The sequence below is a fragment of the Sphingobium sp. L-44 genome (assembly GCF_056859495.1).
The window spans coordinates 54,136-111,502 of record NZ_JBSXOQ010000053.1 but is presented as its reverse complement, the minus strand read 5'-3'; the positions used below and the strand labels follow the sequence as shown (position 1 = coordinate 111,502).

At 65.9% G+C, this 57,367-nt stretch carries 51 protein-coding genes (2 of these 51 running past the window's edge); 23 read left to right on the top strand and 28 right to left on the bottom strand.

The window, feature by feature from the left end; all coding sequences use genetic code 11:
* The 6 genes from AC13EK_RS05080 to hisS all read right to left on the bottom strand — a co-directional run.
* On the bottom strand, positions 1–637 hold the 5' end (the start) of the coding sequence (locus tag AC13EK_RS05080; protein ID WP_277788251.1) for a DUF4139 domain-containing protein. Its footprint begins 914 nt before the window's first position; 637 of the gene's 1,551 nt are visible here — the first part of the coding sequence; its start codon is at positions 635–637; its stop codon lies off the left edge, out of view.
* A gap of 13 nt (positions 638–650) precedes the next feature.
* Entirely contained in the window at positions 651–2,054 is a 1,404-nt protein-coding gene (locus AC13EK_RS05075; RefSeq protein WP_037519194.1) for a DUF4139 domain-containing protein, read from the bottom strand.
* Positions 2,055–2,245: 191 nt separating this feature from the next.
* Positions 2,246–3,013 (bottom strand): DUF4167 domain-containing protein, encoded by a 768-nt coding sequence (locus tag AC13EK_RS05070; RefSeq protein ID WP_037519196.1) that lies wholly within the window; start codon positions 3,011–3,013, stop codon positions 2,246–2,248.
* 311 nt (positions 3,014–3,324) lie between these two features.
* Entirely contained in the window at positions 3,325–4,146 is an 822-nt protein-coding gene (gene prmC / locus AC13EK_RS05065; protein WP_069338919.1) for a peptide chain release factor N(5)-glutamine methyltransferase, read from the bottom strand.
* Positions 4,143–5,234 (bottom strand): peptide chain release factor 1, encoded by a 1,092-nt coding sequence (gene prfA, locus AC13EK_RS05060; protein WP_017499489.1) that lies wholly within the window; start codon positions 5,232–5,234, stop codon positions 4,143–4,145. Before prfA ends, prmC begins: the two co-directional genes overlap by 4 nt.
* Positions 5,234–6,496 (bottom strand): histidine--tRNA ligase, encoded by a 1,263-nt coding sequence (hisS, locus tag AC13EK_RS05055; RefSeq protein ID WP_069338920.1) that lies wholly within the window; start codon positions 6,494–6,496, stop codon positions 5,234–5,236. Before hisS ends, prfA begins: the two co-directional genes overlap by 1 nt.
* 140 nt (positions 6,497–6,636) lie before the next feature.
* Between hisS and AC13EK_RS05050 the strand changes: the two genes are divergently transcribed.
* Positions 6,637–8,568 (top strand): M61 family metallopeptidase, encoded by a 1,932-nt coding sequence (locus AC13EK_RS05050; protein ID WP_069338928.1) that lies wholly within the window; start codon positions 6,637–6,639, stop codon positions 8,566–8,568.
* Between the two features lie 37 nt (positions 8,569–8,605).
* Entirely contained in the window at positions 8,606–9,148 is a 543-nt protein-coding gene (gene ppa / locus AC13EK_RS05045) for an inorganic diphosphatase (protein ID WP_004209136.1), read from the top strand.
* A 69-nt stretch (positions 9,149–9,217) separates the two neighbouring features.
* On the opposite strand, the gene yczR is transcribed toward ppa, so the two are convergent.
* Entirely contained in the window at positions 9,218–10,681 is a 1,464-nt protein-coding gene (gene yczR, locus AC13EK_RS05040; RefSeq protein WP_069338929.1) for a MocR-like transcription factor YczR, read from the bottom strand.
* Positions 10,682–10,769: 88 nt separating this feature from the next.
* On the opposite strand from yczR, the gene yczE reads away from it, so the two are divergent.
* The 3 genes from yczE to AC13EK_RS05025 all read left to right on the top strand — a co-directional run bounded on the left by yczE (position 10,770) and on the right by AC13EK_RS05025 (position 13,231).
* On the top strand, positions 10,770–11,375 hold the full coding sequence (yczE, locus tag AC13EK_RS05035) for a membrane protein YczE (protein WP_069338930.1): 606 nt from the start codon (positions 10,770–10,772) through the stop codon (positions 11,373–11,375).
* A 139-nt stretch (positions 11,376–11,514) separates the two neighbouring features.
* Complete coding sequence (locus tag AC13EK_RS05030; RefSeq protein ID WP_069338921.1) at positions 11,515–12,708, top strand: NHL repeat-containing protein; 1,194 nt, start codon at positions 11,515–11,517, stop codon at positions 12,706–12,708.
* A gap of 16 nt (positions 12,709–12,724) precedes the next feature.
* Positions 12,725–13,231: a DUF1993 domain-containing protein gene (locus AC13EK_RS05025; RefSeq protein ID WP_004209140.1), complete on the top strand. Its 507-nt coding sequence runs from the start codon at positions 12,725–12,727 to the stop codon at positions 13,229–13,231.
* Here the strand turns inward: AC13EK_RS05025 and AC13EK_RS05020 are convergent, their stop codons facing one another.
* On the bottom strand, positions 13,232–13,711 hold the full coding sequence (locus AC13EK_RS05020) for a hypothetical protein (protein ID WP_069338922.1): 480 nt from the start codon (positions 13,709–13,711) through the stop codon (positions 13,232–13,234). It abuts the gene before it with no gap.
* Positions 13,712–13,796: 85 nt separating this feature from the next.
* On the opposite strand from AC13EK_RS05020, the gene gyrB reads away from it, so the two are divergent.
* The 4 genes from gyrB to AC13EK_RS05000 all read left to right on the top strand — a co-directional run bounded on the left by gyrB (position 13,797) and on the right by AC13EK_RS05000 (position 18,285).
* The gene (gyrB, locus tag AC13EK_RS05015) at positions 13,797–16,304 is read left to right on the top strand and encodes a DNA topoisomerase (ATP-hydrolyzing) subunit B (protein ID WP_069338923.1); all 2,508 of its coding nucleotides are present in this window, start codon (positions 13,797–13,799) and stop codon (positions 16,302–16,304) included.
* 106 nt (positions 16,305–16,410) lie between these two features.
* Positions 16,411–16,974, top strand: coding sequence for a DNA-3-methyladenine glycosylase I (locus tag AC13EK_RS05010; RefSeq protein ID WP_069338924.1), 564 nt, complete (start codon positions 16,411–16,413; stop codon positions 16,972–16,974).
* Positions 16,950–17,489 carry a membrane-like protein gene (locus AC13EK_RS05005; protein ID WP_069338925.1) on the top strand — a complete coding sequence of 180 codons (540 nt, stop codon included), beginning with the start codon at positions 16,950–16,952 and terminating at the stop codon, positions 17,487–17,489. The genes AC13EK_RS05010 and AC13EK_RS05005 overlap by 25 nt, the downstream gene beginning before the upstream one ends.
* 52 nt (positions 17,490–17,541) lie before the next feature.
* Entirely contained in the window at positions 17,542–18,285 is a 744-nt protein-coding gene (locus AC13EK_RS05000; RefSeq protein ID WP_069338926.1) for a DJ-1/PfpI family protein, read from the top strand.
* A gap of 130 nt (positions 18,286–18,415) precedes the next feature.
* Here AC13EK_RS05000 and AC13EK_RS04995 read toward each other — a convergent pair whose 3' ends face one another.
* The gene (locus tag AC13EK_RS04995) at positions 18,416–20,827 is read right to left on the bottom strand and encodes a ligase-associated DNA damage response DEXH box helicase (protein ID WP_277788252.1); all 2,412 of its coding nucleotides are present in this window, start codon (positions 20,825–20,827) and stop codon (positions 18,416–18,418) included.
* A gap of 169 nt (positions 20,828–20,996) precedes the next feature.
* Between AC13EK_RS04995 and AC13EK_RS04990 the strand changes: the two genes are divergently transcribed.
* From AC13EK_RS04990 to AC13EK_RS04975, 4 genes are all read left to right on the top strand, one after another.
* A complete protein-coding gene (locus AC13EK_RS04990; RefSeq protein WP_069338932.1) occupies positions 20,997–23,354 on the top strand; it encodes an arylsulfatase in 2,358 nt (785 codons plus the stop codon).
* A 202-nt stretch (positions 23,355–23,556) separates the two neighbouring features.
* Entirely contained in the window at positions 23,557–24,897 is a 1,341-nt protein-coding gene (locus AC13EK_RS04985; protein ID WP_483022065.1) for a cystathionine gamma-synthase family protein, read from the top strand.
* Positions 24,897–25,838, top strand: coding sequence for a 2-hydroxyacid dehydrogenase (locus AC13EK_RS04980; protein WP_069338934.1), 942 nt, complete (start codon positions 24,897–24,899; stop codon positions 25,836–25,838). Before AC13EK_RS04985 ends, AC13EK_RS04980 begins: the two co-directional genes overlap by 1 nt.
* A 67-nt stretch (positions 25,839–25,905) precedes the next feature.
* Positions 25,906–27,759 (top strand): AsmA family protein, encoded by a 1,854-nt coding sequence (locus AC13EK_RS04975; protein ID WP_170828795.1) that lies wholly within the window; start codon positions 25,906–25,908, stop codon positions 27,757–27,759.
* A gap of 3 nt (positions 27,760–27,762) precedes the next feature.
* Here AC13EK_RS04975 and AC13EK_RS04970 read toward each other — a convergent pair whose 3' ends face one another.
* On the bottom strand, positions 27,763–28,437 hold the full coding sequence (locus AC13EK_RS04970) for an HAD family hydrolase (protein WP_277788253.1): 675 nt from the start codon (positions 28,435–28,437) through the stop codon (positions 27,763–27,765).
* A 98-nt stretch (positions 28,438–28,535) separates the two neighbouring features.
* On the opposite strand from AC13EK_RS04970, the gene AC13EK_RS04965 reads away from it, so the two are divergent.
* From AC13EK_RS04965 to AC13EK_RS04950, 4 genes are read left to right on the top strand one after another with little or no spacing between them, the layout of a single operon-like run.
* Entirely contained in the window at positions 28,536–29,648 is a 1,113-nt protein-coding gene (locus tag AC13EK_RS04965; protein WP_069338936.1) for an MlaE family ABC transporter permease, read from the top strand.
* The gene (locus tag AC13EK_RS04960) at positions 29,648–30,523 is read left to right on the top strand and encodes an ABC transporter ATP-binding protein (RefSeq protein ID WP_004209157.1); all 876 of its coding nucleotides are present in this window, start codon (positions 29,648–29,650) and stop codon (positions 30,521–30,523) included. The genes AC13EK_RS04965 and AC13EK_RS04960 overlap by 1 nt, the downstream gene beginning before the upstream one ends.
* 3 nt (positions 30,524–30,526) lie before the next feature.
* A complete protein-coding gene (locus AC13EK_RS04955) occupies positions 30,527–31,489 on the top strand; it encodes an MlaD family protein (protein WP_004209158.1) in 963 nt (320 codons plus the stop codon).
* 11 nt (positions 31,490–31,500) lie between these two features.
* Entirely contained in the window at positions 31,501–32,115 is a 615-nt protein-coding gene (locus tag AC13EK_RS04950) for an ABC-type transport auxiliary lipoprotein family protein (protein WP_170828796.1), read from the top strand.
* Between the two features lie 42 nt (positions 32,116–32,157).
* Here AC13EK_RS04950 and pepN read toward each other — a convergent pair whose 3' ends face one another.
* The 7 genes from pepN to AC13EK_RS04915 form a co-directional block, all read right to left on the bottom strand.
* Positions 32,158–34,761, bottom strand: coding sequence for an aminopeptidase N (gene pepN, locus AC13EK_RS04945; protein ID WP_069338937.1), 2,604 nt, complete (start codon positions 34,759–34,761; stop codon positions 32,158–32,160).
* 82 nt (positions 34,762–34,843) lie between these two features.
* A complete protein-coding gene (locus tag AC13EK_RS04940) occupies positions 34,844–35,773 on the bottom strand; it encodes a ParB/RepB/Spo0J family partition protein (RefSeq protein ID WP_010335757.1) in 930 nt (309 codons plus the stop codon).
* Complete coding sequence (locus AC13EK_RS04935; RefSeq protein ID WP_004209162.1) at positions 35,770–36,552, bottom strand: ParA family protein; 783 nt, start codon at positions 36,550–36,552, stop codon at positions 35,770–35,772. The genes AC13EK_RS04940 and AC13EK_RS04935 overlap by 4 nt, the downstream gene beginning before the upstream one ends.
* A complete protein-coding gene (rsmG, locus tag AC13EK_RS04930) occupies positions 36,549–37,190 on the bottom strand; it encodes a 16S rRNA (guanine(527)-N(7))-methyltransferase RsmG (protein WP_069338938.1) in 642 nt (213 codons plus the stop codon). Before rsmG ends, AC13EK_RS04935 begins: the two co-directional genes overlap by 4 nt.
* Positions 37,187–39,037, bottom strand: coding sequence for a tRNA uridine-5-carboxymethylaminomethyl(34) synthesis enzyme MnmG (gene mnmG, locus AC13EK_RS04925; RefSeq protein WP_069338939.1), 1,851 nt, complete (start codon positions 39,035–39,037; stop codon positions 37,187–37,189). Before mnmG ends, rsmG begins: the two co-directional genes overlap by 4 nt.
* A gap of 89 nt (positions 39,038–39,126) precedes the next feature.
* Entirely contained in the window at positions 39,127–40,413 is a 1,287-nt protein-coding gene (mnmE, locus tag AC13EK_RS04920) for a tRNA uridine-5-carboxymethylaminomethyl(34) synthesis GTPase MnmE (RefSeq protein ID WP_069338940.1), read from the bottom strand.
* Positions 40,414–40,671, bottom strand: a complete 258-nt coding sequence (locus AC13EK_RS04915) for a DUF6489 family protein (RefSeq protein WP_004209166.1) — start codon at positions 40,669–40,671, stop codon at positions 40,414–40,416.
* A gap of 164 nt (positions 40,672–40,835) precedes the next feature.
* On the opposite strand from AC13EK_RS04915, the gene AC13EK_RS04910 reads away from it, so the two are divergent.
* The 3 genes from AC13EK_RS04910 to AC13EK_RS04900 all read left to right on the top strand — a co-directional run bounded on the left by AC13EK_RS04910 (position 40,836) and on the right by AC13EK_RS04900 (position 43,678).
* Entirely contained in the window at positions 40,836–41,537 is a 702-nt protein-coding gene (locus AC13EK_RS04910; RefSeq protein ID WP_069338941.1) for a dienelactone hydrolase family protein, read from the top strand.
* Positions 41,537–42,508: a quinone oxidoreductase family protein gene (locus AC13EK_RS04905; RefSeq protein ID WP_170828797.1), complete on the top strand. Its 972-nt coding sequence runs from the start codon at positions 41,537–41,539 to the stop codon at positions 42,506–42,508. The genes AC13EK_RS04910 and AC13EK_RS04905 overlap by 1 nt, the downstream gene beginning before the upstream one ends.
* A gap of 120 nt (positions 42,509–42,628) precedes the next feature.
* Entirely contained in the window at positions 42,629–43,678 is a 1,050-nt protein-coding gene (locus AC13EK_RS04900) for a phytanoyl-CoA dioxygenase family protein (RefSeq protein ID WP_081331851.1), read from the top strand.
* Positions 43,679–43,717: 39 nt separating this feature from the next.
* Here the strand turns inward: AC13EK_RS04900 and AC13EK_RS04895 are convergent, their stop codons facing one another.
* Together AC13EK_RS04895 and rho are read right to left on the bottom strand one after the other, a co-directional pair.
* Complete coding sequence (locus AC13EK_RS04895) at positions 43,718–44,437, bottom strand: YjbE family putative metal transport protein (protein ID WP_004209170.1); 720 nt, start codon at positions 44,435–44,437, stop codon at positions 43,718–43,720.
* Between the two features lie 116 nt (positions 44,438–44,553).
* Positions 44,554–45,810, bottom strand: a complete 1,257-nt coding sequence (gene rho / locus AC13EK_RS04890; RefSeq protein ID WP_004209171.1) for a transcription termination factor Rho — start codon at positions 45,808–45,810, stop codon at positions 44,554–44,556.
* 278 nt (positions 45,811–46,088) lie between these two features.
* Here rho and AC13EK_RS04885 point away from each other — a divergent pair, with 278 nt between their 5' ends.
* Positions 46,089–47,054 carry an aspartyl protease family protein gene (locus tag AC13EK_RS04885; protein ID WP_069338943.1) on the top strand — a complete coding sequence of 322 codons (966 nt, stop codon included), beginning with the start codon at positions 46,089–46,091 and terminating at the stop codon, positions 47,052–47,054.
* A 9-nt stretch (positions 47,055–47,063) separates the two neighbouring features.
* On the opposite strand, the gene AC13EK_RS04880 is transcribed toward AC13EK_RS04885, so the two are convergent.
* The 6 genes from AC13EK_RS04880 to AC13EK_RS04855 form a co-directional block, all read right to left on the bottom strand.
* Positions 47,064–49,157 carry a transglycosylase domain-containing protein gene (locus AC13EK_RS04880; protein WP_069338944.1) on the bottom strand — a complete coding sequence of 698 codons (2,094 nt, stop codon included), beginning with the start codon at positions 49,155–49,157 and terminating at the stop codon, positions 47,064–47,066.
* A 190-nt stretch (positions 49,158–49,347) separates the two neighbouring features.
* Complete coding sequence (gene msrB, locus AC13EK_RS04875) at positions 49,348–49,752, bottom strand: peptide-methionine (R)-S-oxide reductase MsrB (RefSeq protein WP_069338978.1); 405 nt, start codon at positions 49,750–49,752, stop codon at positions 49,348–49,350.
* A 43-nt stretch (positions 49,753–49,795) separates the two neighbouring features.
* Positions 49,796–50,824 (bottom strand): DNA polymerase III subunit delta, encoded by a 1,029-nt coding sequence (gene holA, locus AC13EK_RS04870; RefSeq protein WP_004209175.1) that lies wholly within the window; start codon positions 50,822–50,824, stop codon positions 49,796–49,798.
* Complete coding sequence (gene lptE, locus AC13EK_RS04865) at positions 50,821–51,366, bottom strand: LPS assembly lipoprotein LptE (RefSeq protein WP_069338945.1); 546 nt, start codon at positions 51,364–51,366, stop codon at positions 50,821–50,823. Before lptE ends, holA begins: the two co-directional genes overlap by 4 nt.
* Positions 51,367–51,430: 64 nt before the next feature.
* Positions 51,431–53,944 carry a leucine--tRNA ligase gene (leuS, locus tag AC13EK_RS04860; RefSeq protein WP_037519235.1) on the bottom strand — a complete coding sequence of 838 codons (2,514 nt, stop codon included), beginning with the start codon at positions 53,942–53,944 and terminating at the stop codon, positions 51,431–51,433.
* A gap of 103 nt (positions 53,945–54,047) precedes the next feature.
* Positions 54,048–54,494 carry a DUF3576 domain-containing protein gene (locus tag AC13EK_RS04855; RefSeq protein ID WP_004209178.1) on the bottom strand — a complete coding sequence of 149 codons (447 nt, stop codon included), beginning with the start codon at positions 54,492–54,494 and terminating at the stop codon, positions 54,048–54,050.
* 234 nt (positions 54,495–54,728) lie between these two features.
* On the opposite strand from AC13EK_RS04855, the gene AC13EK_RS04850 reads away from it, so the two are divergent.
* Positions 54,729–55,457, top strand: a complete 729-nt coding sequence (locus AC13EK_RS04850; RefSeq protein ID WP_004209179.1) for a hypothetical protein — start codon at positions 54,729–54,731, stop codon at positions 55,455–55,457.
* Positions 55,458–55,518: 61 nt separating this feature from the next.
* On the opposite strand, the gene AC13EK_RS04845 is transcribed toward AC13EK_RS04850, so the two are convergent.
* The 3 genes from AC13EK_RS04845 to AC13EK_RS04835 all read right to left on the bottom strand — a co-directional run bounded on the left by AC13EK_RS04845 (position 55,519) and on the right by AC13EK_RS04835 (position 56,899).
* Positions 55,519–55,938 carry a putative quinol monooxygenase gene (locus AC13EK_RS04845; protein WP_234792535.1) on the bottom strand — a complete coding sequence of 140 codons (420 nt, stop codon included), beginning with the start codon at positions 55,936–55,938 and terminating at the stop codon, positions 55,519–55,521.
* Positions 55,925–56,248 carry a carboxymuconolactone decarboxylase family protein gene (locus AC13EK_RS04840; protein WP_069338947.1) on the bottom strand — a complete coding sequence of 108 codons (324 nt, stop codon included), beginning with the start codon at positions 56,246–56,248 and terminating at the stop codon, positions 55,925–55,927. Before AC13EK_RS04840 ends, AC13EK_RS04845 begins: the two co-directional genes overlap by 14 nt.
* A 96-nt stretch (positions 56,249–56,344) precedes the next feature.
* A complete protein-coding gene (locus AC13EK_RS04835) occupies positions 56,345–56,899 on the bottom strand; it encodes a thiamine phosphate synthase (RefSeq protein ID WP_170828798.1) in 555 nt (184 codons plus the stop codon).
* A 23-nt stretch (positions 56,900–56,922) separates the two neighbouring features.
* Between AC13EK_RS04835 and AC13EK_RS04830 the strand changes: the two genes are divergently transcribed.
* A protein-coding gene (locus AC13EK_RS04830) for a YggS family pyridoxal phosphate-dependent enzyme (RefSeq protein ID WP_017499451.1) crosses the window boundary here: on the top strand, positions 56,923–57,367 show its 5' portion. The gene runs 290 nt beyond the window's last position; only the first 445 of its 735 coding nucleotides appear in the window; the start codon lies at positions 56,923–56,925; its stop codon lies beyond the right edge, outside the window.

The window sequence follows — 57,367 nt, the reverse complement described above, 5'->3', positions numbered from 1 at the left end:
CGGCGACATAATTGGCGGCCCAGTCGAAACCCTCGGCGAGATAGGTGAGTTGCAGCGTGACGCGGATCGGCCGGGCGCTAGTGGCGATCACCGATAGCGTCGGACGCGGCGACAGGTCGGTCGGCACGCGCGGATAGAGCATGCGTTCGGGCAGGCCGCTGCACCCCAGTGCCTCATAGCCCTGCGCCGTCTGGACGATGACGCCGCCCATCGGCCCGGCGCTGATGATCGCGTCCTGCTCGCTGACCTTGCCGGTCTTGCGATCGGTGCGGCGCAGGGTGACGCTGCGCTTGAGATAGGCGTCGACCAGACCGGCGGGCGAGAGCAGCCGGGCATCGCGATTCTTCTCCCGCACCCCCTGCGGCATGCCGGAGAGGATCGCGGTTTCGGGCATCAGTCCCTCTGCCACGCCCTCGAACCGCACCACCGAGTCGCCCTTCGGCAGGTCGATGATGCGAGTCTCATTGATCAGCGCGTAGCCGCCGGGCCATTTGGGATCGATCGCGCCCTTGGCGCGGCCGGGCTGGCGATAGACGGTGATCGAGACCGAATCGGCCTTGGCAGAGACCACCGTCCCCGCCCGCGCTGGCGCGATGCCGAGGCACAGCAGAAGAAGGACAAGGACGCGCAGCAGCACGGCGCCAGCCCGGTCAGTAGCGCGAATCGAAGGTGACGCTGAGATCGACCGAGCCATTGGCCGGCACCGGCACGCTCCATTCCATCCGGTCGGCGGAGACGCGCCTGCCTTCCAGGCTTTGTGCGGTAACGCGGGTGTCGCCCCACAGGCCCTGCTGGGCCAGGTCGACCGTAACCGCTTCGGGCCGGGCGTTGGTGAGCGTGTAGCGCATCCGCGTTTCCCAGCGCTGGCTACCCTTCTTCGTGCGCTGCTCGACGGTCGGGCGCACCTTGACGTCGAATGCCTCGCCGGTGCGCAGCGCCATCGAGGAACCCATCGGCGTATGGTCGATGCTGTTTTCGCCGATGAACTGTGGATCGCCCCGCGCGTCGCGCATGTAGACGCGGATCGTGCCGGCCGGCAGTTGATCGCCAAGGCCGCCCTGTTTCGAGGTCGAGAATTTGAGCACGCTCGATGCGCTCATCGGCTCGGTCGAACTGCCCATCCAGCTATTGAGATATTCATAGGTGGCGCGCGCCGGCGCCCCCTTCACGTCGAGGAAGCTGACCTGCTTCTGCTGGGCATTGGCGATGGTCGTGCGATCGGCCAGCGGATAGAGATAATAGTCGCCCAGCCGCTCGCGCGGGCCGCTTTCGGTGCCGGCCTGGTCGATCGCACCGCTAGACGACTGCCACCAGTTACGCCGCCCCCCGCCATTGGCGGGATTGCCGGCGACCAGGATCGTCTTCGCATTGGTGAAGCTCGTGCCGGTATTGTTGGTGAGCGTCACCCAGCCCTGCATGTCCATCGCGCCCTTGGCCGCGTCGAACAGCGCGACATAATCGGCCGTCCAGCCGAGATTGGGCGTCAGATAGGATAATCGGGCCGGCACGGTGCCGCCGCGCGCGGCCTCGATCGTCACCGACAGGGTCGGACGGGCGCGCAGATTGGGCGGCACCCGGTCGAAGATCACCCGCACCGGCAGACCATCGTCGCGCAGCACCTCGATCCGCGACCCGATCTGCATGACGATGCCGCCATTGGCCGCCAATATCTTGGCGCGCTCGCGGGTTTCGGCGCCGGTCGCGGGATTGGTGCGCACCAGCGTCACCTCCTGCCCCACCGCCTTGTCCATCAGCTTGTCGGGCGAGAGCAGGTCGAAATCGAAATTCTGTTCGACGATCGAGAAGCCGGGGCCGGAGAGATTGACCGTCTCGGGCCGGATCCGGGCCGAGACGTCGGGAAATTCGATGCGGTTGCGGCCGGCATTGACGCTCAACTGCCGGTCATCCTGCACCAGCGATTGGCCGCCATTATAAATGGTGACGGCGACATCGCCCTGGGCAGTGGCGCCGGTGGGATCGACAGCAGCGGTCTGGGCAAAGGCGGCGGCCGGCAGCAGCAGCGCCAGACCGGTCAACAGGCGGACAGTCGTCATCAGGTCTGCACTCCCAAGACCTTGAAGAGAGCCTGACTCACGTCATCGGTGAAAGCGCAAAGCGCTTCCGCCTCAAACGATCAGGCTCTCATGCGAGAACTTCTGCCCCAAGCGGCTATATTTGCAAACAAAAAGGGCGGCGCCGGGATGGTACCGCCCTTTTTGTTTTTGGGGTTGCTCGAAAGCCGCGCTTATTCGGCGGCTTCGGTCGCCGGACGGGCGCGACGGGTGCGCTTGCGGGGCGCTTCCTCGGTCACGTCGGTGTCGCTGTCATTATCGGCGCGGGCGATCGAGGGCGGCAGGATGCTGACATCCAGGCCTTCATTCGCTTCGGTCGGCGCGACATCGGCCTTGCGCGGACGGCCGCGACGCGGCTTGGGCGCTTCGGCAGCCGGTTCGGCTGCGAGTTCTGCGGGCTGTTCGGCTGCCACCGGCTGCTGCTCGGTCGCGTCCTCGGCCACCGGGCGGTCGCGGCGGTTGCGATCGCGACGATTGCGGTCGCCCCGGTCGCCACGATCATTGCGGTCACCGCGATCCTGACGCTCGCCGCGCGGTTCGCGACGGTCATAATCGCGTTCGGCGCGCTCGGGCTGTTCGGTGCGGCCCTCTTCGGCGCCGTCCTCATTGCCCTCGAACTCTTCGCCCTCATCGTCGAAATTCTCGTCATTCCGGCGGAAGCGCTGCTGCTGCTCCTCCTGGCGCGAACGATTGTCGGCCAGCACGCGGAAATAATGATCGGCGAACTGCAGATAATATTCGGCGTTCACACGGTCGCCGGCCATCTGGGCATCGCGCGCCATATTCTTGTATTTCTCAAGAAGCTGGGCCGCATTGCCGCGGGCGCGGTTGTCGATACGGTTGCCGTTGTCGCCACCACCCCGGTTACCGCCATTGGGACGACCGTTGTTGTTATTATTCCGGCCGCGATTGCGGCGACCGGCCTGCCGGTTGTTGATCAAGACATGATCCTTGCGTTCGCTATGATAATATTCACTGAAAACACTGTTCAGCTGCTATCCCCAAGCACCGCCCCTTCCGTGGGGCCGGATGTGGCTCCGCCAGACATGATCCGAACCGGACCACGCCCTCAGCCACCAGAGGCGCTTGCGCAGCAGCGCCATCTTGACTTTCAGGAGCAGGAAAATGCCTTATCCATCAATGGCCTGATAAGGCCATGTCGCCGGAATGGCGGTTTTCCTGATCCCGATGTAATGACATTCACGCGATAAACCAAGCAATTTTCGCTGTGGTGGCGTGAAATCCCGCCTTCTTATTCGCCCGGCGTGGCGATGAGGCAGCGATCATGCCCCGCAAGGTCGCGGCGCAGCGACACGCCCAGCCCCTGTGCCCGCAGCAGTGCCGACACGCTTTCCCCCTGATCATAGCCGATCTCGATCGCGGCCATGCCGCCCGGCGCGATCAGCGCGGGCAGTTGCGGCGCGATGCGGCGATAATCGTCCAGCCCGTCGGCACCGGCGAACAGGGCGCTGGCCGGATCATGCAGCACATCGCCGGCGAGCGGCGCGTCGGTCGCGATATAGGGCGGGTTGATCAGCAGCAGGTCGAACGGTCCGGTCACGCCGGCCGCCCAATCCCCCAGCTGGAAGCGCGCGCGCGTCCCCATGCCCAGCCGGTCGGCATTGCCCTGCGCCACCGCCAGCGCGGCGGCCGAGGCGTCGATGCCCAGCCCCATCGCATCGGGCCACTGGTCGAGCGCGGCGAGCAGCAGCGCGCCCGATCCGGTGCCAAGGTCCAATATGGTCGTCGGCGCACGATCGCGGAAATGATCGACCGCCGCCTCGATCAGCGTCTCGCTGTCCGGGCGCGGGATCAATACGTCAGGCGTGACGGCCAGGCTGATCGTCCAGAAATCGCGGCTGCCCAGGATATGGGCGATCGGCGCGCCGGCCAGCCGCTGCTGCAGATGGACAGCGAAAGTGACAGGGACAGACAGGTCGCGCTGGCGCAGCAACAGGTCGTTGCGACCGATGCCCAATGCATGGGCCATCAGCAGTTCGGCGTCGAGTCGCGGGGTGTCGCTGACCGCGGCTAAGCTGACAGTGGCGTCGCGCAGCGCATCGGCGACGCTCACGCCACCCCGTCCAGCTGGGCGAGGCGCGCGGCCTCATCCTCGGCCACCAGCGCGTCGATCACTTCGGCAAGGCCCGGCCCTTCGAGAATTTCGGGCAGGCGGTGCAGGGTCAGGTTGATGCGGTGGTCGGTCACCCGCCCTTGCGGGAAATTATAGGTGCGAATGCGCTCCGACCGGTCGCCCGATCCGACCATCGCCTTGCGCGCGCCGGCCTGTTCGCTCTGGGTGCGCTCCCGCTCCGCTTCATAGATGCGGGCACGCAGCACCTGCATCGCCTTGGCCTTGTTCTTGTGCTGCGAGCGCTCATCCTGCTGCGTCACGACGATGCCGGTCGGCAAATGGGTGATGCGCACGGCGGAATCGGTGGTGTTGACGTGCTGGCCGCCAGCGCCCGACGCGCGGTAGATGTCGATCTTCAGGTCGCTATCGGCGATCTGGACGTCGACCTCCTCCGGCTCGGGCAGGATCGCGACGGTCGCCGCGCTGGTGTGGATGCGGCCGCCGCTTTCGGTGACCGGCACGCGCTGGACGCGATGCACGCCGCTCTCGAACTTCAGCTTGGCGAAGACGCCGGTGCCGTTGATGCTGGCGACCACTTCCTTGAAACCACCCTGTTCCGAGGCGTTGGCGGAGATCATCTCCATCTTCCAGCCCTGGGTATCGGCATAGCGCTGATACATGCGGAACAGGTCGCCGGCGAATAGCGCGGCCTCGTCGCCGCCGGTGCCGGCGCGGATTTCCAGCATCGCCGGGCGGGCATCGGCCGAATCCTTGGGCAGCAGCTGCAGCGCCAGCGCGCGCTCGGCATCGGGCAACTGCCCCTTGAGCAGCTGCATTTCCTCCTGCGCCATTTCGCGCATCAGCGGATCGGCATCGCTGTCCTCGCCGCCGGCCATCTGTTCGAGCGCACGCAGTTCCTGACGCAGCCGGCGCACTTCATGCGCGGCCCGTGCCACCGGCTCGATCTCGGCATATTCCTTGGACAGTTTCACGAACGCATCGGGCGCGAGGTCGGCGCGCGTCATCGACGCCTGCACCTCGTCCCGGCGCGCCTCGATCTGCGCGATGCGTTCGGCGGAAATGTGCATCAGAGTGCCGTCACCGTCCCAATCAGGGCATCAAGCGCAACCGCCTGCTGCTCGCCAGTGCCAAGGTTGCGGACCGCCGCCTCACCGCGCATCAGTTCGTCGTCGCCCAGGATGATAGCCCAGGCGGCACCCGACGCGTTGGCGCGTTGCATCCGCTTCTTCATATTGCCGCGATAGCCCATGTCGCAGGCGATGCCGGCGCGGCGGAGATCGGCGATGATGCCGGTCGCCTTTGCTTCGGCCGCCTCGCCCATCGGGATCAGCACGATCTGCGGCTTGTCGATCGCCGGCTGATCGATCAGCATCGCCAGCCGCTCGATCCCCGCTGCCCAGCCAACCGCCGGGGTCGACGGACCGCCCAGATTTTCGATCAGGCCGTCATAGCGACCGCCGCCCAGCACCGTGCCCTGTGCGCCGAGGCGATCGGTGATGAACTCGAACGCGGTGTGGCGATAATAATCGAGGCCGCGCACCAGCCGCGAATTGCGTTCCCAGGCGACACCGGCGGCGTCGAGGCCGCTGGTCACCTTGTCGAAGAAGCTGCGCGCCTCGTCGGTCAGATAGGCGTCGATGTCCGGCGCGCTGTCGGCGATCGGGCGGTCGCGCGGATCCTTGGAATCGAGGATGCGCAGCGGATTCTTTGCCAGCCGGTCGATGCTTTCTTCCGACAGCTCGCCGCGATGCGCCTCGAAATGGGCGATCAGCGCGGCGCGCCAGGCTTCGCGGCTTTCCGCGTCGCCCAGCGTGTTGAGGTTGAGGGTCACGCCTTCCGACACGCCCAGTTCGCGCAGCAGCTGGTCGGCCAGCACCAGCAGCTCGACATCGGCCGCCGGCTCGCCCGCGCCAAGGATTTCGGCGTCGAGCTGGTGGAACTGGCGGAAGCGGCCCTTTTGCGGGCGCTCGTAACGGAACAGCGGACCATGGGTCGCGACCTTCAGCGGCGCATATTGCTGCCAACCCTCGGTAATATAGGCGCGCGAGATGCCGGCGGTGAATTCGGGGCGCAGGGTGATGCTGTCGCCGCCGCGATCCTCGAACGTGTACATTTCCTTCGACACGACGTCGGTGCTTTCGCCCAGCGAACGGGCGAACACCGCGGTCGATTCAAAGACGGGCACTTCAACCCGCTGGAATCCATAGAGTTTGCGCACCCGGTCAAAGGTGGTGACGACATGGGCGAAGCGTTCCTGAAACGCCTCCGCCGTGCCGCCCAACATGTCCTGCGTTCCGCGCACCGGGCGCGGCGTTTCGATCTTCGCCATGGGGCAGCGCCTTTAACGATAATCGCGGCCCAAGGAAACGCGCTTTTTATGGCGGCATAAGGGGTGGACGCGGGCGATTCGCCCCGCCATGCTTGGGACAGACGGGCCGTCCGGCCCCCGTTCCTTTTCTGGAGACCGTCATGATCCGCAGCCTTGCTGCCGCCCTTTGCCTTTCGACCGCGATTGCCAGCCCGTTGCTGGCGCAGGATGTCATCCGTTCCAAGCCGACCGCCCTGCCCGTCGACAGCGCCAAGCCGATGCCCAAGGATGTCCCCTATCCGGGCGGCACGATCCGCCTTGACGTCGACGCCACCGACACGGTGCAGCGCATCTTCCGCGTGAAGGAAACCATTCCCGTCGCGTCGAGCGGCCCGATGACCCTGCTGATGCCCGAATGGCTGCCCGGCAATCATGCCCCGCGCGGCCCGATCGAGAAGCTGACCGGCCTGACCTTCACCGCCGACGGCAAGCCGATCAGCTGGAAGCGCAATCCGCTCAACGTCTATGCGTTCGAGATCGACGTGCCGGCCGGCACCAAGCAGGTCGTGGCGCAGTTCCAGTTCCTGTCGGCAACCGCGACCAACCAGGGTCGCGTCGTCGTGACGCCCAAGATGCAGAATATCCAGTGGGAAGATGTCTCGCTCTACCCGGCCGGCTATTATACCCGCCAGATCCCGGTGCAGGCCAATGTCACCTATCCCGCCGGCTGGCAGGCGGCGACCGCGCTGCGCGGCAAGCGCAGCGGCGACACCATCGCCTATGACGTGATCGACTATGAGGCGCTGCAGGACTCGCCGGTCTTTGCCGGCACCCATTTCAAGGCGGTGGACCTGGGCCATAACGTCACGCTGAACATCGTTGCCGACGATGCCGACGAACTGGTGTTCAACACCGACCAGATCGCCAAGCACAAGAAGCTGGTGGCCGAAGCCGGCGCCGCGTTCGGCACCTATCATTTCGACCATTATGATTTCCTGCTGTCGATCACCGACGAAATGGGCGGCATTGGCCTGGAACATCATCGCTCGTCCGAGAATCAGGTCGAGCCGGGCTATTTCAAGAAGTGGGATTCGGGCGAGGCACTGCTCGACCGCAACCTGCTGCCGCATGAATTCACCCATAGCTGGGACGGCAAGTTCCGCCGCCCCGACCTGCTGTGGACGCCCAATTTCGACGTGCCGATGCAGGACAGCCTGCTGTGGGTCTATGAAGGCCAGACCCAGTTCTGGGGCTATGTGCTGGGCGCGCGTTCGGGCATGTTCTCCAAGCAGGAGACGCTGGACGCCTATGCCCAGATCGCGGCGAAGCTGGACACCACGCGCGGCCGCGAATGGCGGCCGATGGTGGACACCACCAATGATCCGATCATCTCCGCCCGCCGTCCCAAAGGCTGGGCCAACTGGCAGCGGTCGGAGGATTATTATAATGAAGGCCTGATGATCTGGCTGGAGGTCGATGGCATCCTGCGCCAGCAGACCAGGGGCGCCAAGGGCATCGACGATTTCGCCAAGGCCTTTTTCGGCATCAAGCCGGGCGACTGGGGCCAGGTCGTCTATAATCGCCAGGACGTGATCGACACGCTGAACGGCGTCGCCCCCTATGACTGGGCCGGCCTGTTCCACAAATATGTCGACAGCCCCACCACGGAAACACCCAAGGGCGGCTTCACCCTGGGCGGCTACAAGCTGATCTATACCGATACGCCCAATGCCATCACCAAGGCGGCCGAAGGCGCGCAGAAGACGGTCGACCAGAGCTTTGGCGTGGGCCTGACGGTCAAGAATGACGGCGATATCGCGGCGGTGATCTGGAACAGCGCAGCATTCAAGGCCGGTCTTGCGGTAGGATCGAAGATTATTGCGGTGAACGGCAATGAATATTCGGGCGACGCATTCAAGACGGCGCTGACCGAGGCTAAGGACGCGAAGAAGCCGATCCAGCTTATCCTAAAGCAGGACAAATATTATCGTACCCTGACCCTCGCTTATTCGGATGGCCTGCGCTATCCGCACCTCGAAAAGACCGGCACCGGCGAAGGCAGCCTCGACAAGCTGCTGCAGCCGCGCACCTGAAGATTTCCAAGCAACCGCATGTAAAAGGCGAAGATGCATGAATATTGACCTGATCCCCGTCGGCGAAGATCCGCCAAACAGCCTGAACGTCATCATCGAGGTGCCGGTTGGCGGCGAACCCGTGAAGTACGAGTTCGACAAGGCCTCGGGCGCGCTGTTCGTCGATCGCATCCTGCACACGCCGATGCGCTATCCGGCGAATTACGGCTTCGTGCCGCACACCCTGTCGCCCGATGGCGATCCGCTCGACGCGCTGGTCATCGCCCGTTCGCCGTTCGTGCCCGGCTCGGTCGTGCGTGCGCGCCCGATCGCCGTGCTGAACCTGGAAGACGAAGCCGGCGGCGACGAGAAGCTGGTCTGTGTGCCGGACAACAAGACCTTCCCCTATTATAATAATGTCGGCGAGAAGGACGATCTGCCCACCATCGTGATGGAGCAGATCGAGCATTTCTTCACCCACTATAAGGATCTGGAAAAGACCAAGTGGGTGCGTATCGGCACCTGGGGTGGCGCGGAAGACGCCAAGCGGATCACGCTGGAAGCGATCGAACGCTATCAGGCCGAGAAGAAGAAGGGCTGAGTCCCTTCTCGGTATAGCCGACTGAAAAGGGCCGCGCGGTGATGATCCGCGCGGCCCTTTCCTTATGGGTCAGATCAATCGGTCGGCCTCCAGGGCGAGGGCCAGCGGATCGCGGCCGCGCGGGGTGCGGGCGTGGAGCCGGGCATCCGCCTCCACCAGTCGGGCGACGCCCATGTCGAGCTGCGCTTGCGGCAGGGTGAAGGGCAGGCGCAGGAACCGCTCGAACGCACCATTGACGCCGAAGCGCGGCCCCGCCGCAATGCGCACGCCATGATTGCCGGCGAGCGCCGCGAGCGCGCTCGCCTCCGCGCGGGGCAGTTCGGCCCAGAGCGACAGGCCGCCGGCAGGCGATTCCACCCGCCAGTGCGGCAGATGTTTTTCCAGCTGCGCCAGCAGATGGTCGCGCCGGTCGCGCAGCATCGCCGCGCGCGGCCCCAGCCCTTCGTCCGCATCCATCAGCTGGGCGACGGCAAGCTGCTCGACCACCGGGCTGGCCATGTCCATCGTCGTGCGGATACGGCCGAGCGCGGCCACGGTCTGCGGATCGGCGCGGATCCAGCCAACCCGAAGCCCGCCCCAGAAGATCTTGCTGGCCGACCCCAAAGTGATGACATGGCGGCCCGAGGGATCATGGCAGGCGACCGGCGGCGGCGGCGATCCGTCGAGGCCCATCGCCACCATCGTTTCGTCGATCACCAGCGGCGTGTGGGTGCGCATCGCCACCGCAACCAGCGCGCGGCGGGTCGCCGGGTCCATGCTGCGCCCGGTGGGATTGTGGAAATCGGCGATGATATAGGCAAAGCGCGGCGCGGTCTGGCGGAAGGCCGCGTCCATGGCGTCGATATCCCAGCCATGGACCGGCAGGCCAACCGGCACCGGCACGACATTGGCCCGCTGCAACGCCTGGATCGCATTATGATAGGTGGGATGGTCGATCACCGCCCGGTCGCCCGGCCCCGCCAGCCATTGCAGCAGCAGCGAGAAACCCTGCTGCGCGCCGTTGGTGATCATGATCTGGTCGGGATCGGTCGGGCAGCCACGCCGCTCATAATGGGCGGCGATCGCCCGGCGTAGCACCGGCAGGCCGAGCGGATCATAGCCCAGATCGCCCAGATAGGCGGGCAGCGCCTCGACCGCATGGGCATAGGCCAGGCCCACGCCGGGCGCGGCCGGCAGCGCGGCATGGGTCCAGTTGAGCAGATTGTCGCCAGTCACGCCGTCGATATCGGGCGTCGGGGTCTCGACCCGGCCGGGCGGCAGACGGGTGACGCTGCCCGACCCCTGCCGGCTTTCCAGATAGCCCTCGTCGCGCAGCCGATCGAAGGCGGCGGCGATGGTCGTGCGGCTGAGCCCCAGCGCGGCGGCCAGTTCCCGTTCGCCGGGCAACCGGACATTGAGGCCGATCCGCCCGTCCAGCACCAGCATCCGCAGCGCCTGCGCCAATTGGCGATAGGCCGGCTCGGCACTGTCCTGCGCGCGCCAGGCGCCCAGCAACCGCAGCAGCGAGGGGGGCCGAAGGAAGGAAGTGGACATGGCGATCAATCCAATCAGAGAGATTTGAAGGCCACTTACGCGCCATTGGTCCTTTTGTAAAAGGCCAATTCAACTAGGCCTGATGCCCATGATGATGACCCGCCGCCTCTTCCAGCTCTTCTGGGGCCTTGTGCTCTACGGCTTTGCCATGGCGCTGATGCTGCGCGCCAATCTGGGGCTCGATCCCTGGGATGTGCTGCATCAGGGGCTGGCGCCCAAGCTCGGCCTCAGCTTCGGCATGACGGTCAACCTGGTCGGCGCGGTCGTGCTGCTGCTCTGGTGGCCATTGCGGCAGCGGCCGGGGATCGGCACGGTCTGCAACATAGTGGTGATCGGCACGGCGGTGGACATCAGCCTCCATTTTCTGCCGACGCCGGACGGCTATGCGATGCGCGCCGCCTGGCTGGGCGCGGGGATCCTGCTCAATGGCATTGCCGGTGGCGCCTATATCGGCGCCGGGCTTGGGCCGGGGCCGCGCGATGGATTGATGACGGGCCTGTGCCGCCGCAACGGCTGGCCGGTCAAATGGGTGCGCACCGGCATCGAGATCGCGGTGCTGGCGACCGGCTGGATGCTGGGCGGCACGGTCGGCATCGGCACCATCGTCTATGCCGCGACGATCGGCTGGATCGTCCACCATGCCCTGCCCTTCTTCACGATCACGCCGCCCGAGCGCCCGGCGATCGCGACATAAGTTGCCCCCTGACCGGCCGACAGAAACCCGTCGGCCGGTCCTTTTCTGCATTGAAAATACGTCGCACCTTTCTTGACCGGACCGGGCAGTCGGGCATGATCCCGCCTCCGCCATTCCCGACGATCAAGGAGTCCCCGCCATGCGCGCCTTCCTCGCCGCTGCCCTCACCCTGCCCTTCGCCGTGGCCGTCTCCGCCGCGCCACCGGAACAGGCACTCGCCCCCCTCGCCTTCGAGCAGATCGCACCCGCCGGCACCAAGATGCCGCGCTTCAAGGTCGATGCCGCCTGGCCGGCCATGCCAGAGGATTTGCTGCTGGGTCAGGTCAGCGGCGTCGCGGTCGGCCCGGACGATTCGGTCTGGGTCGTGCATCGGCCGCACAGCCTGACCGCGACCGACACCGGCCTTGCCGAATCGCCCGCCACCGCCGTCTGCTGCAAGCCCGCCCCGCCGGTGGTGCGCTTCGCCCAGGATGGCCGCTATCTGGGCGGCTGGGGCGGCGCCGACAGCGCCCCCACGGTCGACGGCGTCAATCAATGGCCCGCCAGCCTGCACGGCATCTTCGTCGACAAGGCCGGCAGCGTCTGGTTCGGCGGCAATGGCAAGGGCGACCATGTCGTCATGAACTATACGCCCGAAGGCAAATATATCCGCAGCTTCGGCCGGCGCGACAAGACCGGTGGCAATGATGCGACCGACCGGCTCGGCAACCCGTCCGACGTCAATCACAGCGACGGCATGGTGCTGATTTCCGACGGCTATGTGAACCGCCGCGTGATCGGCTTCGACGACCGGACCAACAACTACAAGGGCCGCTGGGGCGCCTATGGCAAGCCGCCGAGCGGCCCGGTGCTGCAGGGCACGTTCGACCAGAGCCATGCCGTCGATCCCAGCCGGGTCGCCGATCCCAAGGCCGCCATCTTCAACAGCATCGTCCATTGCGTGGTGCCAACGAATGACGGCCACCTCTATGTCTGCGACCGCAACAATAACCGCGCACAACTGTTCAAGCGGGAGAAGGATGGCGGCCTGACCTTCGTGCGCGACCTGGCGATCGCGCCGGAAACCGGCGGCACCCACACCGTCACCGACATCGCCTTCTCGCCCGATCCGGAACAGACCTATCTCTATGTCGCCGACATGATGAACGGCCGCATCTGGGTGCTGGAGCGCAAGACCCACACCGTGCTTGGCGCCTTCGGCCGGATCGGGCGACAGGCGGGGCAATTCACCTGGCTGCACAGCATTGATACCGACAGCGCCGGTAATATCTATGCGACCGAAGTGAATACCGGCCGCCGCGTGCAGAAGCTGGTCTTCACCGGCATCGAATGAAGGGAATCCTCGCAACGTGGCGACCGAACTCTACGACCTGACCGTCCCCGCCTTCCTGCGTGGCCTGCGCGTCCTCTCCACCCTGCTCGACAAGGGCGCCGCCTTTGCCGCCGAACAGGGGATCGATCCCGCCACGCTGACCGGCGCCCGCCTGATCGAGGATATGCGCCCGTTGACCGCGCAGGTGCAGCTTGCCACCGACAGCGCCAAGGGCGCGGTCATCCGCATCGGCGAGCTGGAGCCCTTCCCCCTGCCCGACACGGAGGAGACGTTCGCCGACCTGCAGGATCGCATCGCCCGCACCATCGCCTTCCTGGAATCGGTGCCGCGCGACAGGATCGACGGGCGCGAGGAGGCGACCGTCATCCTCAAGACTTCGCGCGGCGAATTTTCCTCCACCGGGCGCAGCCATGTGCTCACCTTCTCGCTGCCCAATTTCTATTTCCACCTGACGACCGCCTATGCCCTGCTGCGCCAGGCCGGCGTGCCGCTGGGCAAGCTGGATTATCTGGGCGGGCTGTAATCAGCCCGCGACCAGCCGGACATAGGCGCTGGAGACCCAGCCGCTGACGCAGGGACCGGCATAGGCCTGCTTGCGGTCGACCGGTTCGCGCACGCCGCAATCGGTCGGCGCCGCGCTTTCGGTCACTGGCGGCGGGATCACCACGCCCAGCCATTTCTGGTCGATGCTGCGGGTGCAGACATGCACCCGTGCGCCTTCGGCCAGCTGCGCCAGCACCTTCGCCTCGGCAAAGGGGGCGGACCGGACGCTCAATCCCTGCGGGCCGACACGGGTCGCCTGTCCCATCGCGCCGCAGGCGTCGAGCCGAGGGCCATCCTCGCCGATCGTCACCGGCCGGGCCAGGGTCGCCTCGATCCGGGTTTCGGGCATCGCCTCGCGCGGGGCGCCGGCCAGCGAGCTGTTGGGCAATTCGTCGGCCACTTCGCTGCTGCGCGAGCAGGCGGAAAGCAGCATCAGGGCAAGGATCGGGACGACACGCATGAGCGCCTGATAAACCGCCCCAAAGCCGGGTGGAAGACGCCATGTTTCGCTTTAGTTTCGAGGCGCCATTCCCTATATGCTGGGTATGAGCGACGAACAGCAGAACAGCCCCAACAGCAATGAATATGGCGCCGACAGCATCAAGGTGCTGAAAGGCCTCGACGCCGTGCGCAAGCGGCCCGGCATGTATATCGGCGACACCGACGACGGGTCGGGCCTGCACCATATGGTGTTCGAGGTCAGCGACAATGCGATCGACGAGGCGCTGGCCGGCCATTGCGACCGGATCGTCATCACGCTCAACCCCGACAACAGCGTCAGCGTCGAGGATAATGGCCGCGGCATCCCGACCGGCATCCACAAGGAAGAAGGCGTGTCGGCGGCCGAGGTCATCATGACCCAGCTGCACGCGGGCGGCAAGTTCGAGAACACGTCGGACGACAATGCCTATAAGGTGTCGGGCGGTCTGCACGGCGTGGGCGTATCGGTGGTGAATGCCCTGTCCGAATGGCTGGACCTCAACATCTGGCGCGACGGCAAGGAACATTGGATGCGCTTCGCCTATGGCGATGCCACCGCGCCGCTCAAGATCATCGGCGATGCGCCCGAGGGCAAGAAGGGCACGCGCGTGACCTTCCTCGCCTCGACCGAGAAGGTGCCGGGCGATGGCGGCACGTTCAAGAACCAGACCGAATATGATTTCGACAAGCTGGAGCATCGCTATCGCGAACTGGCTTTCCTCAACAGCGGCGTGCGCCTGTTCCTGGTCGATGCGCGCCATGAGGAGAAGAAGGAAGTCGAGCTTTATTATGAGGGCGGCATCGCGGCCTTCGTCAAATATCTCGACCGCAACAAGAATGCGCTGATGCCCGATCCGATCGCGATCGCCGGCACCCGCGACGACGTGACCATCGACGTCGCGCTGGAGTGGAACGACTCTTATTACGAGAATGTCCTCTGCTTCACCAACAACATCCCGCAGCGCGATGGCGGCACGCACTTGGCTGCCTTCCGCGCGGCACTGACCCGGACCCTCAACAGCTATGCCGAAAAGACGGGCCTGCTGAAGAAGGAGAAGGTGAGCCTCACCGGCGAAGATATGCGCGAAGGCCTGACCGCGATCGTCTCGGTCAAGCTGCCCGATCCCAAATTCAGCTCGCAGACCAAGGACAAGCTGGTCAGCTCCGAAGTGCGCCAGCCGCTCGAAAGCCTGATGGCCGACAAGATGGCCGAGTGGCTGGAAGAGAATCCCGGCCACGGCAAGATGATCGTCCAGAAGGTGATCGACGCCGCCGCTGCCCGTGAAGCGGCCAAGCGTGCGCGCGAACTGACCCGCCGCAAGGGGGCGATGGACATCGCCTCGCTGCCCGGCAAGCTGGCCGACTGTCAGGAACGCGACCCCGCCAAGTCCGAACTCTTCCTGGTCGAGGGTGACTCGGCCGGTGGTTCGGCCAAGCAGGGGCGCAACCGCCATAATCAGGCGATCCTGCCGCTCAAGGGCAAGATCCTGAACGTCGAGCGCGCACGCTTCGACAAGATGCTCTCGTCCAAGGAAGTCGGCACGCTGATCCAGGCGATGGGCACGGGCATTCGCGACGATTTCAACCTGGACAAGCTGCGCTACCACAAGATCGTCATCATGACCGACGCCGACGTCGACGGCGCGCATATCCGCACGCTGCTGCTGACCTTCTTCTATCGCCAGATGCCGCAGATCATCGAGGCGGGCCATCTCTTCATCGCCCAGCCGCCGCTCTACAAGGCGAGCCGCGGCCGGTCCGAAGTCTATCTGAAGGACGAAGCCGCGCTGGAGCAATATCTGGTCGACAATGGCGTCGACACGATGGCGCTGGAAACCACCGGCGGCGCCCGCACCGGCGACGATTTACGCAGCCTGATCGACCATGCCCGCCGCATGCGCGCGGTGATGCGCTATGTGCCGCGTCGCTACGACCCGGCGATCATCGAGGCGCTGGGCCTGACCGGCGCGCTCGATCCCGAACTGTCCGAAGCACAACTGGCCGAACGGCTGGCAACCGCCGTCGCGTGGATCGCGTCGCATGATCCCGAGGGCAAGTGGACCGGCCGTATCGCCGAAGGCGGCGGCTTCCATTTCGAACGGCTGTGGCGCGGCGTGACCGACCATCATGTCATCGAACATGGCTTCCTGGGTTCGGCCGAGGCGCGCAAGCTGCACGGCACCGCCAGCGAAGAGGCGGAAAGCTATGCCAAGGGCAGCCGCCTGGTTTCGGCCAAGGCCGTCGCCGCGCAGGATGAACTGGGCGAGGACGAACTGCCCGCCGTCACGGGCAAGGGCGTCAACATCTCGCGGCCGAGCGAATTGCTGGAAGCGATCCTGACTGCCGGCCGCAAGGGCCTGTCGATCCAGCGCTACAAGGGTCTGGGCGAAATGAACGCGGAACAGCTGTGGGAAACCACGCTGGACCCGGACAATCGCTCGATGCTGCGCGTCGAGGTGGAACAGGCCGACGTCGCCGACGAAATCTTCACCAAGCTGATGGGCGACGTGGTCGAACCGCGCCGCGAATTCATCCAGGACAATGCGCTGAACGTCGCCAATTTGGACGTTTGATCTTTCTTTCTCCCTCGTCATCCCAGCGCAGGCTGGGATCTCTTTTCTTTTTGGGACGAAGGAAAAAAGGGATGCCAGCCTTCGCTGGCATGACGTTGGGTGAGAAATGAATAACGTCGTATTGCCACGCTGCAGCTGGGTAGGGCCGGACTCGCTCTACCGGGATTATCACGATGCGGAATGGGGCGTGCCCCAGCATGATTCGCGCATGCTGTGGGAAATGCTGATGCTGGAGGGGTTCCAGGCCGGGCTCAGCTGGATCACCATCTTGCGCAAGCGCGAGGGGTTTCGCGCCGCCTTTGCCAGCTTCGATCCGGACAAGGTCGCCGCCTTCGGTCCCGACGATGTCGAACGGCTGATGGCCGATCCCGGCATCGTCCGCGCCCGCGCCAAGATCGAGGCGACGATCAGGGGCGCGCAGATATATTGCTCAATGCGCGACGCCGGCGAGGATTTCGCTGCCTATGTCTGGTCCTTCGCGCCCGGCGGGCCGATCATCGGCGACGGCCAGACCTTCCCGACCCAGACGCCGCTGTCGGAGGCGATCTCCAAGGATCTCAAGAAACGCGGCTTCAAATTCGTCGGGCCGACCATCGTTTATGCCTGGATGCAGGCGATCGGCATGGTCGACGATCATGCCGCCCATTGTTTCCGGCGGGCCGGCGCGTGAAAATGACGGCGATGGTGACAGGGCTATTGGCCCTCACCGCCTGCTCGGGTGATCCGGTGCCGCCGAACAGGGTCGACAATCGCGCCGACAATGCGATCGCCAACGCCGCCCCGGCGCTCAACCAGACGATCGTTGCCAATGAGAGTGCCGTGCCCGAACCGGCCCCTGCCCCGGCTGCGCAACCGGCACCCGCCGCTGTTTCCCGTGAAACACCGCCTCCCCCGCCTCCCCCTGAGGAATATCGCGCGATCGGCACCGAGCCTTTCTGGGCGGTGACCGTTACCGGATCGGTCGCGACCTTGCAGCGGCCCGATCATCGCCCGCTGCGCTATCCCGTCGCCCGCACCGACGATCCCCGTGCCATCCGCTTCATGGGCGACGGCTTTGCGATGACCGTCACCGAAGGGCCGTGCAGCAACGGGATGAGCGACGCCATCTGGTCCGACCGGGTGCAGCTTTCCTTCGGCGAAGGCGTGCTGAAGGGCTGCGGCGGCATCAAGGACGGCGGCGAATAGGCGGGATCGCCGCCATCGCTCGTCTAACCCGGCAAATAGGGAGCATGTGACGATGAGCGACCAGCCCAAAGCCGATGTTGCGCGGCGCAACTTTCTCCTGACCGCCGGAATCGCGCTCGCCGCGACCGGCACGACTGTCTCCGCGCAACTTTCCGTGCAGCCGCCAGTGCCGCCGAGCGGGCCGAAGAAGAAGCTGGGCATGGTGCTGTTCGACGGGTTCGAACTGCTCGACGTGTTCGGCCCGCTGGAAATGTTCGGCATGCTGAAAGACCGGGTCGAGATTGTCATGATCGCCGACAAGGCCGGACCGGTGCGCAGCGGCGCCGGGCCGCAGACGATCGCCGATCATGGCTTTGCCGATGCCCCCAAACTCGACATCGTGATGATCCCCGGCGGCCTTGGCACCCGGCGGGAGGTGAACAACCCCGATTTCCTCGCCGCCGTCCGCACGCTGGCGCAGGATACGCCGCAGGTCGCCACGATCTGCACGGGCTCCGGCCTGCTGGCGAAGACCGGGCTGATCGACGGAGTGAAGGCGACCAGCAACAAGATGGCCTGGGCCTGGGCGACGGCGCAGGGGGCCAAGGTCGCCTGGATTCCCCATGCGCGCTGGGTGGAGGATGGCAAATATATCTCCTCCTCCGGCATTTCGGCGGGGACCGACATGGCGCTGGGCCTGATCGCCAAGCTCTATGGCAAGGAGATGGCCCGCTGGGTCGCCAACCGGACCGAATATCGCTGGCAGGAGGATGCCGGCGACGATCCCTTTGCCAAGCTGAACGGGTTGCCGGGGTAAGCCATCTTACATTCCGTTCGGGCTGAGCGAAGTCGAAGCCCATCACTGAGCGGAGCGAAGTGCCCTCCCTCCGGTCGGGCGAGCCCTTCGACTTCGCTCAGGGCGAACGGTGTTGGGACGGTCGCCCCCCTCAATCCGCGCGCATGGCCTCCGCCACCAGCGCCTCCGCCTCGATCAGCAGCGCATCCTCGGCATCGCGCTGCGCCACCTGTTCGCGGCCGATCAGGATCAGCAGCGGCACGGCGAGCGGGCTGACCCGGTCGAGCGGCACATGCAGCATGGTCGACGCCGCCCGGTCGATCAGGTCGCCCAGCCGCCCGACATCGGTCATCCGTGCGCGGGCGTCCGCCCAGGCGGCCTTGAGCAGCAGATGATCGGGCTGATATTTGCGCAGCACGTCATAGATGAGGTCGGTGGAGAAGGTGACCTGCCGCCCAGTCTTGCGCTTGCCGGGATGCTGGCGCTCAATCAGGCCGGAAATCACGGCGACATCGCGGAACGCGCGCTTCAACAGGCTCGACTGCTCGACCCATTCGACAAATTCATGGTCGAGGATGTCGGCGGAAAACAGGCTCTGCGGATCGGTCACGGGCTTGAGGCCATAGACGGCCAGCGCATAATCGTTCGACACGAAGCCCAGCGGCATCAGCCCTTGGCTCTCCATCCGCCGGGTCAGCAACATGCCGAGCGACTGGTGCGCATTCCAGCCCTCGAAACTGTAGCAGACCATATAATGGCGCCCCTCGTGCGGGAAGCCCTCGACCAGCAATTGCCCCGGCTGCGGCAGGGCAGAGCGGGTGCGCTGCACCTCCAGCCATTCGCGCACATCGTCGGGGAAACGGTGCCAGGCGTCGGGTTCGGCCAGGAAATGGCGTACCCGGTCGGCCAGCCGGGTCGACATCGCCATGCGGGTGCCGCCCCAGCTGGGGATGCGCGCACTCTTGGCTGTCGCGCGGACGATCAGGTCGCTGGTGTCCATCCGCACCACCTCCAGGGCCATGCCGGAGAAGAAGAAGCTGTCCCCCGGCCGCAGGGTGGCGGCGAACCCCTCCTCCACCGTGCCGAGCTTGCGCCCATTGGCGAAGCGCACCGCGAGCGCGGGCTGATCGACGATGATGCCGGCATTCATCCGGTGCTGCTGGATGAACTTGGGGTGCGACACCCGCCATGTGCCGTCGGGCTCGCGCACCAGCCGCTTGAACCGGTCATAGGCGCGCAGCGCATAGCCGCCGCCTTCGATGAAATGCAGCACATGGGCAAAGCCCTCGTCGGTCAGCGCGCTATAGGGGGTGGCGGATCGGATTTCGGCCAGCAATTCCTCCTCGCGGAACGGCCCGGCACAGGCGATCGCCATCACATGCTGGGCCAGCACGTCGAGCGCGCCGGGGCGGAAATCATCGGCGTCCCGCTCGCCCGCCTCGACCGCGTCCAGTGCCGCCCGCGCCTCCAGATATTCGAAGCGGTTGCCGGGGATCAATATCGCCTCCGACGCCATGTCGAGCCGGTGATTGGCGCGGCCGATGCGCTGGAGCAGGCGCGAGCTGCCCTTGGGCGCGCCCATCTGGATCACGCAATCGACATTGCCCCAATCGACGCCGAGGTCGAGGCTGGCGGTCGCCACCAGCGCGCGCAGCTTGCCCGCCGCCATCGCCGTCTCGACCTTGCGCCGCGCCTCGATCGACAGGCTGCCATGATGGATGGCGATCGGCAGGTTCGCGTCATTGACCGACCACAGCTCCTGGAAGATCAGCTCAGCCAGGCCGCGCGTGTTGCAGAAGACGAGCGTGGTCTGCCGCGCCGCGATCTCCGCCATCACCTGGCGCGCGGCATATTTGCCTGAATGGCCCGACCAGGGCACCCGCCCCTCCGGGATCAGGATGGTGACGTCGGGCTCCGCCCCCGCCTCCCCCAGCACCGGCGTCACCGCATCGATATCGCCATCGGGCGCCAGCCAGGCGCGATAGGCATCGACATCGGCCACGGTCGCCGACAGCGCCACCCGGCGCAGGTCCGGGTTGATCGCCTGCAACCGCGCCATCGACAGGTTGAGCAGGTCGCCGCGCTTCTGCGTGGCAAAGGCATGGACCTCATCGACGATGACGGTGCGCAGATGCTCGAACAGCAGCGCCGCGTCGGGATAGCTCAGCAGCAGCGACAGGGATTCGGGCGTGGTCAGCAGGATGTGCGGCGGCCGCACCCGCTGCCGCGCCTTGCGGTCGGACGGGGTGTCGCCGGTGCGCGTTTCCACCCGGATGGGTAGCCCCATCTCCTCGATCGGCGTCAGCAGGTTGCGCCGCACATCGACCGCCAGCGCCTTCAAGGGCGAGACATAAAGGGTGTGCAGCCCGTCGGCGGGATTGGCGATCAGATCGGCGAGCGTCGGCAGGAAGCCGGCCAGCGTCTTCCCCGCCCCGGTCGGCGCGACCAGCAGCGCATGCTCCCCCCGCTGCGCCGCCGCCAGCATGTCACTCTGATGCCGCCGCACCCGCCAGCCGCGCGATGCGAACCAGTCGGTGAGGATGGAGGGAAGAACCGGCGGCATTGGGGGAGATGTAGGGGCTGTGGCGGATGGGGGGAAGTGGCGCATGCGTCCAATCGCGCACCGGACATCAGGCACCGGGCACCGGGCATCGGGGGAAACCCCAATAGCCAATATGGCCGCCCCGACTAGGCTTCGTTCCATCACGTCCATCGCGAACGAGGATAGCAGCATGTCGACCCGCAAGAGCCCGCCCGAACTCAATCGCTATGTCCTGCCGATCCCGGAGCGCGTGCCGCCGCACGACACGCCGATGAACGCCAAGGAGGCGCAGAGCCCGCCGGCCAAGGAGTTTCTGCGCCCGCCGGCCGGCGCCCCCAACGTGCTGATCGTGCTGATCGACGATATGGGTTTTGGCGCCAGCAGCGCCTTTGGCGGCCCCTGCCTCATGCCGACGGCCGAACGAGTCGGGAAGGAGGGCATCCGCTTCACCCGTTTTCACACCACCGCGCTCTGCTCGCCCTCGCGCCAGGCGCTGCTGTGCGGGCGCAATCATCATACGGTGAACATGGGCGGCGTCACCGAAGTGGCGACCGCCATGCCCGGCAATACCGGCCTGCGCCCGGATACCTGCGCGACCGTCGCCCAGATCCTCAAATATAATGGCTACAGCACCGGCGCCTTTGGCAAGATGCACCAGACGCCGACCTGGGAAACCAGCCCGTCCGGTCCGTTCGACCATTGGCCGATCGGCGACGGGTTCGAGAAATTCTATGGCTTCCTGGGCGGCGACACCAATCAATATGCCCCGCCACTGGTCGATGGCGTGACGCCGATCGAACCGCCCAAGACCATCGAGGAAGGCTATCACCTGACCGAGGATCTGGTCGATCAGGTGCTCAACTGGACCGGATCGCTCCAGACCTTCACCCCGGACAAGCCCTGGTTCGCCTATCTCTCCTTCGGCGCCACCCACGCGCCGCACCATGTGCCCAAGGAATGGGTCGACAAGTATAAGGGCAAGTTCGACCATGGCTATAACAAGCAGCAGGAGATCACCTTCGCAAAGCAGAAGGAACTGGGCGTCATCCCCAAGGATGCGGAATTGACCGCGCCGACCGAATGGCTGCCCGAATGGGACGAACTGACCGACGATGATCGCAAGGTTTCCTGCCGCCTGGCCGAAACCTATGCCGCCTTCGCCACCCATACCGACCATCATGTCGGCCGCCTGCTCGACACGCTGGAGGCACGCGGCGTGCTGGAAGACACGCTGGTCATCTATATCCTGGGCGACAATGGCGCGTCCGCGGAGGCGGGGCCTTACGGCACCTTCAACGAACTGGCCTACCAGAACAGCATCGGCATGACGACGGCGGACATCCTGCCGCGACTCGACGAGATTGGCGGGCCCAATTCCTTCAACCACATGCCCTCGGGCTGGGCCCATGCGATGAACGCCCCCTATCAGTGGAGCAAGATCGTCGCGTCCCACTGGGGCGGCACCCGCGTCGGCATGACGATGCGCTGGCCCGAGAAGATCAAGGCCAAGGGCGAACTGCGCCACCAGTTCCACCATCTGATCGACGTCGCGCCGACCATCCTGGAACTGGCCGGGGTGCCCGAACCCGATTTCGTCAACGGCATCCAGCAAAAGCCGCTGGAAGGCGTCAGCATGGCCTATCTGTTCGACGAGGCCGAGGCGGAGGACCGGCACACGACCCAATATTTCGAGATCGGCTGCAATCGCGGCATCTATCATGACGGCTGGACTGCCATGACGATGCACCGCCTGCCCTGGCCCGACAAGCGCGAGACGGTGGGCGAGATCGAGGATGACATATGGGAACTCTATGGCCCCGACGACTGGACCCAGGCGCATAATATTGCCGACCAGAATCCCGACATGCTGCGCAAGTTGCAGGACCGCTTCCTGATCGAGGCGGCCAAATATAATGTCCTGCCGCTCGACCCGCGCCAGCGCGAACGCTTCGACGCCCGCGTCGCCGGCCGGCCGGACCTGCTCAACGGCCGCACCTCCATGACCTTCCTGCCGGGAATGACCCGGATGAACGAGAATACGGTCCCGAACGTCAAGAACACCAATTTCACCGTCACCGCGAAGGTGGAGCTGGGCGCGGAGCCGGCCAATGGCGCAATCATCGCCCAGGGCGGCAAGTTTGGCGGCTGGAGCTTCTACATGAAGGACGGCGTGCTAGCCTATGCCCATAACTGGGTGGGGCTGGAAACCTTCATCGTGCGCGCGGACGAGCCGCTGGGCAAGGGCAGCCACGACCTGCTGCTCGACTTCGCCTATGATGGCGGCGGCGCCGGCAAGGGCGGCACGGTGACCTTCACGGCGAACGGCAAGGCGATCGGCACGGGGCACATCGAAAAAACCGTGCCGGCCATCTTCTCCTTCGACGACTTCATGGACATCGGCCACGACAATGGCGAGCCGGTGGTGGAAGATTATGGCCCGACCGGCGGCACCTTCACCGGCGCGATCGAAATGGTCCGGATCGACCTCAACGGCGAATCCCACCATGACCATGATCTGTCGCTGAAAGCGAAATACGCCAAGCAATAAGGGGCGATGCCGGCGCACGGGGACATGCGGCCCCGTGCGCCGGTGCCTTGGCGGACCGAGATTCCGTCAATCTCGTTCGAAACAATCATACCCCGCCAAGAAAGATTATATCACTCTCCGCTGGCCCCCTGCCCCGCTCCTGCGTTACACTCCCGCCATCCATGAGCGGCACAGCAGAGGCCGCCAGATGCAGGAGAATGACATGACCGGCGAAACCCCGCCCCCCGTCACCGAAGCCGATCTGACCGGCGTCGAGCCGCCCCATAATCGCCGCCGCCCCAAGGCCCCGATCCTGGAGATTGACGGCCGCAAGCTGAAGCCCGCGACCCTGATGATGGGCCATGGCTATGACCCGACCCTGTCGGAAGGATCGCTGAAACCGCCGATCTTCCTCACCTCCACCTTCGCCTTCGAGAGCGCGGCCGCAGGCAAGCGCCATTTCGAGGGGGTGACCGGCATCCGGCCCGGCGGCGCCGAGGGCCTCGTCTATTCGCGCTTCAACGGCCCCAATCAGGAGATTGCCGAAGACCGGCTGTCGGTGTGGGAGGAAGCGGAGGACGCCTTGCTCTTTTCCAGCGGCATGTCGGCGATCGCCACCACCCTGCTCGCGCTGGTGCAGCCGGGCGACGTCATCGTCCATTCCGCCCCCCTCTATGCCGCGACCGAATCGCTGATCGGCCGGATTCTCGGCCGATTCGGGGTGCAGTGGCTCGATTTCCCCGCCGGCGCGACCGAGGAAGAAATTGGCGCGGTGATCGAGAAGGCCAAGGGGCTGGGCCGCGTCGCCATGCTCTATCTGGAAAGCCCGGCCAATCCGACCAATGTGCTGGTCGATCTGGAGGCGGTGGTCGCGCGCCGCGATGCGCTGTTCGCCGGCGAGGATCATGTCCCGCCGATCGCGATCGACAATACCTTCCTGGGGCCGTTGTGGCACCGGCCGATCAACCATGGCGCCGACCTCGTCATCTACAGCCTGACCAAATATGCCGGCGGGCATAGCGATCTGGTCGCGGGCGGTGTGCTGGGGTCCAACGCGTTGATCAACAGCATTCGCCTGATGCGCAACACGATCGGCACGATCCTCGACCCGCACAGCGCCTGGATGCTGTTGCGCAGCCTAGAGACGCTGGAATTGCGGATGAGCCGCGCCGGCGAGAATGCGGAGAAGGTCTGCACCTGGCTGAAGGACCAGCCGCAGGTGGAGAAGGTCGTCTATCTCGGCTTCCCCGAGACCGAGCGGCAGGCCGACATTTATCGCCGCCACTGCACCGGCGCCGGCTCCACCTTCTCGCTCTATCTGAAAGGTGGCGAGGCGGAGGCCTTCGCCTTCATTGACGCGCTCAAGATCGCCAAGCTGGCGGTGAGTCTGGGCGGCACCGAGACGCTGGCCAGCCATCCCGCCGCGATGACCCATTTGTCGGTGCCGGCCGAGCGCAAGAAGGCGCTGGCGATCGGCGACAATATGGTGCGCATCTCGATCGGCTGCGAGGATGCCGACGATCTGATCGCCGACTTCGCGCAGGCGCTGAAGGCGATAGGATAATGGCCCATCTGCGCCCGGTCATCCTGATCGCCCAGCCCCATCTGGCACCGCTGCTGCCGATCCTGGCGATGCAATATGACGTCATGGGGCTATGGGAGGAGGCCGGGCGCGCCCGCCTTGCCGAGGCGGAGATACTCGTCACCGCCGGTGAGTTCCGGCTCGATCCCGCCATGCTGGCGGCGATGGACCGGCTGCGGCTGATCGCCTGTTTCACCGTCGGCTATGATGGGGTGGATCTCGACTGGGCGCGGGCGAACGACATCGCCGTCAGCCATGCGGGCGACGCCAATGCGGAGGATGTCGCCGACCATGCGATCGGCCTGATCCTCGCCCATCGGCGCCAGATCGTCAGCGGCGACCGGGCGTTGCGCGCGGGCGAATGGCTGCCCGGCGGCAAGACCATCACCCGATCGATCGCCGGCGCCCGGCTGGGCATCGTCGGCATGGGCAGCATCGGCATCGGCGTCGCCACCCGCGCCGATGCGCTGCGCATGGCGACCCGCTGGTGGGGGCCGCGCGACAAGCCCGGCCTCGCCTGGCCGCGCAGCGACAGCCTGGCGGCGCTGGCGGCGCTGGCGGCCGAGAGCGACATATTGGTCGTCGCGGCGCGGGCGACGGACGAGAATCGCGGCATGATCTCCGCCGCGATTCTCGATGCGCTCGGCCCCGACGGCCTGCTGGTCAATGTCGCCCGCGGGCAGCTGGTGGACGAGGATGCGCTGATCGACGCCCTGCGCGCCGGCCGGCTGGGCGGCGCGGCGCTCGACGTCTATGCGCAGGAACCGACCGATCCGGCGCGCTGGGCCGATGTGCCAAACTGCATCCTCACCCCCCACACCGGCGGCGCAACCGACGCAGCCGTAGCGCAGATGGCGCAGATGCTGCTCGCCAATATCCGCGCCTTCGTGGCGGAAGAACCGCTGCCCAATCGCGTGCTCTGAACCAAGCCGCAACGCCACGCGTTGAGCGCCGACACGGCCGACCGGGCCGGACGGGAGAGCGACAGGGATGGCCAGCGGGGCAAAACGATGGGTGGCGCGTGGGCTGGTCGGCCTGATCCTGCTTTGTGCGATCCTGCTGCTGGTCCTCGCCGCCTTTCCCTGGGGCTGGATGAAAGGCCCGATCGAGCGCCGCCTGTCCGACCGCATCGGCAAGCCGGTGACGATCGGCGCGATGGCGCGGGCGGACAGCCTGTCCTTCCACCCCGTCGTCACCCTGCGCGACCTGCGCGTGCCGCAACCCGGATGGGTCAGGCCCACTTTGCCCGACCTGGCCCGGATCGGCGAGATCCGCGCCGGCTTTTCCGTCTGGGGCCTGCTGACCGGCGGGCCAGTGCTGGAGCGGCTGGAAGCGCGGCGCGCTCGGCTCCATTTCTATCGCGACGCGCAGGGCCGCGAAAATTGGAGCGGTGAGCGCAGCAAGGGCAGTGACCGGCGCGGCGGCCGTCCGGCGCTGCGCAGCCTGATCGTTACCGACAGCCGCATCGCCTATCGCGATGACAAGCGTGGGCGATCGGTCGATGCCGCGCTGACCGTCGATCCGCGCGGCCTGCGCCTGTCGGGCAGCGGCGATGTGCGCGGCCATCGCGTGACCGTCACCGCGACCGGCGGCCCGATCCTCGACAGCCGGCCGGGCCAGCGCTGGCCGTTCGACGCGGCGATCAGCGGCGATGCGGTCGGCTTCACCCTGAAAGGCACGATGGATGGCCCGCTCGACATCGGTCATCTGCGCGGCGAGGCGACCGCCCATGGCACCGACCTTGCCCTGCTCGACGCGATCATCGAGGCCGGCCTGCCCGGCACTCAGCCGGTCAGGCTGACCGCGCGGGTCACGCGCGACCGGCCGGACTGGATCGTCGAGGGGCTGAGAGGCACGATCGGCCGGTCCGACATTGCCGGCCATGCCACCATCCGCAAGCGCGATGGCCGCACCCGGATCGACGGCGCGCTCAGCGCCGACCGCTTCGATTTCGACGATCTGGCGAGCAATGCCGGCAAGGCGAAGGCGGCGGCCAAGCGCGCGCAGCTCGGACCGCGCCTGATCCCCGATACGGCGATCGACCTTGCCACCGTCGATCGCACCGACGGCAAGCTGGACCTCCAGGTCCGGCAATTGCTGTGGCCCGGCCCCAGCCCATTCCGGTCGCTCACTGGCACGATCAGCCTGGAACGCAGCCGGCTGTCGGTCGAACCACTGACGCTGGGCCTCACACGCGGCACGCTGTCCGGCCGGATCGGCGTCGACCAGCGCGATGGGGGGCCTCTTCTGGATATCGCCATGGCGATGCGCGGCGCACGGCTGCTCGATTTCTTCCCCGACGCCCGGATCGACGGCGCGCTGGTCGGCCGGGTCGCGGTCAAGGGACGGGGCAGAACCATCCGTCAGGCACTGGGCACGTCGACCGGCACGATCGCGCTGGTCGCGCGCGACGGCCGTATCCCGGACCGCACCGCCGCGCTGATGGGGCAGGATGTCGGCCGCGGGCTGACCCTGTCGAAGCGGAAGGAGGCCGTCCTGCGCTGCATCATCACCCGGCTGGATGTGCGCGACGGTATCGCCCGGCCGGGTCCGGTGCTGATCGACACGTCCCGCGCCCAGACCCATGCCACGGGCACGATACGCCTGTCGGACGAACGGTTGGCCCTCGCACTGAGCGGCGTGCCCAAGCAGGACAGCCTGTTGCGGCTGAAGGGCAGCGTGCCGGTCGGCGGCACGATCAAGACGCCCGATATTCAGCTGCCCAGGGACGCCCGATCGGCCAAGGGCATAATCCGGATGATCGGCGATGCGATCGGCGGCGAGAAGCAGCCGACCGTGGGCGACGCCGATTGCGACGCGCTCGCCCGCACAGCGATGCGGTGAATCCTAGCTCCAGTCCACCCGCGTCCAGCCGCGCTCGGCCGCCATCTTGGCGAGCGGCGGGTGCGGGTTGGACGCGAAGGCCTCGTCGGCGAATTCCAGCATCGGCGCGTCCGACACATGGTCGGAATAGGCGCGGATATGCGCCTGGCTGCGGTCGATCGCCTCGGCCGCCATCCACGCCTTGATCATCCGCAGCTTGCCGGTGTCGTAGCAATTCTCGCCGGAAATCTTGGCGCGGACATAGGGCAGATCCTGCCCGACATGGTCGGTCGCGATCACCGTATCGAAGCCCAGCCGCCGCGCGATCGCCTCGACATAGAGGCGGTAGGAGGCGGTGGCGAGCACCAGCCGATAACCGGCCGCGCGATCCTTGGCGATCTGCTCCAGCGCGCCGGCGCGGACATTCTTCGCCATCACCTTGTCGGCATAGCTTTCGATATGCGGCTGCAACTTCGCCCGGTCGGCGCGGCCGCCGATCATCAGCCACTGGTTGGTTTCCTTGAGCGTCTGGCGGCTGATCAGCTTCACCACATAGGCCATCATGACGAAGGGAATGAGCGGCAGGAAGATCAATCGCCAGGGCGCCATATGGGCGGCCACATGGATGAGAAAGCCGGTATAGGTGCCCGAAAAGGTCACCGTGCGGTCCATGTCGTAAATCGCCAACCTGTATGTCATGCCGTGTCCGAAACTTTTATCCCTGCCCGTCGTTCTGTCTGGCGGATGGGCCGTTTCGGCTTGCCGCGCAACCGATAATGGACCACTAATCCCTCCACATGAACAAAGCCGCTGATCTCGTTGAGGAAAGCCGCGACGACGGCGGCAAGGTCATACGCCTGTCCGGCACCTGGTCGATCGCCTGTCTGCACGACATGCCGAACCGGCTGGATGCCATTTCCGGCCCCATCGCCTGCATCGACGTCGCCGATATCGACCATATGGACACGATCGGCGCCTGGACCATCCATCGCACCGCCAAGCGGCTGGAGACGGAAGTGTCCGGCGGCAGCACGGACTGCAAGCGACTGATCGGCGCGGTCGGCAAGATCGACGAGCCGGTCGATATCCGCCCGACCTATGTCTCCCCCTTCAACCGGGTATTGGGCCAGATCGGCGAGGCGGTGATCAATTCCGTCAACACGCTGGTCGGCCTGCTCGGCTTCTTCGGCGGCGTGCTGGTTACGGTCTGGGGCCTGATCCGTCACCCCAGCCGCTTCCGCATCAACGCCGTGGTCCAGCGGTTCGAGGTTGTCGGCGTATCGGCGCTGGGCATCATCGGCCTGATGAGCTTCCTGATCGGCATCGTCATCGCCCAGCAGGGCGCGGTCCAGTTGCGCCAGTTCGGCATGGAGATGCTCACCATCAACCTGGTCGGCCGCCTCACCTTCCGCGAATTGGGCGTGCTGATGACCGCGATCATGGTGGCCGGCCGGTCCGGCTCGGCCTTTGCGGCCCAGCTCGGCACGATGAAGCTGACCGAGGAGGTCGACGCGATGCGCACCATCGGCGTGTCGCCGATGGAGGCGCTGGTGCTGCCCCGCACCCTGGCGGTGGTCGTGATGATGCCGCTGCTCGGCTTCTATTCCTCGATCATCGCGATCATCGGCGGCGGCTTCCTGTGCGCCGTCTCGCTCGACATCCCGCCGATCACCTTCGTCCAGCGCCTGCGCGAAGTGGTGCCGATCCACGATCTGTGGGTGGGCCTGATCAAGGCGCCCGTCTTCGGCCTGATCATCGGCATAAGCGGCTGTTTCCAAGGCATGCAGGTCAAGGCCAATGCCGAGGAAGTCGGCCTGCGCACCACGGCGGCCGTGGTCCAGGCGATCTTCCTGGTGATCGTGCTCGACGCCTTCTTCGCCGTCTTCTTCACCTGGGTGGGCTGGAACTGATGACCACCGATGAACGCCAGGCCAAGGAAGAGCGGATCGAACGCGCGGTCGCGTCCGACGATATCGCCATTTCGGTGCGCGGCCTGAAAAACAGCTTCGGCGACCAGACCGTCCACGAAAATCTCGACCTCGACGTGCGCAAGGGCGAGATATTGGGCGTGGTCGGCGGATCGGGCACCGGCAAGTCGGTGCTGATGCGATCGATCATCGGGCTTCAGGTGCCCGATGAGGGCGAAGTCCATGTCTTTGGCGAGGATATGGTCGGCCGCCTGGACGACGACGAGGCACTGGCGATCCGCAAGCGCTGGGGCGTGCTGTTCCAGGGCGGCGCGCTCTTCTCGACCCTCACCGTGGCCGAGAATGTCGAAGTGCCGATCCGCGAATATTATCCCAATATCGGCCCGGTGCTGCGCGACGAGATCGCCGCCTACAAGATCCGCATGACCGGCCTGCCGGCCGAAGCCGGCCCCAAATATCCGGCCGAACTGTCGGGCGGCATGAAGAAGCGCGCCGGTCTGGCCCGCGCCCTGGCGCTGGACCCGGACCTGCTGTTCCTCGACGAGCCGACCGCCGGCCTCGACCCGATCGGCGCAGCCGCGTTCGACGACCAGACGCGCAAGTTGCAGGAGACGCTGGGCCTCACCGTCTTCCTCATCACCCATGATCTCGACACCCTCTATTCGATCTGCGACCGTGTCGCAGTGCTGGCCGACAAGAAGGTGATCGCGGTCGGGACGATCGACGAATTGCTGGCGCTCGATCACCCCTGGATCCAGGAATATTTCAACGGTCCGCGTGGCCGCGCCGCAACCGCGGCGGTCACGCGCGAACGCGGCAAGGCCGCTGCCGAAAAACAAGCGGACGGAAGGCAATAGGATATGGAAACCCGGTCCAATCATGTGCTGGTCGGCGCGGTCACGCTGCTGCTGCTGGCCGCCATCATGGCGGCGGCCTTCTGGTTCTCGCGCCTGTCGCAGGGCGACAACAAGGAATATGACATCTTCTTCAAGCAGTCGGTGAACGGCCTCGCCAAGGGATCGGGCGTCAATTATTCCGGCGTCCCTTCCGGCCAGGTCGAGAAGATCGAACTGTGGAAACGTGATCCCAGCTTCGTGAAGGTCCGCATTTCGGTGAAGGACGGCACCCCGGTGCTGCAGGGCACGACCGCGACCATCGCTGGCGTGGGCTTCACCGGCGTCAGCGAGATCGTGCTGGACGGCGCGGTCAAGGGCGCGCCGCCGATCCTCTGCCCGGCCGAGAATATCACTTCGGCCTGCCCCGACGGCGTGCCGGTGATCCCGACCAAGCCGGGTGCGCTGGGCGAACTGCTCAACAATGCGCCGCAGCTGCTGGAGCGGCTGTCGACCCTGACCGAGAAGCTCACCGAGCTGCTCAATGACAAGAATCAGCAGTCGATCGCCGGCATCCTCGCCAATCTCGACCGGGTGACCGGATCGCTGGCCGATCGCAGCCCGGAAATCGCCGCGACCCTCGCCGAAGCGCGCATCGCGGTGCAGCGCACCGGCGTTGCCGCACAGCAGATTGGCGAGCTGGCCGCGACCACCAATGGCCTGATCAATGACGAAGGCCGCCCGCTGATGGCCGACCTACGCAAGAGCGTCGCTTCCGCCAGCCGCAGCATCGACACGCTCGACAAGACGATCGCCGAAGCGCAGCCCGGCGTGCATGCCTTCAGCAACCAGACCATGCCGGAAGTGAACCGCCTGGTTCGCGACCTGCGTGAAATGTCGCGCGCCTTCCGCGGCGTCGCCGAAAAACTCGACCAGCAGGGCGCGGGCTCGATCGTCGGATCGCCCCAGCTGCCCGACTATAAGCCATGAAAGGGAGCCGGATGATGGTCCACAAGAAACTGGGTGGCGCATCGCTGGCGCTGGCCGCTGCAATCGCCCTGTCCGGCTGCGTCTCGATCGGCAGCAAGCCGCCGCAGCAGTTGCTGACGCTCGACGCCGCGCACAAGGTGCCGACCGGCGCGCAGAGCAATGCCGGCAGTGGCCGCAGCCTGATCATCGTCGATCCCGAAGCCGCGCGCGTCATCGACACGGTGCGCGTGCCGGTGCAGGTGACACCGACCTCGGTCGCCTATGTCACCAAGGTGCAATGGGCCGAAACGCCCCGCCATCTGTTCCGCCGCCTGCTGGCCGAAACCGTGTCGGCAACCACCGACCGGATCGTGCTCGATCCCGGCCAGTTTTCCGGTGACGGCGGCCAGCGCCTGAGCGGCGAGCTGATCAGCTTCACCATCGACCAGGCCAGCAACAATGCGGTCGTCACCTTCGACGCGGCACTGATGACCCCGGCCGGCGTCGCGATCGCCCGCCAGCGCTTCACCGCCAGCGCGCCGGTCGGCGGCAAGATCGACGCCAGCAGCGTCGGCGCGCCGCTCAACAGCGCCGCCAACAAGGTGGCTACTGATGTCGCCGCTTGGGTCGCCGCGCAAAAGGACTGATGGCCCGGCCGGGGTTTGAACGCCCCGGCCGCCGCCTTTCCCTTATCCCTCCAGGCTCTTGCTCGCCTGCTCGGTCACATCCTTGGACAGGCCGGGCTCGTTCAGGATGCGCTGCAGTTCCGCCCGCATCTGTGCGGCGCGGCCTTCATCGAACCGCTTCCAGCGACCGAGCGGCGGCACCAGCCGGGCGGCGGTCTGCGGATTGAGCTTGTCGAGCGCGATGATGCAGTCGGCGACCAGCCGATAGCCCTTGCCCGACTTGTGGTGGAACGCCCACTGGTTGCCGGCAAAGGCGCCGTAGAGCGACCGCACCCGGTTCGGGTTATTGAGCGTGAACGCCTTGTGCTGGCCCAGCTCTGCAACCAGTTCCACCGTATCGGGATGGAAGGCGAAGGCCTGGGTCTGGAACCATTTGTCCAGGGTCAGCGCATCGTCGCTGTAGCGATTATAGAAGATGTCGAGCGCCGCCTCCCGTTCCGGGCTGGTGCCACTTGCCAGCGTCGCCAGCGCCGACTGGCGCTCGGTCATGTTGTCGGCGTCGCTATACTGGGCATAGGCGATCGCCGGGCCATCCTCCGCGCCCGAGGCGACCAGATAGAGCAGCGCGACATTGCGCAGCTTGCGCGCGCCCTTGGCGGCCGGAGAGACCGCAAAGCCGTTCGCCTTGGTTCTGGCATGAATATCGCGCCACAGCGGCTCCAGGTCGGCCCCCAGGCGCGTCTGAAGGGCATCGCGGGCGGCATGGATCGCGTCCGGGTCCACCTGCTTCATCTGGTCGCCCAGATAGGCTTCGCTTGGCAGGCGCACAGCCTCCGCGACGAAAGCCGGATCGAGCAGCGGATCGGTGATGGTGTTGCGCACCGCGTCGACCACCGCGCTCACATCGACGCTCTGGCCCGCCACCTGGCCGACCAGCACATTCACCATCAGCTGCTGCATCGCCTCATAGCGGGCGAAGGGATCATCATCATGCGCCGACAGGAAGGCCAGGTCCGCCTGGCTGCGGTTGGTCTCGACGATCACCGGCGCGGAAAAGCCGCGGTTGATCGACAGGATCGGCAGGCTGGCGAAATTGTCGAACGTGAAACGCTGCTGCGCCTCCGTCAGCATCAGCAGCTCATCACCATGATGGTTGCCGGTCGCCGGATCATAGAGCGCGACGCGCAGCGGGATCGCCATCGGCCGCTTGTCGGGCTGGCCCGGCGTCGGCGGCACGCTCTGTTCCAGCAACAGCTCGGCGGTGCGGCTGACCGGATCATGGCTCAGCAGCGCGCGGACATGGGGCGTGCCCGCCTGCTCATACCAGCGGCGGAACTGGCCAAGGTCGATCTCGCCGCCCTCCTCCATCGCGCGGACGAAATCCTCGCAGGTCGCCGCCTCGCCATCGTGCCGGTCGAAATAGAGGTCGGTGCCAGCGCGGAAGCGCTCGGCCCCCAGCATCAGCGCCATCATGCGGATCAGCTCGGCGCCCTTGTTATAGATGGTCGCCGTATAGAAGTTGCTGATTTCCATATAGGATTCTGGCCGGACCGGATGCGCCAGGGGCCCCGAATCCTCCTGGAACTGGGCCGCGCGCAGGATGCGCACATCCTCGATCCGCTTGACCGCATGGCTGCCCATGTCGGCCGAGAAATTCTGGTCGCGAAAGACGGTGAAGCCTTCCTTCAGCGACAGCTGGAACCAGTCGCGACAGGTGACGCGATTGCCCGACCAATTGTGGAAATATTCGTGGGCCACCACGCCCTCGACACCATCATAGTCGATGTCGGTCGCGGTCTCGGGATCGGCGAGAATATAGCGCGAATTGAAGATGTTGAGGCCTTTGTTCTCCATCGCGCCGAAATTGAAATCGGCCACCGCGACGATGTTGAACACGTCCAGATCATATTCGCGGCCATAGACGCGCTCGTCCCAAGCCATGCTGTTCTTGAGCGCCTGCATCGCATGATCGGTGCGCGGCAGATCGGCCTCGCGCACCCAGATGCCCAGCGCCACCTCGCGCCCGCTCATCGTTACGAAACGGTCGGCGTTGCAGGCAAGGTCGCCGGCGACCAGCGCGAAGAGATAGCAAGGCTTGGGGAAAGGATCATTCCACAGCGCCCAGTGGCGGCCGTCCTCCAGATCGCCTTGCTCGACCGGATCGCCATTGGCGAGCAGGATCGGGTAGCGCGCCTTGTCGGCGGTCAGCTTCACGCTATAGCGCGACAGGATATCCGGCCGGTCGGGGAAGAAGGTGATGCGGCGGAAGCCCTCCGCCTCGCACTGGGTGCAGAGCAGCCCGCCACTGGCATAAAGGCCCATCAGCTTGCTGTTGCTCTCGGGCGCCAGCTCGACCAGCACCGCCACCTTGTGCGTCGCGCCGCCGAGCGGGACGACCAGCGCGCCGGCCTCCAGCATCCATTCCGTTTCGTTGAGGGTGCGGCCGTCGACTTTCACCGCCAGCGGCACCAGTTCGTCGCCGTCGAGCCGCAGAGGCCGATCATGGTCGCCATTGCGCGCCACCGACATGTCGGACCAGACCCGCGTCCGCGCGGCATCCAGGTCGAAGTCGAGGGCGATGTCGGGGACCAGCCAGTCGGGCACGCGATAATCGGCGCGGCGGATGATGGCGGGAGCGGCGGCTTGGGTGGATTGGATATCGGCCATGGCACCAGCCTAGTGCCTGATTCTGTGAGGGGGAAGCGCTTTGCACGTCCCCCTCATCCGGAACCGAACCGATGCGCCTTTTTTAGATCCGCTCGCCCGACAGGCGCTGACACAGCATGTCGAGCTGGTCGAGCGTCGAATAGCGCAGCGACAATGTGCCCGGCCCGTCACCGCTGTCGGCAATTTCGACCTTCAGGCCGAGAATATCGGCCAGATGCTGTTCCAGCGCGGCGATATCGGCATCCTTGCCACCGGGAGTTGCGCCGCGCGACTTGGGCTCGGCATCCTCGCCTTTCTTGGTCTTGCGCACCAGCTGCTCGGTCTCGCGGACCGAAAGCCCCTTCTGCTCGACCATCAGCGCCATCGATTCGCAGCCCGGCACGCCGATCAGCGCGCGGGCATGACCCATGCTGATCCGCCCGTGCGACACCGCCTGCTGCACCGGATCGGGCAGGTCGAGCAGGCGCATCAGATTGGCGATATGGCTGCGCGACTTGCCGACGATCCGGCCCAGCGCTTCCTGGCTATGATGGAATTCGCCGATCAGCTTGCGATAGGCCTCGGCCTCTTCGATCGGATTGAGATCCTCGCGCTGGATATTCTCGACCAGCGCGATTTCCAGCGTTTCCTGCTCGTCGAAGTCGCGCACGATCGCCGGGATGCGATGGAGCTGCGCCTTCTGCGCAGCGCGCCAGCGCCGCTCCCCCGCGACGATCTGGAAACCGCCGCCATGGGGGCGGACGATGATCGGCTGGATCACGCCGCGCTTGGCGATGCTGTCGGCCAGCTCCTGCAGCGCGTCCTGGTCGAAATGACGACGCGGCTGTTCGGGGTGCGGCTGGATCAGCGCGACCTCGATATTCTGCACCGCCTTGCTCGACGGCGCGGCGCTGTTGGCGCTCGCTGCCACCGGCTCTTCCCGGCTGACATCGCCCAGCAGCGCCGACAGGCCACGGCCCAGACCGTGCGGCCGCTTTACCGGCTTCTGCTTTTCCCCAATTTCGTCGCTCAAGCCGCTACCTCCTGCCGGGGAAGACGCGCGATCAATTCGCGCGCCAGACGCATATAGGCTTCCGACCCCGAACAGCGGAAATCATAGATGAGCGCCGGCACGCCATGGCTCGGCGCCTCGGACAGGCGCACATTGCGCGGAATGACGGTGGTGAAGACGAGGTCGCCCAGCACGGCGCGCACATCGTCAGCGACCTGATCGGTCAGCCGGTTGCGACGGTCATACATGGTCAGCGCCACGCCCAGGATCGACAGGCCGGTGTTGAACCGGCTGCGGATGCGCTCGACCGTCTGCAATAGCTGGGACAGGCCCTCCAGCGCGAAGAATTCGCACTGCAGCGGCACCAGCAGCGATTGCGCCGCCACCATCGCATTGACCGTCAGCAGGCCGAGCGAGGGCGGGCAGTCGATCAGGCAGATGTCCCAGCGCCCGGCCGGCGCCTCGGCCAGCACCCGCTCCAGCCGGTGGGTGCGCTGCTCATAATCGATCAACTCGATCTCCGCCCCGGACAGATCCTGGGTCGCCGGGATCAGGTCCAGCTTGGGCACGCGGGTGGTGACGACCGCCTCGTCCAGTTCGCAATTGCCGACCAGCAGGTCATAGCTCGACCGTTCGCGATCGGCATGGTTGACGCCCAGCCCGGTCGAGGCATTGCCCTGCGGATCGAGATCGACCAGCAGCACGCGCAGCCCCGTTGCGGCCAGGCCGGTCGCCAGATTGATAGCCGTGGTGGTCTTGCCGACTCCGCCCTTCTGATTGGCGATGGCGATACAAATCATCCTCGACCCTTCTTTTTGACAGGTTTGACGGATCGCGCGACGATGATGGCGCTGTCGGCGTCGGTCACGCTGCGTTCCACATGAAACGCACCTTGCCATGCCGGACGCGCGGCCTCCAGTTCATTCTGCGCATTTCGTCCCTTGGGCAGCACCCAAATCGTCTTTTCATCGGACAGATGCTGCGCCGACTGGAGCAATTTGGGCAGCGGCGCATAGGCGCGGGCGCTGATAACGGCCGACGTGGTCGGCGGCGCGACCTCGACCCGCCCGCCAAAGACGGAGGCGTTGCTCAGTCCCAGCTCCGCGATCACATCATTGAGGAAGTCGATCCGCTTGCGGCGCGATTCGACCATGATCAGCGGCCGGTCGGACATGCTGGCGACGACGATGCCGGGCAGGCCTGCGCCGGAACCCAGGTCCATCCAAGGCCCCTCCCCCGCATCCTTCGCGTGCAACAGCAGCTGGGCCGAGTCGACGATGTGCCGCGCCCAGACATGGGGCCGCGTCGATTCGGCGATCAGATTCTGCTCGTCCATCGCGGACAGCAAAAGCGACACATAGCGCTCCAGCCGATCCCATGTTTCACGTGGAACATCAAAATGCGCGTCGAGCCAGGCCCGCGCTTCGTCTTCGGTCATGCTGCCTTCCGCCGCACATGGACAAGGATGGCAGCGAGCGCCGCCGGGGTGATGCCGCGGATACGGCCCGCAGCGGCCAGCGTGTCCGGACGGGCCCCGTCCAGTCGCTCGATCATCTCGGTCGACAGACCGCCGACGCTGGCAAAGTCGAAGTCCGCCGGAATGGCCACACGCTCGTCCCGACGCAGGGCGGCAATCTCCGCATCCTGTCGTTCGAGATAGGGCGCATAATGGGCATCCTCCAAAATCTCGGCGCGCAGGTCGGCGGGCGCCTCTGCCAGGCTCGGCGCCAGCGTCACCAGCAAATCGGCCTGCACTTCGGGGAAGCGTGCCCATTCGAACAGGCTGCGCCGCGCGCCATCCTGCCGCACCGCTGCCCCTGCCCGCGCCATCTCGGTCGCGGTAAAGGGGCGCGCCAGTTCCGCTTCGATCGCGGCGCGCGCACTGGCCCGTGCGGCGAAGCGCGCCGCCCGATCCGAACCGATGATGCCATGGGCCAGGCCGATGTCGCCCAGCCGCGTCTCGGCATTGTCGGCGCGCAGCCGCAGCCGATATTCGGCCCGTGCGGTCAGCATCCGATAGGGTTCGGTCACGCCCTGCAGCACCAGATCATCGATCATCACGCCGATATAAGAACTGGCCCGGTCGAGAATCATCGGCGCTTCATCACGTGCCCGCGCCGCAGCATTGGTGCCTGCGAGCAGCCCTTGCGCGGCCGCCTCCTCATAGCCGGTCGTGCCATTGATCTGCCCCGCGCAGAAGAGGCCGGGCAATGCCCGCACTTCCAGGCTGGCATCCAGCGCGCGCGGATCGATATGGTCATATTCGACCGCATAGCCGGGCACGACGATCCCCGCCTGCTCCAGCCCGCGCATAGAGCGCACCATGGCCAACTGCACATCAGCCGGCAGCGAGGTGCTGATGCCATTGGGATAGACCAGCGCATCGTCCAGCCCTTCGGGCTCCAGGAAGATCTGATGGCCGTCGCGATCGCCGAAGCGGATCACCTTATCCTCGATCGACGGGCAATAGCGCGGTCCCCGCCCCTCGATCGCGCCGCTGAACAAAGGCGATCGCCCCAGCCCTTCACGGATGATCGCATGGGTCCGTTCATTGGTGCGGGTGATGGCACAGGCCAGTTGCGGCAGCGGCCGATGATCCGACAGCGGCGACATGGTCCAGCCCGCGCCGTCCGACGCCTGCTCCTCCAGCACCGCCCAGTCGATGGTGCGGCCGTCAATGCGCGGCGGCGTCCCGGTCTTCAGCCGGCCGATCGGCAGGCCGATCTCGCGCAACTGCACGCCCAGCGCGGTTGCTGCCCGCTCGCCGGTACGACCGCCGACATCGATATCCTCGCCCCGGAACAACTTGCCGCCCAGGAAGGTGCCGGTGGCCAGCACGACCGAGGGCGCCGCCAGCGTCCGGCCATCGGCCAGCGCCAGACCGGCCACCGCGCCCTCGCGGACGATCAGGCCCACCGCCTCGCCCTCAACAATCTCCAGCCCCGTCTGGGCGTCAAGCATCTGGTGGATCGCCGCCTTGTAGCGCTTGCGGTCGGCCTGCACGCGCGGCCCCTGCACGGCGGCGCCCTTGCTGCTGTTGAGCATGCGATAATGGATCGCTCCGGCGTCAGCCGCGCGGCCGATCAAGCCGTCGAGCGCGTCGACCTCGCGGACCAGATGGCCCTTGCCCAGACCGCCGATCGCCGGGTTGCAGGACATGGCACCCACGGTCGCCCGCTCGAAGGTCAGCAGCGCCACCGCTGCGCCCTTGCGCGCTGCCGCAGCGGCCGCCTCGCAGCCGGCATGGCCGCCACCGACCACGATCACATCATAGCTTGTTCGCATGGCGGCCCCATATCAGATTCAGGGGCCCGCGGTCAAAAGCGTTCCACGTGGAACATCGCACTATCAGCCATCACACGCGGAAATTTCGCTTACTTCCCGATACAGAATCCCGAGAAGAGGCGATCGAGCATATCCTCGGTCCCCGCCTGTCCGGTCAGCGCATCGATCGTCCGCCGCCCCAGGCGCAATTCCTCCGCCAATACCAGCAGATCACGGGCCGCGCCTGCCGCGATCAGATGGTCATGCAAAGCCCGCACGCCGTCCCGCTGTCGCGCATGCAGGGCATAGTCGCCCTCGCCCGGCAGCAGCGTCGCCGCCCGATCGAGCAGCATTGCCACCAGCGCATCCATCCCCTCGCCCGTCCGCGCCGATAAGCGAAGGCCAGGCCGCTCGGGACCGAACAGCGCGACATCGCTCTGCGCCGCGATCAGCAGCGCATCCTCGCGCGGTGCCTCGGCCGGTTCGCCCAGCCACAGGATGATATCCGCCGCCTCCAGCGCCGCCCGTGCGCGGTCGATGCCGATCGCCTCGATCGCGTCGCCAGTCTCCTCGCGCAGCCCGGCCGTGTCGGTGAACAGGAAGGCGGTGCCGCCAATCGCGGCGGGCACCTCGATCCGGTCGCGGGTGGTGCCGGCAATATCGGACACGATCGCCGCCTCGCGTCCCACCAACCGGTTGAGCAAGGTCGACTTGCCGGCATTGGGCGGCCCGGCCAGCACCACCCGGATGCCGTCGCGCAGCCGCTCGGCCGAAGGCGCCGACAGCAACGCACCGACATCGTCCGCAAGTGCCATCACCCCCTGCCCGATCCGCGCCTCGATATCGGCGTCGGGCACATCATCCTCGTCGGAGAAGTCGAGCGCAGCCTCGGCCATTGCCGACAGGTCGAGCAGCCGCATGCGCCAGCCGTCGATCCGCTGCGAGAAATGGCCCTCCATCATCGCCAGCGCCGCGCGCCGCTGCTGCTGCGTCTCGGCCGCCAGCAAGTCGGCCAGTCCCTCCACCTCGTTCAGGTCCATGCGGCCATGGGCAAAGGCGCGGCGGGTGAATTCGCCCGCAGTTGCGCGGCGCAACTCTGGCATCGCGCCCAGCGCCGCCTCGACCGCCGCGATCACTGCACGGCCACCATGGCAATGCAGCTCAGCCATATCCTCGCCGGTGACGGTACGCGGTCCCGGCAACCACAAGAGCAGCGCCCGGTCGAGCGGCGTACCGTCGCGCGGATCGCTCAGCAGCGCCAGGCTCGCCATGCGGGGGGTGGGCAGTCGCCCGGCCAGTGCCTGCAACGCCGCGCCCGCCCTCGGGCCGCTGACGCGCACCACGCCAATCCCCGCCGGCGGCGCACCGCTCGACAGGGCGAAGATCGTCTCGCTCACTTAATCCTTCTTGTCGCCATTCTTGCCCGCCATGCCGGACAGGCCGATATCCATCATCTGCTTGAACAGCCGCACGCCGGCATCGCCCATCGGCGAGAAGCTCTTGAACAGCGTCTCCATCTGCTCGACGCTGCCAATGCCATCCATGCTGTCCAACATGGTCTTGATATATTTGTCGTGGATGGGGCTGACGTCCGGCAGGCCCAGAAAGGCGCGCGCCTCGGCCGGGGTGCAATCCACGTCGACGGTCACTTTCATCTGCTGCCCTTCCCTGTCGCGGTCATCCGCCTGTCGCTCCATCTCATGCCGCAAACAGGCCGGCGATGGCAAATTTTTTGGGCGTGACAGCGCGCTTGCACCCCTCGCCCAAGGCGCCAATATGCGCCTCGACCTAACAGACTCCCAAGGCGGAAGGATATCCCATGGCAGACTATATTCCGATCAAGACGCTGGAAGGCGACGGCCAGTTCGACGCCTATGTCGCCACGCCCGACAGCCCAGCCAAGGCGGCGATCATCGTCATCCAGGAGATTTTCGGCGTCAATGAAGGCATCCGTCGCAAATGCGATAGCTGGGCCCGCGCCGGTTATCTGGCGATCGCGCCCGACCTGTTCTGGCGCATCGATCCGCATATCGAGCTGGACGCTGACATCCCCGAACAGATGCAGCAGGCACTCGCCTATATCCCCCGCTTCAACCAGGATCAGGGCGTCCGCGATATCGAGGCGACCATCCGCGCCGCGCGCGCGATGCTGGAAAGCCCGGCCAAGGTCGGCGTCGTCGGCTATTGCCTGGGCGGCCGCGTCGCCTTCATGACCGCCTGCCGCACCGATGGCGATGCCTTTGTCGGCTATTATGGCGTGGGCATCGACGGGCTGCTGGGCGAACAACATGCCATCGGCAAGCCGACCATGCTGCATATCCCGACAAATGACGGCTTCGTCCCCGCCGACGTTCAGGCCAAGATGCATGACGGGCTGAAGGACAACCGCCACGTCACCCTGCATGATTATGAAGGGCTGGATCATGGTTTCGCTGCCGAGATGGGCGATCGCCGGGTCGAGGAAGCCGCCCAGCTGGCCGACCGTCGCACCGCCGACTTCTTCGCGCAGGCGCTCGCCTGATGTCGGGTGATGCATGGCGAATGATCGTCCGGGCCCATGGTGGGCCCGAGGCGATCGAGCGCGAAAGTTTCGATCCGGGCACGCCCGGTGAAGGCGAGGTGTTGATCACGCAGGATGCGGTCGGTCTCAACTTCATCGACACCTATTATCGCACCGGCCTCTACCCCGCCCCCCTGCCCCTCACGCTGGGATCGGAAGGTGCGGGCCATGTCGTTGCGGTGGGTGCGGGCGTCAGTGGCATTGCCGTGGGCGCCAAGGTCGGCTGCGCCGCCGGCCTGGGTGCCTATGCCACCCACCGCATCGTCCCGGCCGATCGGGTCGTACGCATCCCCGATGCGATCAGCACCCGCGATGCCGCCGCAATGATGCTCAAGGGCATGACCGCCTGTTATCTGGCCGAGGACATGATCGACCTGCTGCCCGGCGATGTCGCCTTGGTCCATGCCGCCGCCGGCGGCGTGGGATCGGTGCTGGTGCCCTGGCTGCGCGACAAGGGCGTGGTCGTGATCGCCCATAGCGGATCGCCCGAAAAGGCGGCCAGGGTCGAAGCCGACCACAGCCTGTTCGGCCCGCTCGACGATCTGGCGGCGCAGGTGCGCGACCTGACCGACGGCAAGGGTGTCGCCGTTGCCTATGATGGCGTCGGCAAGGATAGCTGGGCCGCATCGCTCGCCAGCCTCCGCCGCCGCGGCCTGCTGGTCAGCTATGGCAATGCATCGGGTGCCGTCCCGCCGATCAGCCTGCTCGATCTCAGCCGCAACGGCTCGCTCTATGTCAGCCGCCCGACCCTGTTCGACTATGTCGCGACGGCGGAAGATCTGGCCAACACCGCCGAACGACTGTTCGACCGTATGGCACGCGGCATCATATCGGCCCAGATCGGCCAGAGCTTCGCTCTCACCGACGCTGCGGACGCCCATCGTGCTCTGGAAGGGCGCCAGACGACCGGCAGCACCATCCTGATCCCCTAAGCCGCTGGCTCATCTACATAATCCCATCAGGGACGGCATTTGCACATGCCGTCCCTTTTTTTGTGCAGGCGGTCTGCCCGCCCTTCCCTATTGATCGCCATTTGCAGTATCCGACAGGAGATGCAGCCGTCCCGGAAGAACAAGAACATGCCCCGATTGGCCGAGCTGATCCTGCTACCATGGTGGACCGTGCAGCTGGCGACCGGTGCCAAATCCTTTATCGATAATCCGCTGATCGGTTCGTCCCGGCTCAATGCGCTGGGCCTCCATGTCGGGCGCGTCAGGCTCGCCCAATGGATGACAGCCCGTCGTCGCTTGCGTCTCGCCGCAGATCTTTCCGCAGCCGATCGTCATGCCTTTGATCGCGACGGTTTCATCGAGATTCGCGACTTCCTGCCGCCGGAGCAGTTTGCCGCCCTGCGCGAGCAGATTGCGGCCTATCAGGCTGTTCCACGTGAAATGGTCCAAGGCCATACCATCACCCGCCGTTACGCACTGGACGGCGCTGCACGGCGCGCCATGCCCGCAATAGCCCGCTTTCTCGATCATCCCCGCTGGCGCGCGCTGGCGCGCTATGCCGCCGGCTTCAACGTCGAGCCGCTGATCTATATCCAGACCATTCTCACCCATCGACGGGACGGCGCGCCCGATCCTCAGACCCAACTGCATGCCGATACCTTCCATCCCGCGATGAAGGCCTGGCTGTTCTTGGAGGATGTCCCGGCCGAAGGCGGTCCCTTCACCTATGTGCCCGGATCGCATCGCTTGACCCCCGCACGCGCGGCGTGGGAGAAACAGCGCAGCCTGACAGCGCGTGATGGCGATTGCCGCCTGTCGGCGCGCGGATCGCTGCGGATCGACGAAGCGGAACTGGCCGGTCTTGGCCTCCCCCCGCCGCGCCAGTTTCCGGTCCCTGCCAACACATTGGTGATCGCCGACACATTCGGCTTCCATGCGCGGGGCGAAGCGGCACAGCGTTCCACCCGCGTCGAACTCTGGGCCTATGGCCGGCGCAACCCCTTCCGCCCGCTGGTGGGGCTCGACATTTGGAGCCTGCCCGGAATCACCGAACGGCGCATCAACCTGCGCTGGGGGCTGCGCGATGCCGTGGCACGCTGGATCGGCCACCCCTGGCGGCCCGCCGGCATGAAAAGGCCCGCCGACGACTGAGCGTGGGCGGGCCGATTGCGATAGCGTCGATCAGATCGATCAGAAGAGCGTCAATATGCCCACCGACCGATCCATGATGCCGTCATAGATCATCGAGCAGGCAACATAGACGATCACCGCCAGGCCCAGATAGGCCAGCCAGCGGAAGCGTTCGATATATTTGGCGATGATGTTCGCCGCGATGCCCATCATCGCCACCGACAGGATCAGGCCGATGATCAGGATGCCGGGATGCTCCCGCGCGGCACCGGCCACGGCCAGCACATTGTCCAGGCTCATGCTGACGTCGGCGATCGCCACCGACCAGGCGGCGGCGGCAAAGCTCTTGGCCGGGCGCACGCCCGATACATCATCGTCGCTCGGATCGTCAGGCGTATGCGCGCCGGCATTGGGCCGCAATTCGCGCCACATCTTCCAGCTGACCCACAGCAGCAGCAGGCCGCCGGCCAGGATCAGGCCGACAATCTGCATCAATTGGCTGACCACCAGCGCAAAGCCGATGCGCAGCACCAGCGCAGCGATGATGCCGATCAGGATGACCTGCTGGCGCTGCTTGGGCGGCAGGCCGGCGGCCAGCGCGCCGACGACGATCGCATTGTCGCCCGCCAGCAGGATATCGATCATCAGCACCTGGCCAAAGGCGGCCAGGGCGCTGGGCGTCCCGATATTGCTGAAGTCGTTGACGATATGCTGCCAGATATCCGCCGGGGAACCGAGCCCCTGGGCGGCCGAAGCGGCGGTGGCGATAAGGTCGAGCATGACGGCCTAACGTCCCTGTATGTGAAAATGAAGAAAGCCGGACCATATACATGGCCCGGCTCTCACCGCAAAATATATGGCAGGGTGGCTGCACATCCGCGCAGCCGCCACCGCGCTTACTGGTTCATGGTCGCGAAGAAATCCTCGTTGGTCTTGGAATCCTTCATCTTGTCGAGCAGGAATTCCATCGCATCGACCGTGCCCATCTGCATGAGGATGCGGCGCAGCACCCACATCTTGCTGAGCGTCGGCTTCTCGACCAGCAGTTCCTCCTTGCGGGTGCCGGACTTGCCGACGTCCAGCGCCGGGAAGATGCGCTTGTCCGCAACCTTGCGGTCCAGCACGATTTCCGAGTTGCCGGTGCCCTTGAACTCTTCGAAGATGACTTCGTCCATGCGGCTGCCGGTGTCGATCAGCGCGGTCGCGATGATCGAGAGCGAACCGCCCTCCTCGATGTTGCGCGCGGCGCCGAAGAAGCGCTTCGGGCGCTGCAGCGCGTTGGCATCGACACCGCCGGTCAGCACCTTGCCCGACGAGGGCACGACGGTGTTGTAGGCGCGGCCGAGGCGGGTGATCGAGTCGAGCAGGATGACGACATCCTTCTTGTGCTCGACCAGGCGCTTGGCCTTCTCGATCACCATTTCGGCGACCTGGACGTGGCGGGTGGCAGGCTCGTCGAAGGTCGAGGAAACGACCTCGCCCTTCACGCTGCGCTGCATGTCGGTGACTTCTTCCGGACGCTCGTCGATCAGCAGGACGATCAGGAAGACTTCGGGATGATTGTCGGTGATGGCCTTGGCGATATTCTGCAGCATCACCGTCTTGCCGACGCGCGGCGGCGCGACGATCAGCGTGCGCTGGCCCTTGCCCTGCGGCGAGACGATGTCGATGACGCGGGCCGACTTGTCCTTGATGGTCGGATCGAGCGTGTCGAGGCGCAGCTTCTGCTCGGGATAGAGCGGGGTCAGGTTGTCGAAATTGACGCGATGGCGGACGACGTCCGGATCATCGAAATTGACCGACAGCAGCTTGGTCAGGGCGAAATAGCGCTCGCCATCCTTGGGCGCGCGAATCTCGCCCTCGACCGTGTCGCCGGTGCGCAGGCCGAAGCGACGGACCTGGTTCGGCGAGACATAGATGTCGTCGGGACCGGCCAGGAAATTCGCCTCCGGGCTGCGCAGGAAGCCGAAGCCGTCCGGCAGCACTTCGATCGTGCCCTCACCCATGATCTGCGCGCCATTTTCGGCCTCGGCCTTCAGGATGGCGAACATCAGATCCTGCTTGCGCAGGGTCGATGCGCCCTCGACGCCCAGTTCTTCCGCCATGGTGACGAGGTCGGCGGGAACTGTCTTCTTGAGGTCCTTGAGATGCATTGCGAGTCGGTCCGATGGAGTGAGGGATAGAATAGCCGGGTAAGAAAGGAGATTTTGCCCGGTCAATGTCTCGGGAAAGCCTCGCGCCGGACGGGCGAGGGGAATAGTCGGCGTTTAGCGAGCGCCCGGCCCTCAAGTCAAGCGAGGACATTTCCCTATTCCGCCTGAAATCATGGGCGATCCGGGGATTTTCGACAGGTGGTGCCCCATCTGCGGCGATGGACGACATATCCCGCCCCATGATATGATGAGACATAAAATATCGGAAGGATGAGGAAATGCGTTATTTCCGTGCCCTGATGGCGATCGCCACGGGCGCGCTCACCGCGCTGCCACTCGCCGCGCAGGACAGCCCCCCGCTCGATCCCGACATACCCCCTACCGTCGTCCGCACCGGCCCCTCGCTCGACGATCGCGTCACCATTCCCATCAATATCGACGGCAAGGGGCCGTGGAACTTCGTGATCGACACCGGCTCCCAGCGCACGGTCATCGCCCGCGACCTGGCCGACCGGCTCGCCCTACCCAATCGGCGGATCGTCACCATCCTCAGCATGACCGGCAAGGCGGAAGTGCCGACCGTCGCCGTGCCCCGGCTCGGTTTCGGCGCGACCACGGTGGACGATATAGAGGCGCCGGTGCTGAACGGCGAGCATCTGGGCGCCGCCGGGTTGCTTGGCCTCGACAGCCTGCATGCCAAGCGGGTGCTGCTCAATTTCCGCACCGGCCGGATGGAAATCAGCGAAAGCCGCCGCCTGCCCCCGCGCGATCCCGATGCGATCATCGTCGAGGCGCGCCGGCGCAAGGGACAGCTGATCCTGCTGGATTCCGACGTCAACGGGATGAAGGTGAACATCATCCTGGATACCGGCGCCAATTTCAGCGTCGGCAATCTGGCGCTGCGCGACAAGCTCGCCCGCAAGAAGCGCGCGCCCGAACTGCTGCAGGCCAGCCTGATCAGCGTGACCGGCGACACGCTGACCGGCGATGTCGGGCGGCTGGATTTCGTGCGCATGGGTCGGGTCAAGCTGACCGGCGTGCCGGTGCTGTTCGCCGAGGCCAGCCCCTTTGCCGAGCTGGGTCTGGCCGACAAGCCGGCGCTGATGCTGGGGATGAACGCGCTGCGGCTGTTCGACCGGGTGGCGATCGACTTCGGCCGGGGCAAGGTCGACTTCCTGCTACCCGATACCGGCGCGCTCGATCCGGTCCGGCTGGCCGCCTCAGCGCCCCGTCAGGGACGCTGAGGCACCGGATCAGGGATTGTCGGGTCGCTGCTGCTGGGCCGGCTGGCGCTGGCGCGGCGTGCGGCCCAGCACATTGTCGATCCACTGCTGGTCCAGGCGCGGCGGCGCCGGCCGATCGGCCGGATCGGGCTGAGCCATATCCTCACCATCCTCCGCCTCGCTGCCGGCCGGCCGAGCACGGTCGATCGGCAGGCCATTTTCATCGACCATCATGCCGCCTTCCATGCCGTTATCCGGCTGGCCATAATAGGCCTCCTCGTCCGGCTCCAGCTGCCATTCGGGCAGGGTGACCTGGGTCTCGAACTGCTCCACCGGCCGCTTGGCGACGGCGACCTTCATATAATCGGCAAAGGCGTGGGCCGGCGCGCGACCGCCATAGAGCGATGGCACCGCCTTGGCGTCATCCCGGCCGACCCAGACGCCGGTGGTGATGCCGCTGGAAAAGCCCAGGAACCAGCCATCCTTGCCGCTGTTGGTGGTGCCGGTCTTGCCCGCGACCGGGCGACCGATCTGCGCTGCCCTGCCGGTGCCGGTGCTGACCGCGGTCTGCATCAGGTCGGTCATGCCCGCCGCGACCCAGGGCGCCACCAGCACGCGGCTGGTATCATCCTGATGCTGGTAGAGCATCCGCCCGTCGGCGGTCGTCACCTTGGTGATGCCATAGGGGGTGACCGCCACGCCCTTGCGCGCGATCGAGGCGAAAGCACGGGTCATGTCGATCAGCCGCACGTCCGACGTGCCCAGAACCATCGAGGGGTGGGTGTTGATCGGCGTGGTGATGCCGAAGCGGCGCGCCATGTCGGCGACGGTCGGGAAACCGACCTCCACGCCCAGCTTCGCCGCGACCGTGTTGATCGAATAGGCAAAGGCGGTGCGGATATCGATCGCGCCGGCAAAGCGGCCATTGCTGTTGCGCGGGCTCCAGCCATTTATCGTCACCGGTTCGTCGGTAACGCCGGTATCGGGCGTATAGCCTGCCTCCAGCGCCGCCATGTATACGAAGATCTTCCAGGCCGAACCGGGCTGTCGCACGGCGGTCGTCGCGCGGTTATAGTTGGAGGTCACATAGTCGAGCCCGCCGACCATGGCGCGCACCGCGCCGTCGCGATCCAGGCTGACCAGCGCGCCCTGCATGCCGTTCGACACGTTTGCCTTCACTGCAGCGGTCGCTGCATTCTGCATGCCAAGGTCGATGGTCGTATAGACTTCCAACGGCTCATTGGGCTCGTCGATCAGCGTGTCGAGCTGCGGCAGCGCCCAGTCGGTGAAATAGCGGACGCTGTTCTGCGGCGGCTCGGGCGCCATGCGTACGCCGTCCAGATTGGCATTGGCGTGATCGGCGGCACTGATCTTGCCATTTTCCTGCATCAGGTCGAGCACCACGCCGGCGCGGCCGATCGCGGCCTCGGCATCGGCGGTGGGGGAATAACTGGACGGCGCCTTCACCAGGCCGGCGATGATCGCCGCCTCGGGCAGGTCCAGGCTCTGTGCGGGATGGCCGAAGAATTTGCGGCTGGCGGCGTCGATGCCATAGGCCCCGCCGCCGAAATAGACCTTGTTGAGATAGAGTTCCAGGATCTGCTGCTTGGAGAATTTGCGCTCCAGCGCCATCGCCAGCACCATCTCGCGGACCTTGCGGCCCCAGCTATAGCTGTTGTTGAGGAAGATGTTGCGCGCGACCTGCTGGGTGATGGTCGACGCGCCCTGCCAGCGCCGGCCGCTGCCGCGCCGTTCCAGCGCGACCCAGGCCGCGCGTGCCATGCCGACCGGATCGACGCCAGGGTGCATGTAGAAACGGCGATCCTCGGTCGACACCATCGCATCGACCATGACCGAGGGGATCTGGTCATAGCTCAGCCAGCGGCCGAAGCTCGGCCCCAGGGAGACGATGACCGATCCGTCCGCCGCATGGACGCGGATCATCTGGCCATTGGGGGAGGATTTGAGGCTGTTATAGTCGGGTAGCGACTGCATCGCGATGAACACGGCCACGCCGATCGCGACCAGACCGGCAAAGGCGCCGACCAGACCGATCTTGAGCCCGCGCACCAGCCATTTCTTCGCCTTGCCCGGCGCCTTCTTGCTCTTGTCAGATCGTGCCATTTGCCGCCCCGGATACGCGCTATTACCGGCCCGGACCAGCGCAAATCAGGGCGCTCGTCCGGAAAACTCCCCGGTCTGTAAGGATGATGCGGCTTTACCCGCGATGAATATTATCGGTGGAAGTCCGAACAAGCCGGCGCGGGCAGGTCATACTGCCCCCGCCCCGCAGCGGTCCGTCCCTCTGTCGTTCCTATCCCGCGTCGTCGCGAGACTTGAAATCCAGCGACGCGCTGTTCATGCAGTAACGCAGGCCGTTGACGCCGGGGCCGTCAGGGAAAACATGGCCCAGATGGCCCTCGCAGGTGGCGCAGCGCACCTCGGTGCGGATCATGCCATGGCTGGCGTCGCGAATTTCCTCGACCGCGTCGATATCGACCGGCGCGGTGAAGCTGGGCCAGCCCGACCCGCTGTCATATTTTTCCTCGGCATCGAACAGCTCGGCGCCGCAACCGGCGCAATAATAGACGCCGTCAGCCTTGTTGCTGTTATATTTGCCGGTGAAGGCCCGTTCGGTGCCCGCCTCGCGCAGCACATGATATTGTTCGGGGGAAAGGCGCGCACGCCATTCGGCTTCGCTCAGGTCCAGCTTTTCCATGGCCGCAATATGGCGTCCGCCGAAGCCCTTATCAAGCCCGCGATCAGGCCCGCTCGCGCGCCGCCTGTCGGGCGATCGCCAGCAGCTCATGCCGCACCAACAGGTCGCCCAGCCCCTTGCCGCCGCGGCTGGACCGTTCGGCCTGGGCCAGACGCTGGATGACGCGGGCGATGCCGGTCGCGTCCCACAGCCGCACCTGGCGGGTGACCAGCCCCTTCTCCTTCCAGAAGACCGCCTTGCCGGCCGATTCCACCGCCGCCTCCAGCCGCCCGCTGCTGTCGAAATCGGCGCGGATATTGGCGATCAGCATGGCACGGGTCAGCAGCGGCCGGATTACCGACGCCATGGCCGCGCCGATCTCCGCCAGATTGTTGAGTTCCTTGTGCATCGCCCTGAGGTCGCCGCCCAGCACCGCATTGACCAGCGGCGCCGCATCGGAATCGGGATTGTCGGCCGACAGCGCATCCAGCGCCTCCGCCGTCGCCTCGCGCGGCTGTTCCGGCGCGGCGTCGAGATAGAGGACCAGCTTCTCGATCTCGATCCCCATCAGCGCCCGGTCGCCATTGGCCAGGTCGACGATGCGGCGCGCCAGTTCCTGCGGCAAGCGCAGGCCGTTCTCGCGCGCGGTCGCCATCGCGATCTGCTCCGCCTCGCGGGCATCGGGCTGATAGGAGATGAAGGCCATGCAGCCCTTATGGTCGAGCGCCAGCTTGACCAGCTTCGACGTCGCCTTGAGCGCGCCGGCGATCGCGATCACCGGATTGCCCGCCGCCTCCGCCTCCAGCAACGCCGTCACCGCCGGCAGCGATTCATCGCCCATGCCGTTGATGCGCACCCAGCGCTTGTCGCCGAACATCGAGAAGGATGCCGCCTCGTCGGCCAGCCGCGCCGGATCCTCGCGCAGCGTGGCCACGTCCAGGTCGACCCGCTCGGCCCCCGGCCCCATCGCCCGCTCCAGCCGCCTGGCAAGCGCCGTGCTGCCCGCCTCGTCAGGACCATAGAGCAGGAAGAAGCGGATATCCGACGGCGGCGCGTCGAGCGCCTTTTCTATCTGGCCGCGATTGGCTTTCACTGGCCGGTCGACGCTGCCGGCGATGGGGCCGACGAGGACGCCGCCTGGGCGCCTTCCTTGCGCGTCGCATACAGCGCCAGGCGGGTGACGATCTGGTCGGCGACGATCTCCGACAGCCGCTCCAGCGCCGTATCTTCCGCCGCGATCGTCGCATATTCGCTCGATGTCGCGTTGATGCCGGCGTCCGACCCGGCGCTATCGTCCAGCACCTGCGCACCGGTCGCTTCATCGATCAGCTGATAACGGGCCCGCAGCGTGCGCCGCTCACGGGTGATGGCCGCGTCGGACCGCAGACCGAAACCGCTGATCTGGTCGTCCAGCTTCACCACCAGCTTGTAGCTGGGGCCGGAACCATTGCTGATCGCGCCAAGCCGGTCGTTGAGCGCGTTGCGCATCAGCCAGCCGCCCTTGCCCGCAATATCCTGCACCTCGACATGGCCCAGCCCCTGCGCCACCGCGCCATGGCTGCCGCCGCCATAGACCGGGCGCAGCCCGCAGGCGGTAAGAAGAGTGAGGGCGACGAGGGGAAGGATGCGCTTCATGGGCATGATCCTTATCCCGTCACCCCGCCCTTGTCGAACCAAAGGTCGGGGTGACGGGCACAGGTCAGATGACCAGATTGACCAGACGGTCGGGCACCACGATCACCTTCTTGGGGGTGGCGCCATCCAGCGTGCGAACGACGTTCGGCGCGGCCAGTGCCAGCTTTTCCAGTTCATCCTTCGGCGTGCCCTTGGGCACGGTGATGGTGTCGCGCAGCTTGCCCATCACCTGGCAGGCGATGGTCACTTCATCCTCGACCAGCAGCGCCGGATCGACCGCCGGCCAGGCGGCTTCGGCGATCAGGCCCGGCTGCGCCATCTCGGCCCAGCCCTCTTCGGCCAGATGCGGGGTCATCGGCGCGACCAGCAGCGCCAGCGCGCGGATCGCCGCGGTACGGCTGGCCGACGGCTTGGCCTTCTCGATCGCGTTGACCAGCTCATAGATCTTGGCGACGGCCTTGTTGAAGCCCAGCGCCTCGATATCCTTGGCGACGCCGTCGATCGTCTGGTGCAGCTTGCGGTCCAGGGCCTTGTCCTGGCCTTCCGCCGCCGCATCGGCTTCGCCGAACAGGCGCCAGACGCGGTTGACGAAGCGCCAGCTGCCCTCGATGCCGGCCTCGGTCCAGGGCAGGTCGCGCTCGGGCGGGCTGTCCGACAGCATGAACCAGCGCACGGCGTCGGCACCATATTGTTCGATGATGTCATCGGGATCGACGACATTCTTCTTCGACTTGGACATCTTCTCGACGCGGCCGACCGTGACCGGCGCCCCGCTCTCGATATGGATATAGTCGTCGCCGGACTTCTTGATTTCCTGCGGCGACAGCCAGCTGCCATCGCCGGCCTTGTACGTCTCGTGGGTCACCATGCCCTGGGTGAACAGGCCGGTGAAGGGCTCGGCAAAGCCGAGCTGGCCCATATGCTGCAGCGCGCGGGTCCAGAAACGGGCATAGAGAAGATGCAGGATCGCATGTTCCACGCCGCCAATATACTGGCCGACCGGCAGCCACTGCTCGACGGTCGCGCGATCGAACGGCTTGTCGTCGGGCTGGCTGGCGAAGCGGATGAAATACCAGCTCGAATCCGCGAAGGTGTCGAGCGTGTCGGTCTCGCGCCGCGCCGCCTTGCCACAGGACGGGCAATCGACATGCTTCCAGCTCGGGTGACGATCCAGCGGATTGCCGGGAATGTCGAAGGTCACATCCTCAGGCAGCTTCACCGGCAGCTGGTCCTTGGGCACGCCCACCACACCACAATCATCGCAATGGATGACCGGGATCGGGGTACCCCAGTAACGCTGGCGCGACACGCCCCAGTCGCGCAGGCGGAACACGGTCTTGCCCGCGCCCCAGCCTTCACCCTCGGCGCGGGCGATGACGGCGGCCTTGGCGGCTTCGACCGCCATGCCGTCCAGGAAGCGCGAGTTCACCAGATTGCCGGGGCCGGTATAGGCCTCGTCATGGATCGGCTTGTCGGCTTCGCCATCCAGCGCGACGACACGCTCGACCGGCAGCATATATTTGCGCGCGAAGTCGAGGTCGCGCTGGTCATGCGCGGGCACGCCCATGACGGCGCCGGTGCCATAGTCCATCAGCACGAAATTGGCGATGAAGACAGGCAGGTGCCATTCCGGATCGAACGGATGCGCGACCGTCAGGCCGGTGTCGAAGCCCAGCTTCTCCGCCGTTTCCAGCTCGGCGGCGGTGGTGCCGCCTTCCTTGCACTTCTCGATGAAGGCAACGGCATCGGGATTGTTCGCGGCGACGGCCTGCGCGACCGGGTGGTCGGCCGCGATCGCGACGAAGCTGGCGCCGAAGATGGTGTCGGGGCGGGTCGAATAAACCTCGATCTCGCTGTCGAACGGCGCGACCGGCTTGAAGCTGAACTGCAGACCGACCGACTTGCCGATCCAGTTTTCCTGCATCAGCCGCACCTTGTCGGGCCACTGGTCGAGCGTCTGGAGGCCCCCCAGCAGATCGTCGGCGAACTGGGTGATCTTGAGGAACCACTGGTTGAGCTTGCGCTTTTCGACCAGCGCGCCCGAGCGCCAACCGCGCCCGTCGATCACCTGCTCGTTCGCCAGCACGGTCATGTCGACCGGATCCCAATTGACCTGGCTTTCCTTGCGATAGACCAGGCCCGATTCCAGCATGTCCAGGAACAGCGCCTGTTCATGGCCATAATAGTCCGGCTCGCAGGTCGCGAGTTCGCGGCTCCAGTCGATCGCGAAACCCAGCTTCTTCAGCTGCGCGCGCATATTGGCGATGTTGGACCGGGTCCATTCGCCCGGATGCACCTTCTTTTCCATCGCCGCATTTTCGGCCGGCATGCCGAACGCGTCCCAGCCCATCGGATGCAGCACTTCATGGCCGGTCATCCGGCGGAAGCGGGCCAGCACGTCGCCCATCGAATAGTTGCGGACATGACCGATATGGATGCGCCCCGACGGATAGGGGAACATCTCCAGCACGTAGCTGCGCGGCTTCGTCGAGGCGTCATCCGCCTTGAAGCTCTGCTTCTCGTCCCAGACGGCCTGCCAGCGGGCGTCGGCCTCCAGCGGGTTGAAGCGCCTTTGCATGTCATGTCCTTACAAATGCAAGCGGGCTGGGCTCTGTAAAAGCCCAGCCCCGATGGTTTGAAAACAGGGCGTTACCGTATCATTCGCGCCCGAAAGGGGTGGTTCAGCCGATCGCCATGCGGCGCAGGTCGCGCGCCTTGGTCAGGATGATCTCTTCCAGCTTCTGCACCGTCGCGGCCTGCACCGGGGCATCGACCCACTGGCCATTCTGGTTGACCTGGCGGCTGGCGGCCACGCGCAGCGCGTCGGCGCGCAGATCCTGGTCCAGGATCGACACGGTGACCTTCATCCGTTCACTCGGCGTGTTGGGATTGGTATACCAGTCGGTGACGATGACGCCGCCGTTGGAATCGGTCTGCACCATCGGCATGAAGGACAGCGTATCCAGGCTGGCGCGCCACAGATAGGCGTTGACGCCGATGGTGGTGACCTTCGACGCGGCCAGATCGGCCTTGGGCCGTTCCTTCGCGCCGCCCCCGCATGCGGCAAGCGGCAGGAGCGCAGCCAGCAGAAGACCGGAGGAAAGGGTAACGGGAAGGCGACGGACCATCAGGCATGTCCTAGCTTGAAAAAGACGAAAAACGCCCCGCTTCTATAGTCGACGCGCGCCATTGGGCAAGGGGGCGCGCGGGTCCGACACGCCACGGATCGTCGCAACCCGTCCTCGGAGTCTGTGTGCTCTGTGCAACAGCTCAGACAAAAAGCGGATAGCGCCTCTGGTCAATGGCGCTTTTTGGTGTCTAATGCGTCTTGAAAAATAACCGGTGGGGAAGAGATTCGAATCATGCGCGTGAAACGGGGACATTTGGCATTGGCAGGCTCGGCGATCGCCGTTGCTGGCTTCATGCTGTCGCCCGCTTTTGGCGCCGCAACCGATCTCGTCCGCATGCGTGAGGAAGCGCCTGTGTCGCTCGGCGCGCTGGGCAGCATTTCCTCCTTCACCCCCACGACCAAGGATTCGCGTCTGGCTGCGGCCTATGCGAAGATCGCCGCCTCGGCCGGTCGCCAGAATTTCCGTTTCACGCCGACCAGCGGTTCGCTCAGCGGCCAGCGGTCGATCACCGTCATGGTCCGCGCCAGCGACGTCGATCGCGTTGCCGCCAACCGCTCGGTGGTCCCGGTCAACATCGCGCCTGTCAGCTTCAGCCTGAACGGCGAGCATGGCTGGCGCAAGTTCGCCCTGCCGGAAAATACCGGCCGCAAGGCGCTGGACCCGGTGCCGGTCGAAACCATGGTCGATGCGAAGAATTTCTCGCTGGATGACGGCAAGAAGGATCGCTTCAGCACCAAGGTGCTGCTGGAAAGCCGTCGCGAGCCGACGGCGACCGTCCGCAACCCGAGTGCGGACAAGGATTATTCGCTGGATCTGGCCAGCTCATATTCGCTGACCCGCAACCTCAACGTGACGGCGGGCATCCGCTACAACAACAGCGTTGCCGGCCGCCTGACCCCGATGACCGACGAGCGCCAGGACAACCAGGCCGTCTATCTGGGCACCATCTTCAAATTCTGATCGCCTGAAAGGGCTAGGATACGCATGATCGGCATCGCCTGATGCCGATCACTCCAACGCGTCAGCAATAGCTGCCGCCACCCTTGGCGCAGAGCATGACCGGCTCGGTCTCGATCAGGCGCAATGACTGCACCATGTCGGCGGTGCCCTGCTTATATTTCAGGAAATGCGGTGTCTTGAGATGCGCCTGATAGGCCGCGTCGCTGGCATAGACTTCCAGCAGGCGGATGCTGGCCGGCTTTCCGGCGATCGCCACCGCCGACAGCGACAGCACGCCCGGCTCCTGCGCCACCGATGCGGCAATCTCCTCGCGCAGATAGGCCTTATAGTCCTCGATGTGCGCCGGATCGATCTCCAGCTCCGCGATCCGCACGATCGGCTTGTCCGGCGCGGCCTGCGCCTTGGCCTGTCGCCCGGCCCCAATGCCCAGCATGAAGGCGGCCAGCGTCAATGCGCCCACCGCCGCCTTAGTCCTGCGCATCGTCGAACAGCTTGTGGGCGATCCCCAGTGCGGTCATCGCCGGCGGCCAGCCGGCATAGAAGGCCAGATGGGTGATGGTCGCGATGATCTCCGCGCGCGTCAGCCCATTGTCCAGTGCCCGCTGCAGGTGAAAGGGCAGCTCATTGCCGCGATAGAGCGAGATGAGGCTGGTGATGGTGATCAGGCTGCGGTCGCGCGGCGACAGTGCCGGATCAGCCCAGACTTCGCCGAACAGGGTCTTGTCGGTCATTTCCGCCAGATGAGGCGCCAGATCGCCAAAGGATCGGCGCGCGTCGGTGGGTTCGGTCATGTCGGGTCTCCGCAGGATGGATGGCATCGCCCCAACCTAACCGACTTATCCACAGGCTATTAGGCCAGCATCCGCGCTAGGCCCCATGACCCGGATTCATATATGGTCGGTCAGTCCGTCGATCGCCGCCCAGCCTACCGCGCCGATCCCGCGCAGCATATGCCGGTGCTTTGCCCTGACCCCGCCCAGCGCGATCACGGGGGCCTTCGCCTGCCGCGCAAGCGCCGCAAAGCCGATCCGCCCCAGCGCCCCGGCACCAGGATGCGACCGGGTCGGGAATAGCGGCGACAGGAAGACCATATCGGCGCGCGCCGCCGCCTGAAGCTCCCGCCGATCATGCGCCGCCTGGCTGTGGATAAGTCTGTGGAAATTTTTCGACCCATCCCGCCCATGCCAGCCATCCGCGCGCCAGGCCGCCGCCGTTCGCGCGTCCCCCGCCAGCATCAGCACCAGCCGCCGCCGCCGCGCAATTGCCCGCAATGCCTCGAACAGCGCGCGCCGTTTCACCGCTTCGGTGCGATAATGGCGAAAGACGATTCCCGCACGCCCGCGCGGCAAGCGCGCCGCCGCCGCCAGCAACGACGCATCCTCCACCCGCTCATCGGTCATCAGCCAGAGGCCGGGCAGCTTTTTGCGGTGGCGGGCGTGCATGGCCATCGCCTATAGCAGCCGCCATGACCACCGACATCCCCGAAGCTGCGGCCCGCCTCGCCACCCTGCGCGACCAGATCGACCGCGCCGCCCGCCTGACCCAGCGCAGCGCCGACGACATCAACCTGATCGCCGTGTCCAAGACCCAGCCGGCCGAAGCGATCCTGCCGCTGATCCACGCTGGCCAGCGCGGCTTCGGCGAAAACCGCGTCCAGGAAAGCCAGGACAAATGGCCGGCCCTGCGCGAGCAATTTTCGGATCTGACCCTGCATCTGGTCGGCCAGTTGCAATCGAACAAGGCCGCCGATGCCGTCGCCCTGTTCGACGTCATCCATTCGCTCGATCGCCTCTCGCTGCTGACCGCGCTCGCCAAGGCAATGGATGCCGCGGGCAAGCGCCTGCCCTGCTTCATCCAGGTGAATATCGGGGCCGAGGAACAGAAGGGCGGCTGCCCGATCGCCGATGTGC

Bases quoted from the DNA above. Each gene is read 5' to 3' on its own strand.
- AC13EK_RS04965 (WP_069338936.1), top strand. From the start codon at position 28,536: ATGAACAAAGCCGCTGATCTCGTTGAGGAAAGCCGCGACGACGGCGGC.
- mnmG (WP_069338939.1), bottom strand. From the start codon at position 39,037: ATGCGAACAAGCTATGATGTGATCGTGGTCGGTGGCGGCCATGCCGGC.
- AC13EK_RS04840 (WP_069338947.1), bottom strand. From the start codon at position 56,248: ATGACCGAACCCACCGACGCGCGCCGATCCTTTGGCGATCTGGCGCCT.
- AC13EK_RS04915 (WP_004209166.1), bottom strand. From the start codon at position 40,671: ATGAAAGTGACCGTCGACGTGGATTGCACCCCGGCCGAGGCGCGCGCC.
- AC13EK_RS04990 (WP_069338932.1), top strand. From the start codon at position 20,997: ATGTCGACCCGCAAGAGCCCGCCCGAACTCAATCGCTATGTCCTGCCG.
- AC13EK_RS04905 (WP_170828797.1), top strand. From the start codon at position 41,537: ATGTCGGGTGATGCATGGCGAATGATCGTCCGGGCCCATGGTGGGCCC.
- msrB (WP_069338978.1), bottom strand. From the start codon at position 49,752: ATGGAAAAGCTGGACCTGAGCGAAGCCGAATGGCGTGCGCGCCTTTCC.
- AC13EK_RS04845 (WP_234792535.1), bottom strand. From the start codon at position 55,938: ATGCGCAGGACTAAGGCGGCGGTGGGCGCATTGACGCTGGCCGCCTTC.
- AC13EK_RS04885 (WP_069338943.1), top strand. From the start codon at position 46,089: ATGCGTTATTTCCGTGCCCTGATGGCGATCGCCACGGGCGCGCTCACC.
- AC13EK_RS04975 (WP_170828795.1), top strand. From the start codon at position 25,906: ATGGCCAGCGGGGCAAAACGATGGGTGGCGCGTGGGCTGGTCGGCCTG.
- yczR (WP_069338929.1), bottom strand. From the start codon at position 10,681: ATGTCCACTTCCTTCCTTCGGCCCCCCTCGCTGCTGCGGTTGCTGGGC.
- AC13EK_RS04910 (WP_069338941.1), top strand. From the start codon at position 40,836: ATGGCAGACTATATTCCGATCAAGACGCTGGAAGGCGACGGCCAGTTC.
- AC13EK_RS05010 (WP_069338924.1), top strand. From the start codon at position 16,411: ATGAATAACGTCGTATTGCCACGCTGCAGCTGGGTAGGGCCGGACTCG.
- AC13EK_RS04855 (WP_004209178.1), bottom strand. From the start codon at position 54,494: ATGGTCCGTCGCCTTCCCGTTACCCTTTCCTCCGGTCTTCTGCTGGCT.
- AC13EK_RS04970 (WP_277788253.1), bottom strand. From the start codon at position 28,437: ATGACATACAGGTTGGCGATTTACGACATGGACCGCACGGTGACCTTT.
- AC13EK_RS04895 (WP_004209170.1), bottom strand. From the start codon at position 44,437: ATGCTCGACCTTATCGCCACCGCCGCTTCGGCCGCCCAGGGGCTCGGT.
- AC13EK_RS05075 (WP_037519194.1), bottom strand. From the start codon at position 2,054: ATGACGACTGTCCGCCTGTTGACCGGTCTGGCGCTGCTGCTGCCGGCC.
- AC13EK_RS04960 (WP_004209157.1), top strand. From the start codon at position 29,648: ATGACCACCGATGAACGCCAGGCCAAGGAAGAGCGGATCGAACGCGCG.
- prfA (WP_017499489.1), bottom strand. From the start codon at position 5,234: ATGCACATTTCCGCCGAACGCATCGCGCAGATCGAGGCGCGCCGGGAC.
- AC13EK_RS05020 (WP_069338922.1), bottom strand. From the start codon at position 13,711: ATGCGTGTCGTCCCGATCCTTGCCCTGATGCTGCTTTCCGCCTGCTCG.
- yczE (WP_069338930.1), top strand. From the start codon at position 10,770: ATGATGATGACCCGCCGCCTCTTCCAGCTCTTCTGGGGCCTTGTGCTC.
- AC13EK_RS04935 (WP_004209162.1), bottom strand. From the start codon at position 36,552: ATGATTTGTATCGCCATCGCCAATCAGAAGGGCGGAGTCGGCAAGACC.
- AC13EK_RS05050 (WP_069338928.1), top strand. From the start codon at position 6,637: ATGATCCGCAGCCTTGCTGCCGCCCTTTGCCTTTCGACCGCGATTGCC.
- ppa (WP_004209136.1), top strand. From the start codon at position 8,606: ATGAATATTGACCTGATCCCCGTCGGCGAAGATCCGCCAAACAGCCTG.
- AC13EK_RS04850 (WP_004209179.1), top strand. From the start codon at position 54,729: ATGCGCGTGAAACGGGGACATTTGGCATTGGCAGGCTCGGCGATCGCC.
- AC13EK_RS04835 (WP_170828798.1), bottom strand. From the start codon at position 56,899: ATGCACGCCCGCCACCGCAAAAAGCTGCCCGGCCTCTGGCTGATGACC.
- gyrB (WP_069338923.1), top strand. From the start codon at position 13,797: ATGAGCGACGAACAGCAGAACAGCCCCAACAGCAATGAATATGGCGCC.
- AC13EK_RS04950 (WP_170828796.1), top strand. From the start codon at position 31,501: ATGATGGTCCACAAGAAACTGGGTGGCGCATCGCTGGCGCTGGCCGCT.
- AC13EK_RS04955 (WP_004209158.1), top strand. From the start codon at position 30,527: ATGGAAACCCGGTCCAATCATGTGCTGGTCGGCGCGGTCACGCTGCTG.
- AC13EK_RS04980 (WP_069338934.1), top strand. From the start codon at position 24,897: ATGGCCCATCTGCGCCCGGTCATCCTGATCGCCCAGCCCCATCTGGCA.
- AC13EK_RS04880 (WP_069338944.1), bottom strand. From the start codon at position 49,157: ATGGCACGATCTGACAAGAGCAAGAAGGCGCCGGGCAAGGCGAAGAAA.
- AC13EK_RS05030 (WP_069338921.1), top strand. From the start codon at position 11,515: ATGCGCGCCTTCCTCGCCGCTGCCCTCACCCTGCCCTTCGCCGTGGCC.
- AC13EK_RS04900 (WP_081331851.1), top strand. From the start codon at position 42,629: ATGCAGCCGTCCCGGAAGAACAAGAACATGCCCCGATTGGCCGAGCTG.
- pepN (WP_069338937.1), bottom strand. From the start codon at position 34,761: ATGGCCGATATCCAATCCACCCAAGCCGCCGCTCCCGCCATCATCCGC.
- hisS (WP_069338920.1), bottom strand. From the start codon at position 6,496: ATGGCGAAGATCGAAACGCCGCGCCCGGTGCGCGGAACGCAGGACATG.
- AC13EK_RS04985 (WP_483022065.1), top strand. From the start codon at position 23,557: ATGACCGGCGAAACCCCGCCCCCCGTCACCGAAGCCGATCTGACCGGC.
- AC13EK_RS04995 (WP_277788252.1), bottom strand. From the start codon at position 20,827: ATGCCGCCGGTTCTTCCCTCCATCCTCACCGACTGGTTCGCATCGCGC.
- lptE (WP_069338945.1), bottom strand. From the start codon at position 51,366: ATGAAGCGCATCCTTCCCCTCGTCGCCCTCACTCTTCTTACCGCCTGC.
- leuS (WP_037519235.1), bottom strand. From the start codon at position 53,944: ATGCAAAGGCGCTTCAACCCGCTGGAGGCCGACGCCCGCTGGCAGGCC.
- rho (WP_004209171.1), bottom strand. From the start codon at position 45,810: ATGCATCTCAAGGACCTCAAGAAGACAGTTCCCGCCGACCTCGTCACC.
- rsmG (WP_069338938.1), bottom strand. From the start codon at position 37,190: ATGACCGAAGACGAAGCGCGGGCCTGGCTCGACGCGCATTTTGATGTT.
- AC13EK_RS05000 (WP_069338926.1), top strand. From the start codon at position 17,542: ATGAGCGACCAGCCCAAAGCCGATGTTGCGCGGCGCAACTTTCTCCTG.